Origin of the sequence: Chryseobacterium elymi (genome assembly GCF_003385495.1) — a bacterium.
Classification (GTDB): domain Bacteria; phylum Bacteroidota; class Bacteroidia; order Flavobacteriales; family Weeksellaceae; genus Chryseobacterium; species Chryseobacterium elymi.
This window is the reverse complement of sequence record NZ_QNUH01000003.1, coordinates 173,014-230,373: the sequence shown is the minus strand read 5'-3', so window position 1 is coordinate 230,373 and position 57,360 is coordinate 173,014. Positions and strand designations below refer to the sequence as shown.

60 protein-coding genes, 1 other RNA gene and 1 pseudogene (1 of these 62 only partly in view) are annotated in these 57,360 nt (G+C 36.7%); 40 read left to right on the top strand and 22 right to left on the bottom strand.

Features of this window, described 5'->3' with window-relative positions; all coding sequences use genetic code 11:
* Positions 1-98: 98 nt before the first annotated feature.
* From DRF60_RS21065 to DRF60_RS04960, 3 genes are all read left to right on the top strand, one after another.
* Positions 99-239, top strand: coding sequence for a hypothetical protein (locus DRF60_RS21065; protein WP_157967926.1), 141 nt, complete (start codon positions 99-101; stop codon positions 237-239).
* 53 nt (positions 240-292) lie between these two features.
* On the top strand, positions 293-583 hold the full coding sequence (locus DRF60_RS04965; RefSeq protein WP_116010999.1) for a hypothetical protein: 291 nt from the start codon (positions 293-295) through the stop codon (positions 581-583).
* A 273-nt stretch (positions 584-856) separates the two neighbouring features.
* Entirely contained in the window at positions 857-1,192 is a 336-nt protein-coding gene (locus DRF60_RS04960; protein ID WP_116010998.1) for a helix-turn-helix domain-containing protein, read from the top strand.
* 253 nt (positions 1,193-1,445) lie between these two features.
* Here the strand turns inward: DRF60_RS04960 and DRF60_RS04955 are convergent, their stop codons facing one another.
* Positions 1,446-2,123: an NAD(P)H-dependent oxidoreductase gene (locus DRF60_RS04955; RefSeq protein WP_116010997.1), complete on the bottom strand. Its 678-nt coding sequence runs from the start codon at positions 2,121-2,123 to the stop codon at positions 1,446-1,448.
* Positions 2,124-2,223: 100 nt separating this feature from the next.
* On the opposite strand from DRF60_RS04955, the gene DRF60_RS04950 reads away from it, so the two are divergent.
* The gene (locus DRF60_RS04950; protein ID WP_116010996.1) at positions 2,224-2,613 is read left to right on the top strand and encodes a winged helix-turn-helix transcriptional regulator; all 390 of its coding nucleotides are present in this window, start codon (positions 2,224-2,226) and stop codon (positions 2,611-2,613) included.
* A 51-nt stretch (positions 2,614-2,664) separates the two neighbouring features.
* On the opposite strand, the gene DRF60_RS04945 is transcribed toward DRF60_RS04950, so the two are convergent.
* Positions 2,665-3,489 carry an alpha/beta hydrolase gene (locus DRF60_RS04945; protein ID WP_202974446.1) on the bottom strand — a complete coding sequence of 275 codons (825 nt, stop codon included), beginning with the start codon at positions 3,487-3,489 and terminating at the stop codon, positions 2,665-2,667.
* Positions 3,490-3,572: 83 nt separating this feature from the next.
* Here DRF60_RS04945 and DRF60_RS04940 point away from each other — a divergent pair, with 83 nt between their 5' ends.
* A complete protein-coding gene (locus tag DRF60_RS04940) occupies positions 3,573-4,037 on the top strand; it encodes a winged helix-turn-helix transcriptional regulator (protein ID WP_238640034.1) in 465 nt (154 codons plus the stop codon).
* Positions 4,038-4,040: 3 nt separating this feature from the next.
* On the opposite strand, the gene DRF60_RS04935 is transcribed toward DRF60_RS04940, so the two are convergent.
* From DRF60_RS04935 to DRF60_RS04920, 4 genes are all read right to left on the bottom strand, one after another.
* Positions 4,041-4,325 (bottom strand): hypothetical protein, encoded by a 285-nt coding sequence (locus tag DRF60_RS04935; RefSeq protein WP_238640027.1) that lies wholly within the window; start codon positions 4,323-4,325, stop codon positions 4,041-4,043.
* A gap of 129 nt (positions 4,326-4,454) precedes the next feature.
* Positions 4,455-4,919: a DUF5063 domain-containing protein gene (locus tag DRF60_RS04930; RefSeq protein WP_116010995.1), complete on the bottom strand. Its 465-nt coding sequence runs from the start codon at positions 4,917-4,919 to the stop codon at positions 4,455-4,457.
* Positions 4,920-5,165: 246 nt separating this feature from the next.
* Complete coding sequence (locus DRF60_RS04925; protein ID WP_116010994.1) at positions 5,166-5,897, bottom strand: class I SAM-dependent methyltransferase; 732 nt, start codon at positions 5,895-5,897, stop codon at positions 5,166-5,168.
* A gap of 49 nt (positions 5,898-5,946) precedes the next feature.
* Entirely contained in the window at positions 5,947-7,983 is a 2,037-nt protein-coding gene (locus tag DRF60_RS04920) for a M3 family metallopeptidase (protein ID WP_116010993.1), read from the bottom strand.
* Between the two features lie 248 nt (positions 7,984-8,231).
* On the opposite strand from DRF60_RS04920, the gene DRF60_RS04915 reads away from it, so the two are divergent.
* The 6 genes from DRF60_RS04915 (at position 8,232) to rimM (ending at position 11,940) form a co-directional block, all read left to right on the top strand.
* Positions 8,232-8,762, top strand: a complete 531-nt coding sequence (locus tag DRF60_RS04915; protein WP_116010992.1) for an SRPBCC family protein — start codon at positions 8,232-8,234, stop codon at positions 8,760-8,762.
* Between the two features lie 118 nt (positions 8,763-8,880).
* Positions 8,881-9,330 (top strand): hypothetical protein, encoded by a 450-nt coding sequence (locus tag DRF60_RS04910; RefSeq protein ID WP_116011090.1) that lies wholly within the window; start codon positions 8,881-8,883, stop codon positions 9,328-9,330.
* Positions 9,327-10,127, top strand: coding sequence for a DoxX family protein (locus tag DRF60_RS04905; protein WP_238640025.1), 801 nt, complete (start codon positions 9,327-9,329; stop codon positions 10,125-10,127). The genes DRF60_RS04910 and DRF60_RS04905 overlap by 4 nt, the downstream gene beginning before the upstream one ends.
* A gap of 41 nt (positions 10,128-10,168) precedes the next feature.
* Positions 10,169-10,687, top strand: coding sequence for a nitroreductase family protein (locus tag DRF60_RS04900; protein WP_116010991.1), 519 nt, complete (start codon positions 10,169-10,171; stop codon positions 10,685-10,687).
* Between the two features lie 131 nt (positions 10,688-10,818).
* Entirely contained in the window at positions 10,819-11,385 is a 567-nt protein-coding gene (locus DRF60_RS04895; RefSeq protein ID WP_116010990.1) for a 30S ribosomal protein S16, read from the top strand.
* A 12-nt stretch (positions 11,386-11,397) separates the two neighbouring features.
* Complete coding sequence (gene rimM, locus DRF60_RS04890) at positions 11,398-11,940, top strand: ribosome maturation factor RimM (RefSeq protein ID WP_116010989.1); 543 nt, start codon at positions 11,398-11,400, stop codon at positions 11,938-11,940.
* Between the two features lie 2 nt (positions 11,941-11,942).
* Here rimM and DRF60_RS04885 read toward each other — a convergent pair whose 3' ends face one another.
* The 3 genes from DRF60_RS04885 to DRF60_RS04875 form a co-directional block, all read right to left on the bottom strand.
* A complete protein-coding gene (locus tag DRF60_RS04885) occupies positions 11,943-12,557 on the bottom strand; it encodes a hypothetical protein (RefSeq protein WP_123902633.1) in 615 nt (204 codons plus the stop codon).
* Entirely contained in the window at positions 12,499-12,993 is a 495-nt protein-coding gene (locus DRF60_RS04880) for a hypothetical protein (protein ID WP_123902632.1), read from the bottom strand. The genes DRF60_RS04885 and DRF60_RS04880 overlap by 59 nt, the downstream gene beginning before the upstream one ends.
* A gap of 64 nt (positions 12,994-13,057) precedes the next feature.
* Positions 13,058-13,984: an XRE family transcriptional regulator gene (locus DRF60_RS04875; protein ID WP_116010986.1), complete on the bottom strand. Its 927-nt coding sequence runs from the start codon at positions 13,982-13,984 to the stop codon at positions 13,058-13,060.
* Between the two features lie 105 nt (positions 13,985-14,089).
* Here DRF60_RS04875 and DRF60_RS04870 point away from each other — a divergent pair, with 105 nt between their 5' ends.
* Genes DRF60_RS04870 through DRF60_RS04860 form a run of 3 tightly spaced genes read left to right on the top strand, consistent with a single transcriptional unit; the run spans position 14,090 to position 16,047 of the window.
* Positions 14,090-14,782, top strand: a complete 693-nt coding sequence (locus tag DRF60_RS04870; protein ID WP_116010985.1) for an LA_2272 family surface repeat-containing protein — start codon at positions 14,090-14,092, stop codon at positions 14,780-14,782.
* 3 nt (positions 14,783-14,785) lie between these two features.
* Positions 14,786-15,415, top strand: coding sequence for a hypothetical protein (locus DRF60_RS04865; RefSeq protein ID WP_116010984.1), 630 nt, complete (start codon positions 14,786-14,788; stop codon positions 15,413-15,415).
* A gap of 32 nt (positions 15,416-15,447) precedes the next feature.
* Positions 15,448-16,047 (top strand): CDP-alcohol phosphatidyltransferase family protein, encoded by a 600-nt coding sequence (locus DRF60_RS04860; protein WP_116010983.1) that lies wholly within the window; start codon positions 15,448-15,450, stop codon positions 16,045-16,047.
* A 244-nt stretch (positions 16,048-16,291) separates the two neighbouring features.
* Here DRF60_RS04860 and DRF60_RS04855 read toward each other — a convergent pair whose 3' ends face one another.
* Positions 16,292-16,573 carry a DUF3817 domain-containing protein gene (locus tag DRF60_RS04855; protein ID WP_116010982.1) on the bottom strand — a complete coding sequence of 94 codons (282 nt, stop codon included), beginning with the start codon at positions 16,571-16,573 and terminating at the stop codon, positions 16,292-16,294.
* Between the two features lie 323 nt (positions 16,574-16,896).
* Here DRF60_RS04855 and asnS point away from each other — a divergent pair, with 323 nt between their 5' ends.
* Both asnS and rpoN read left to right on the top strand, forming a co-directional pair.
* Positions 16,897-18,345, top strand: coding sequence for an asparagine--tRNA ligase (asnS, locus tag DRF60_RS04850; RefSeq protein WP_116010981.1), 1,449 nt, complete (start codon positions 16,897-16,899; stop codon positions 18,343-18,345).
* A gap of 157 nt (positions 18,346-18,502) precedes the next feature.
* Positions 18,503-19,966: an RNA polymerase factor sigma-54 gene (gene rpoN, locus DRF60_RS04845; RefSeq protein WP_116010980.1), complete on the top strand. Its 1,464-nt coding sequence runs from the start codon at positions 18,503-18,505 to the stop codon at positions 19,964-19,966.
* Positions 19,967-20,108: 142 nt separating this feature from the next.
* Here the strand turns inward: rpoN and DRF60_RS04840 are convergent, their stop codons facing one another.
* The 3 genes from DRF60_RS04840 to DRF60_RS04830 are packed head-to-tail and all read right to left on the bottom strand — an operon-like array spanning position 20,109 to position 22,954.
* On the bottom strand, positions 20,109-21,737 hold the full coding sequence (locus DRF60_RS04840; protein ID WP_116010979.1) for an AMP-binding protein: 1,629 nt from the start codon (positions 21,735-21,737) through the stop codon (positions 20,109-20,111).
* 58 nt (positions 21,738-21,795) lie between these two features.
* Complete coding sequence (locus tag DRF60_RS04835; RefSeq protein WP_116010978.1) at positions 21,796-22,470, bottom strand: beta-carotene 15,15'-monooxygenase; 675 nt, start codon at positions 22,468-22,470, stop codon at positions 21,796-21,798.
* On the bottom strand, positions 22,463-22,954 hold the full coding sequence (locus tag DRF60_RS04830) for an RNA polymerase sigma factor (protein ID WP_116010977.1): 492 nt from the start codon (positions 22,952-22,954) through the stop codon (positions 22,463-22,465). Before DRF60_RS04830 ends, DRF60_RS04835 begins: the two co-directional genes overlap by 8 nt.
* Positions 22,955-23,272: 318 nt before the next feature.
* On the opposite strand from DRF60_RS04830, the gene rnpB reads away from it, so the two are divergent.
* Positions 23,273-23,596, top strand: an RNA gene (gene rnpB, locus DRF60_RS04825) — RNase P RNA component class A.
* 125 nt (positions 23,597-23,721) lie between these two features.
* On the opposite strand, the gene DRF60_RS04820 is transcribed toward rnpB, so the two are convergent.
* Positions 23,722-24,591 carry a polyphosphate kinase 2 family protein gene (locus DRF60_RS04820; RefSeq protein WP_116010976.1) on the bottom strand — a complete coding sequence of 290 codons (870 nt, stop codon included), beginning with the start codon at positions 24,589-24,591 and terminating at the stop codon, positions 23,722-23,724.
* Between the two features lie 240 nt (positions 24,592-24,831).
* Entirely contained in the window at positions 24,832-25,296 is a 465-nt protein-coding gene (locus DRF60_RS04815) for a DUF1573 domain-containing protein (protein ID WP_116010975.1), read from the bottom strand.
* Between the two features lie 129 nt (positions 25,297-25,425).
* On the opposite strand from DRF60_RS04815, the gene DRF60_RS04810 reads away from it, so the two are divergent.
* From DRF60_RS04810 to DRF60_RS04780, 7 genes are all read left to right on the top strand, one after another.
* A complete protein-coding gene (locus DRF60_RS04810; protein ID WP_116010974.1) occupies positions 25,426-28,041 on the top strand; it encodes a valine--tRNA ligase in 2,616 nt (871 codons plus the stop codon).
* 68 nt (positions 28,042-28,109) lie between these two features.
* Positions 28,110-28,475: a GIY-YIG nuclease family protein gene (locus DRF60_RS04805; protein ID WP_116010973.1), complete on the top strand. Its 366-nt coding sequence runs from the start codon at positions 28,110-28,112 to the stop codon at positions 28,473-28,475.
* A gap of 1 nt (position 28,476) precedes the next feature.
* Complete coding sequence (locus DRF60_RS04800) at positions 28,477-29,112, top strand: DUF4241 domain-containing protein (RefSeq protein ID WP_116010972.1); 636 nt, start codon at positions 28,477-28,479, stop codon at positions 29,110-29,112.
* Between the two features lie 66 nt (positions 29,113-29,178).
* Complete coding sequence (locus DRF60_RS04795) at positions 29,179-30,069, top strand: ribokinase (RefSeq protein ID WP_116010971.1); 891 nt, start codon at positions 29,179-29,181, stop codon at positions 30,067-30,069.
* A gap of 90 nt (positions 30,070-30,159) precedes the next feature.
* On the top strand, positions 30,160-31,005 hold the full coding sequence (locus DRF60_RS04790) for an alpha/beta hydrolase family protein (RefSeq protein WP_116010970.1): 846 nt from the start codon (positions 30,160-30,162) through the stop codon (positions 31,003-31,005).
* Positions 31,002-31,646: an HD domain-containing protein gene (locus DRF60_RS04785; RefSeq protein WP_116010969.1), complete on the top strand. Its 645-nt coding sequence runs from the start codon at positions 31,002-31,004 to the stop codon at positions 31,644-31,646. The genes DRF60_RS04790 and DRF60_RS04785 overlap by 4 nt, the downstream gene beginning before the upstream one ends.
* A 38-nt stretch (positions 31,647-31,684) precedes the next feature.
* A complete protein-coding gene (locus tag DRF60_RS04780; RefSeq protein WP_116010968.1) occupies positions 31,685-32,287 on the top strand; it encodes a hypothetical protein in 603 nt (200 codons plus the stop codon).
* Between the two features lie 48 nt (positions 32,288-32,335).
* Here DRF60_RS04780 and DRF60_RS04775 read toward each other — a convergent pair whose 3' ends face one another.
* From DRF60_RS04775 to DRF60_RS04745, 7 genes are all read right to left on the bottom strand, one after another.
* Positions 32,336-32,635 (bottom strand): hypothetical protein, encoded by a 300-nt coding sequence (locus DRF60_RS04775; protein WP_238640022.1) that lies wholly within the window; start codon positions 32,633-32,635, stop codon positions 32,336-32,338.
* 48 nt (positions 32,636-32,683) lie between these two features.
* Positions 32,684-33,574 (bottom strand): DUF72 domain-containing protein, encoded by an 891-nt coding sequence (locus DRF60_RS04770; protein ID WP_116010967.1) that lies wholly within the window; start codon positions 33,572-33,574, stop codon positions 32,684-32,686.
* A gap of 99 nt (positions 33,575-33,673) precedes the next feature.
* The gene (locus tag DRF60_RS04765; RefSeq protein ID WP_116010966.1) at positions 33,674-35,242 is read right to left on the bottom strand and encodes a hypothetical protein; all 1,569 of its coding nucleotides are present in this window, start codon (positions 35,240-35,242) and stop codon (positions 33,674-33,676) included.
* Between the two features lie 6 nt (positions 35,243-35,248).
* Positions 35,249-35,821, bottom strand: coding sequence for a hypothetical protein (locus tag DRF60_RS04760; protein ID WP_116010965.1), 573 nt, complete (start codon positions 35,819-35,821; stop codon positions 35,249-35,251).
* Between the two features lie 557 nt (positions 35,822-36,378).
* Positions 36,379-38,046 (bottom strand): ribonucleoside-diphosphate reductase subunit alpha, encoded by a 1,668-nt coding sequence (locus tag DRF60_RS04755; RefSeq protein WP_262510864.1) that lies wholly within the window; start codon positions 38,044-38,046, stop codon positions 36,379-36,381.
* A gap of 48 nt (positions 38,047-38,094) precedes the next feature.
* Complete coding sequence (locus tag DRF60_RS04750) at positions 38,095-38,382, bottom strand: hypothetical protein (protein WP_116010963.1); 288 nt, start codon at positions 38,380-38,382, stop codon at positions 38,095-38,097.
* 139 nt (positions 38,383-38,521) lie between these two features.
* A complete protein-coding gene (locus tag DRF60_RS04745) occupies positions 38,522-39,496 on the bottom strand; it encodes a ribonucleotide-diphosphate reductase subunit beta (protein ID WP_116010962.1) in 975 nt (324 codons plus the stop codon).
* 425 nt (positions 39,497-39,921) lie between these two features.
* On the opposite strand from DRF60_RS04745, the gene DRF60_RS04740 reads away from it, so the two are divergent.
* The 16 genes and pseudogenes from DRF60_RS04740 to DRF60_RS04665 all read left to right on the top strand — a co-directional run.
* Positions 39,922-40,611 carry an ABC transporter ATP-binding protein gene (locus DRF60_RS04740; protein ID WP_111956536.1) on the top strand — a complete coding sequence of 230 codons (690 nt, stop codon included), beginning with the start codon at positions 39,922-39,924 and terminating at the stop codon, positions 40,609-40,611.
* A 117-nt stretch (positions 40,612-40,728) separates the two neighbouring features.
* Positions 40,729-41,085 (top strand): four helix bundle protein, encoded by a 357-nt coding sequence (locus DRF60_RS04735; protein ID WP_116010961.1) that lies wholly within the window; start codon positions 40,729-40,731, stop codon positions 41,083-41,085.
* A 120-nt stretch (positions 41,086-41,205) separates the two neighbouring features.
* Positions 41,206-42,435: an ABC transporter permease gene (locus tag DRF60_RS04730; protein ID WP_116010960.1), complete on the top strand. Its 1,230-nt coding sequence runs from the start codon at positions 41,206-41,208 to the stop codon at positions 42,433-42,435.
* A 115-nt stretch (positions 42,436-42,550) separates the two neighbouring features.
* Positions 42,551-43,822 (top strand): ABC transporter permease, encoded by a 1,272-nt coding sequence (locus tag DRF60_RS04725; RefSeq protein ID WP_116010959.1) that lies wholly within the window; start codon positions 42,551-42,553, stop codon positions 43,820-43,822.
* A 118-nt stretch (positions 43,823-43,940) separates the two neighbouring features.
* Positions 43,941-45,134 (top strand): efflux RND transporter periplasmic adaptor subunit, encoded by a 1,194-nt coding sequence (locus DRF60_RS04720; RefSeq protein WP_116010958.1) that lies wholly within the window; start codon positions 43,941-43,943, stop codon positions 45,132-45,134.
* Positions 45,135-45,273: 139 nt separating this feature from the next.
* Positions 45,274-46,791, top strand: coding sequence for a glycosyltransferase family 39 protein (locus DRF60_RS04715; protein WP_116010957.1), 1,518 nt, complete (start codon positions 45,274-45,276; stop codon positions 46,789-46,791).
* 79 nt (positions 46,792-46,870) lie between these two features.
* Complete coding sequence (bla, locus tag DRF60_RS04710; protein WP_116010956.1) at positions 46,871-47,623, top strand: subclass B1 metallo-beta-lactamase; 753 nt, start codon at positions 46,871-46,873, stop codon at positions 47,621-47,623.
* A 204-nt stretch (positions 47,624-47,827) separates the two neighbouring features.
* Positions 47,828-48,727, top strand: a complete 900-nt coding sequence (locus DRF60_RS04705) for an NAD(P)/FAD-dependent oxidoreductase (RefSeq protein WP_116010955.1) — start codon at positions 47,828-47,830, stop codon at positions 48,725-48,727.
* A gap of 151 nt (positions 48,728-48,878) precedes the next feature.
* Positions 48,879-48,986: pseudogene (locus DRF60_RS21860) on the top strand (arsenical-resistance protein); the annotation flags it as partial.
* A gap of 131 nt (positions 48,987-49,117) precedes the next feature.
* Positions 49,118-50,383 carry a serine hydroxymethyltransferase gene (gene glyA / locus DRF60_RS04695; protein ID WP_116010954.1) on the top strand — a complete coding sequence of 422 codons (1,266 nt, stop codon included), beginning with the start codon at positions 49,118-49,120 and terminating at the stop codon, positions 50,381-50,383.
* A gap of 60 nt (positions 50,384-50,443) precedes the next feature.
* Positions 50,444-50,908: a regulatory protein RecX gene (locus DRF60_RS04690; protein ID WP_116010953.1), complete on the top strand. Its 465-nt coding sequence runs from the start codon at positions 50,444-50,446 to the stop codon at positions 50,906-50,908.
* A gap of 44 nt (positions 50,909-50,952) precedes the next feature.
* A complete protein-coding gene (locus DRF60_RS04685) occupies positions 50,953-52,044 on the top strand; it encodes an aminotransferase class I/II-fold pyridoxal phosphate-dependent enzyme (protein WP_116011087.1) in 1,092 nt (363 codons plus the stop codon).
* 116 nt (positions 52,045-52,160) lie between these two features.
* Complete coding sequence (locus tag DRF60_RS04680) at positions 52,161-54,089, top strand: polysaccharide biosynthesis protein (RefSeq protein ID WP_116010952.1); 1,929 nt, start codon at positions 52,161-52,163, stop codon at positions 54,087-54,089.
* 37 nt (positions 54,090-54,126) lie between these two features.
* Entirely contained in the window at positions 54,127-54,945 is an 819-nt protein-coding gene (locus tag DRF60_RS04675) for a polysaccharide biosynthesis/export family protein (RefSeq protein WP_116010951.1), read from the top strand.
* Between the two features lie 69 nt (positions 54,946-55,014).
* Positions 55,015-56,316 (top strand): nucleotide sugar dehydrogenase, encoded by a 1,302-nt coding sequence (locus DRF60_RS04670; protein ID WP_185144570.1) that lies wholly within the window; start codon positions 55,015-55,017, stop codon positions 56,314-56,316.
* A gap of 73 nt (positions 56,317-56,389) precedes the next feature.
* A protein-coding gene (locus DRF60_RS04665; RefSeq protein ID WP_116010950.1) for a GumC family protein crosses the window boundary here: on the top strand, positions 56,390-57,360 show its start. 1,390 nt of this gene lie beyond the right edge of the window; the window shows 971 of its 2,361 coding nt (coding positions 1-971); its start codon is at positions 56,390-56,392; its stop codon lies off the right edge, out of view.

The window sequence follows — 57,360 nt, the reverse complement described above, 5'->3', positions numbered from 1 at the left end:
CAATCCAAGATTATGTCCAATTATGTTGGTAACTGCACAAACCGTAGAAATGACCTTCGTTTTTTACCACAGGTGCTTCAAACACATCTCTTGAGAAAATGAGACTTGATCCGGATGGTAACTTGGGTATCGGTACCGGTTCAAATACAATAACAAACAGGTTACAGGTAGTAGGTGCAGATGCCGCATCAGGGATTGCCGCAGCGAGTTTCAAAAATGGTTCTGTGCCGGTAGTGTAGAAATAGACGCAAGTAGCAACAATGTTTATTTTGATTTTAAAACCGGTAACACTTTGTGGTCAAATGTAGCTTTTGTGGCAGAAGACAATACGTTAGTGATCAACAATAATGACAACGCTGCAGCTGAAGTAGTTGTGAACACTGGCAATCAAAAAGGGTATTCTAGAGTTACAAAAGCCAATCCAAAGGCGTCTTTACATGTTATCAAAGCGAAGGCGGCAGATCTTACTCCTGTTATTATAGAAGGTTTGCCAAGTTTTGGATCAGAAGCACTTGGTCTTAGTTCAACATTGCCAAGCGGTGGTTTGTTTAAAGTGGATAATGCATTGTATGTAAAACCGTAAAAAATATAAAAATCATATCTGAACTTAATTAATCAAGTGGTCACAGAATGCAGGATTAGTCCCGCACTTAATTCATCTTACTTACTAAGCACAAACACCTGTAAGGTTTTCCCGGGCAGGTGTTTTGAAAAATATCCGATATGAATAATTATTTTACAGGTCACTTTGGATGGCTTGCCACAGAGTTTGTTCCCTCGGGTAGAGTGGCCTGTCGGGAAACTTGCCTTAACTGACAATTTATTTAAAAATGCATCTAACAAGTAATATAAAAAAATGAGAATCATTGATACACAAACAAAGCCGGATTATAAACGTATTTATCAGGATATTCTGGACTGTAAATATCCTCATAAAAAAGAAGAATGCCGGACATTGCTGGAAAAAAAAGAACTCTCCTTACTGGATATTATCCAACTAAATGATAAGATTTTTGGAACAAAAAATATGGAGACCGAGGCATTCAATCAACAGCACCGTTCTTATGACCGCAAAACGATTTTTGAAATACTGGATTATCAGAAAAAAAATAAACTGAACAACAGCCAGTTGGCGTGCCATTTCAAACTGAGCAGGAATACGGTCGCAAAATGGAAGAAAATGTTTTTTTGATAGAAAGTGAATGTATTCCCTAAAAAATTAAAAGTTTAAATAAGCTTATCTTGTATTGGAAAAATTCATACTTTCTGATTTTCACACTGGAAACCCCGTAAATTTTTGTTTTTCTCTACCTTTTTTAATAACCTTGTTTCAGGGTTCCACCCGTAAGTGGCACTTGTCCCAAGACTAAACTGAATAGAAGGATAATGAAAAAGATCATGCAGTAGTTTTTGTCATTTTATAACATACAGCAAATACAAATGTACTACTTCAATCCGGTTTGTTCTGTAGTCCTTTGTGAGATTTCCTCCTCAATATTGATTAATCTTTTTGACCAGTTACCTAATACAATTTCTCTTTCCGCTTCGGAAAGCCGTTCGACGGAATAAACTACTTCCGGCTCTACAACTGAAAAGCCAAGAAACTCAAGAATCCCGCGATGTATTGGAAATAGAATAGATTGTATATCGCCGTATTTGGCATCAACATAATTTTTTTCGGGTCCGCCGGTTGTCAGGGAAAGCATTGCTTTTTTCCCAACAGAAAATCCATTACCGAAAATTTTTCCGTTATCATAAAATTTTCCCATTGTAAACACTTTGTCGATCCAGCCTTTTAAGATGGCAGGGACCGAAAACCAATATAAGGGAAACTGCCAGATCATCATGTCACACCATTCAACCTTTTCCTGTTCAGATATAATATCTGGCATAAATGTAGACTGCTGTAAGGCAAATACCTCTTCGTCCTGTTGCTTGAAATAATCTGTATTTTTTAACCGGGTGAAATTTCCTTTTCCACTTACAGGCTGATAATTTTCTTGATATAAGTCGGTTGTTTTGACTTCGTGGCCTTCTTTTTCCAAAATGCTGATCGCAGTGTTGAACATAGCTGCATTGAAACTTTTTTCTTCAGGATGAGCAAGAATAATAAGTATTTTCATTTTTTCTAAATTTGTACTATAATTAATTGAGTTACAAAATTATTTTTAGTACACTGAATATGCAATAACTATCTAAACAGATAGGCTAAATAAAATTAAAATGAAAACAGAATGCATTGGGGATCACGTGAAATTGAAAGGGAAAATATATCCTTGTACAGTAAGCCTTACCATGGATTTGGTAGGTGGAAAGTGGAAAGCAGTTATACTTTACCATTTGAAAGACGAATCTAAAAGATATAGCGAACTTCGTAAAGAGTTGGCAACAGTTACCGAAATGACGTTGAGCTTACAGTTAAAACAATTGGAAAAAGACGGTTTAGTATTAAGGAAAGTTTTTGGTAAAAAACCGCCTATTAAGGTAATGTACAGCTTAACAGATCTTGGGAAAACCTTTATCCCTGTTTTAGAGGCAATTACAGAATGGGGCAACCAGATTGTTATGAAAAATGGTGAATTTATAAACGTCTCGGAGAAAGAACCTGATTAACTTTTACTTTTAATCTGTTGATTTAAGTAGTTTTCAGCCGCTTTTGGTTCTCTATCTTATCAAATGCTGCTGGAAATACACAAAATGATGCTCGATAGACCTTCTCCAGTATTCTGTATTATGATCGCCCGGCTGGCTGATGAAAGTTACCGGAATGTTCAGACTTTGAGTCTGTTGTTTCAGGCTGATGGAATTTGAATATAAAATATCTTCTGTTCCGCAGTCAAAGATAAATGCTTTCTTAAAGCCAGGATGCTGTTTCAAAAGGGTTGATATACTGAACTGATTCCAATTTGTGGTTTTCGGATTGCCCAATTTTGTTATTAGGTCATCCGGCATCCTGTTGTTCTGCCAGAATTGCTGACTTACTTTCTGAAAATTAGGATAATCAATTTCCAGGGCTCCGCTTGTGGAACCTGCTGTATTAAAATAATCAGGATGTGAAATGAAGTACCGCAAAGCTCCATAGCCACCCATGCTCAAACCGCTGATGAAAATATTCTTGCCATCAATATTAAAAGAATGATGCACTTTCGGAACTAATTCTTTGAAGAAAAAATCCTCATACTGCGAACCTTTGTTGATCGGGCTGTTGATGTAATAGGAGGTAAAACCGTCTGGGGTAACAATAATAAAACCATAATGATCAGCCATTTTTTGTAAATCTGTAGTTTGTGACCATTGTTTATAGTTTTCGCTGTAACCGTGTAAAAGATAAACCAAAGGAAGTTTTTCTGTTTTGTGATGTGCTTTTGGCTTAAAAACAAGGACAGTATCAGATTGTGCCAAATGCTCAGATTTTATAATCCATTTTTCCTGAGCTTTTGATGAAATTGCTGTCAATAATCCAACCATCATACTTATTGCTTTATTCATATTTCGTATTTTTATTGCAAAATTCGGCTGGCAATTTATGGTGTGCAATAACGAACAAAATTGTGAGCGTTAAAACGACAGCTATGCGTAAAGAAAATTCTACCAATGCAATCAATGAACAGTTTTTGTTTCAGATTTGTGAATTAAACTCAGCAATTGCAATAATTGGCGGCCGTTGGAAGTCACAAATTGTGTATTCCATTTCACAGGGGAACAACCGGTTCCATTTGCTGAAAAAGGAATTGCCTAATATTTCTGAGCAGGTTTTAGGGCGCCAGCTTAAAGAATTGGAAACGCATGCAGTTATTGTCAAAAAAGAAATCCCTGAGACCATTCCTGTTGGGATTCAATATGTTTTGACCAATAAAGGCTTGGATTTAATTCCTATTTTGGAAAGTCTCTGCGACTGGGGGAAACGTATGCTGAGGGTAAAGAGATCTCGGTTTGCCCGACGGCTTAGTTTATGGACAGTGCTACTGTTGAATTTAATGCAATATCCTGCCAAGCTTGCTTTGCCAATTTCTTTCCCATATATTTCAGCTAGGTAAACCTTATCTCTGATATTGAGGATATAGACAGAAATTACGGTTGTGTTCGCACTGAGACCAAGTTGATAAAATTTCCCTGGTTTTTCCACCGGCATAGTGTATGGTGTGGCGTCCAGACCCAATATTGGGATTGGAAACCGTTTTGCTTTCACTGTTTTTACCATTCAGAAACCCAGATTTACATTCCGGTATTATTTCGAAAATGATGCGATGCAGCTCCTGTATATCGCTGTATTTTGGTTCAGGCTGGCTGGTTATATATTCTGTGATTTGTTCTTGTGTGTTCATATGAAATTCTGGGTTGTCAAAGACTTGAAATGATGGAAAAAGTAGTGGTGGCCTTGTTAATAGCTGTTTTTTCTCTCATTATGTAAACTGGAACGTAAAATATTGTTTCTTACAACGTCTATGATAAGTTCAAATAGTTTTCTTATTTTTTTGTTTCATATAGTTTAAAAGATCAAGGATGTGCTGTTGCGTATGTCCGTGAAAAATAAGTTGGAAATACCAAAGTCCGTCTGCCCAGCTATTGTTTTCAATTCGCCATTTGATTTGTAAAAGGTCTGTGATTATGTCGCTCAAGTCTTCAATTGCATCACCGATTCCGTTGTCCTGTTGATTGTTAATGTCATTGATGTCAAGGATTGTTTTATAAAAACCAAAATCTTTAAAATTAATTGCAACATTTTGCCTAATATCTGGAAGTTGTGATTTGTCAAAGTCTGGATAGCTTGCATCGTCAAATCTGTATTCTATGTCAAAATAAAGCTTGTAAATTTTCACAAGCTGTTGTTCCAGCAATTTTTCTTTGTCATTTACCCTCAAGTTGGGCTGAAGTCCATACTTGATAATTTCGTTTATTGTAGGAATTAGCTCTGTCATTGCGTTGTTTCTAATATTGTGGGATTTGCATCATGGAAATTTATCTAGGTCTGATTAAATGTAGATCTCTTTCTATTCTCGGTCGGTTGTATAGCTTAAAGATGTACTATAACGGGTTAGGGGGCATTATTCGGTAAGATTAAAATAGACAATCCGGCCAATTTACACATTTCCGTAAAAGTAAAAAAGCCACTTTACACTAAATGTAAAGTGGCCTTTTCTTGTTTAGAAATTAAAAAACTGAATTTACTTTTTTACAGAAATCAACAGCATCATAGGACGCCGTAATTCCACTTTCATTTCTGGGAATTCCTTCAGCATTTCTGAAGTAGGCTGCGGCTCAATCACTTCTTTAATCTTGAAACCCTGCTTTAAAAGACTGCTGAGATAGTTTGTTAAAGTTCTGTGGTATTTCACAACATTTTCACCAAGAAACGTTGTATTTCTTTTTCCTTCCAGGAAATAATTGTCTACAGGCCAGTTCTGCTTCTCCCCTTGGGATCCGTAGGCCCAGTCCTGACTGCCTTCTGCTGTAAAAACTGGATGCTCTACAGAGAAAACAAAATGACCTTCAGGCTTAAGCCATTTATATATGCTGGCTGCTATTGTCTCAAATGATTCTATATAATGAAATGTCAAAGAACTTAAGACAAGATCAAACTGTTCAGCAGGGTAATCAACATCTTCAAGTGCCTTTCTTACATATGCAATGCCGTTCAGTTGATTGATTTCTCTGGCTTTTTCAAGCATCTTTTCCGAAAGATCAATTCCAGTAACAGATTTCGCGCCCTGTTCTATTGCATATCGGCAGTGCCAGCCAAAGCCACAACCCAGATCAAGAATATCTTTTGAGGTGAAATCAGGTAACATTTTTTGAAAAGTATGCCATTCTCCTGCGCCTTCCAGTCCTTTCTGAGAGCGGAGCATTTTTTCGTATTCCTCGAAAAAGGAAGGGGTGTCATATTTATTTTCTTTCATTGCAACTTGAAAATTTTATTAAGTACTTGTTGGATGAATTCATTCTGTTTTACCCAAACGCCCTCTTCAGCAAACTCTCCACCTTTGGCTCGCTTCCCCTGAAACTCTTATACAATTCCATCGGATCTTTTGTGCCGCCCGAAGAAAGAAGCACTTTGTATTTGGCAGCTGTTTCGGGATTGAAAATTCCGGTTTCCTTAAAGTACTGAAATGCATCTGCATCCAGAACCTCTGCCCATTTATAAGAATAATAGCCGGCAGAGTATCCGCCCTGGAAGATATGAGAAAAACTAGGACTCATAGCCGTTTCAGGATTGACAGGATAAAGCGAAGTGGCTTTTGTGTATTTATCTTCGAATTCTTTCACACTTACACTTTCCAATTCTTTAATTTTCGTATGGTAATTCATGTCCAGAAGTCCGAAGCCAAGCTGTCTCATAGTTTGGTAACCCTCCATGAAATTTTTAGACTGTTCAATCTTTTCGATCTTTTCATCCGGAAGAACTTCGCCGGTTTTATAATGTTTGGCAAAAGTTTTTAAAAATTCAGGCTCATAGCAGAAATTTTCCAGAAACTGAGATGGAAGCTCTACGAAATCCCATTTCACAGAAGTTCCGGAAAGGCTTGGATATTGTGTATCCGCCATCATCCCGTGAAGCGCATGTCCGAACTCGTGGAATAAAGTCGTCACTTCCTGGAATGTCAGTAAGCTTGGGGTATCTTTCGTAGGCTTGCTGAAATTGCAGACAATAGAAATGTGTGGTCGGGAATTTTCGACGCCTTTTTTATACTGATTCTTATAGCTTGTCATCCATGCTCCGGCTCTTTTGCCTTTTCTTGGAAAATAATCCACATAAAGTAATGCTTTGAAATCTTTTGATGGATTCACATTTCTAATTTCAGAAACTTCATATACTTTCACATCTTCATGGTACTTTGGAATATCATTTCTTTCCTCAAAACTGAGTCCGAAAAGTTTTCCAGCCAGGCCAAAAACAGCTTCCTGTACCTGGTTCAATGGGAAATACGGCTTCAGCTCTTCATCATTAAAATCGTATTTCTGCTTTCGCAGTTTTTCTGCGTAGAAAGTATGATCATATCCCTGTAATTGATCTATTCCGTCAGCTTTGGCCAAAGATTTCAGCTCTTCGATCTCTTTATCTGCATAAGGTTTTGCTTTCGTTAAAAGTTCATTTAAAAAATCAAAAACTTTTGCAGGAGATTTTGCCATTCTTTCCTCGAGAACATAATCTGCATAATTCTTATAGCCTAATAATTCGGCTTTCTGCTGTTTTAGCTGCAGGAGCTCTTTGATGAGCTCCTGGTTGTCGAATTCTCCGCCGTCAAAAGATTTTTTACCGCTGGCCAGAGCAATTTCCTTTCTCAGCTCACGGTTTTCAGCATAGGTCATAAACGGAATATAGCTTGGATACTGTAATGTAACTACCCAGCCTTCCAGCTCTCTTTCTTTCGCTTCCTCAGCATATTGCTCAAGGACAGCTTCCGGAATTCCTGCAAGATCTTCTTTGTTGGTAATATGTTTAAAGTAGGAATTGGTAGATGCTAAGACATTCTGCCCGAACTGAAGTGACTTCAAAGACAGATCCATATTGATCTTCTGCAGCTTTTCTTTATCCTCCTCATTCAGCAGGGCGCCACTTCTTACAAAACCTTTATACGTTTCGTTCAACAGCATTTCCTGTTCCTCATTCAGATTATATTTTTCTTTTTCGTCGTATACTTTTTTGATCTTACTGAAAAGAGCTTCGTTTTGAGAGATTTTTGAAGAATATTCAGTCAGAAGCGGAGAAACTTCCTGAGCGATCTTTTGAATTTCGTCGCTTGTTTCTGCTGAATTTAAATTGAAAAAAATATTCGAGACCACATCCAGTTGCTCACCTGAATAAGCCAATGCTTCAATGACATTTTCAAAAGTTGGTGTCTCAGGATTGCTGACAATAGCATTGATTTCATCTTCGGATTTTTTGATCAGTTCCCTGAAAGCTGGAAGAAAATCTTCATTTTTAAGGCCGTTAAATGGTGCCGCGTCATATGGTGTATTGAATTTTTCTGTTAAAATATTCATTTTTCGATTTTTTATATGAAGGTAAATTTAATGATTTATTGAATCAGAGCTGAAATCCACAAAAATAATGCCCGGATATCAAGATGTGACAAAAAAACTTTATCTTTAATAATCTTGTCATATGAAAAGAGGCGGCGAGGGTGGAATGACTAATTTTGAAAACAGGGAATTATACACTTTAGACACGATTAAATTAAGTCTGCTAAGTGTTTAAAAGTTAAACAAATAAACTCAAAATAATCAAAACTATGAAAACACTCTTAAAAATTCTTGGCGTAATCATTCTTTTGGCCGTAGTGTATGCAGTTATTGCAATACTGGCTTTCGATAAAAATTATCACTTTGAACAATCAGTCGTTATTAATGCGCAGAAAGAAAAAGTCTGGCAGCATGTTGGCTCATTAAAAGAATACAATGTCTGGGATCCTTTTTCCAAAGCGGACAAGGATATTGTGATCACCTATTCCGGAGCCGGAGACAAAGTGGGGGATTCCTACCACTGGAAAGGGAATGATAAAGTAGGAGAGGGCGAGCAGTCCATCACAGAAATTGTACCCAATGAAAAATTAATTACAAAGCTTCATTTTATCAAACCTTTTGAAAGTGACGCTAAAACTGCTTTTGTGTTAACTCCTGAAGGAAACGGAACCAAAGTAACCTGGGCAATTGATTATGAACTGACTACCATGATGAAGATCATGAAACCTATGATGGATATGAATATGAAAAAGATGTTTGACCAAGGGTTGGGAAATCTTAAAAAGATTGCTGAAAAATAAAGATATAAGCCTTGTAGAAATGCAAGGCTTTTTTGCTGCCTTTTTTTGGATTACACATTTTATTATCCGGGCTCAGGTTATTTTAAAAAATTATTATCTTTATGTAAAGATTAGATTCATGGAGAAGATCGTATTTGAGAAAAGTGATATAAGAGATTACGTAAAAACAGTGATTTCTGAAAAAATAGAAAAGCTTAAAAATTTTATCGAGTTTACCCTGGAAGCAAGCCGGGATATTAAAAAGACCCCAAAATATGACAGTATGAGGGAGGAAATGCAGGAAGAAATTTATCAGATGCAGCGTCAGTTAGGTGCTTTGAATGATCTTAAAAGAAATATGTCAAAAGTTCTGAACACTTCTACTGAAAGAATACAGCTGGGTTCTCTGGTGATCACCAACAAAGCCCGTTTCTATATTTCGGTTTCATTGGGAGAATTCTTTTATGAAGGCGACCGTTTTTACGCTATTTCCCCGGAAAGCCCTATGGCTAAAAAAATGATGGGCATGAAATCCGGTGATGCTTTTACATTGAATAATATCCATCAGAAGATTGTAGAGGTGATTTGATTGGGAAATCAGAATCAGGAGCCAAGAATCAAGAGCCTAATGCTGAATTTCAGACATCGGATTTTGCAGTCTTTAACTCAGTTGTTACCAATTATTTCCAGAAATACAAACACGCTCAGAATCTCCAACCCTTCACACACTCTCAAAACTTATATGCCATGACATTTGAAAAACTACGGACAAACGGATTAAATCAGTGGATCATTATTCACTTACGGTATTTGGTGGCATTTGCATTTTTTCCTTCCGGCATTACGAAACTATTGGGAAATAGATTTACCATGCTTTCAACGGATACTCCTATCGGATATTTCTTTGAGGCCATGTACCGGACGGGGTTTTACTGGAATTTTTTAGGGCTTTGCCAGGTTGTGGCCGGAATTTTACTCATGACACAGCGGTACGCAGTCTTAGGAACTCTTATGTTTCTAGCCATATTAAGCAATATCTGGATCATAACCATCAGTCTTTCTTTTACTGGAACCTGGGTGATAACTTCGCTGATGATGGTTGCTGTAATTATACTATTAATCTGGGATCATCATAAGCTCTTGCCTGTTCTTGGGTATAACCGTTCGATGACCGTAAAATTTTATCCGGATCCGGGGCGCATCTGGATCAATGCCGGAATCATTTACACCGTCTGTCTTCTTTATTTATCATTTTCGGGGACTGTTCCGCGGGATCTGGAGCTTTGGATTTCAAGAAGCCTGGTTTTGACAGTTGGCTTCACATTTCTATTCACGAATTACAAAATGTACAGAAAACGAAGTTTACTGTTGAAAAATCAGGAATAAATCAATGTAATGCATTCAATTACATATTGTAAATTTGCCGTATGAATAATGCAGAAATTTTAAAAAACATCATAGAACAAAGGAGAAGTATATTCCCAAAAGATTATTCTGAAAACGAAATATCTCAGGAAATCATAAATGAAATTTTACACTCAGCAACTTTAGCTCCTAATCATAAGCGTACAAAACCGTGGCGTTTTAAGATTTTTAAAGGAGAAGAAAAAGCAAGGTTAGCTTCAGAAATGCAGGCTATTTACAAAGCTACGCAGGCCGAACAGACTTTTCTGGAGAAGAAATACCAGGATATCGGCTTCAAAATTAATAAAGCAGACGCTGTTGTTTCCATTGTGATCAATTTCAGTGGCATGGTTCCGGAATGGGAAGAGATTGCTGCTGTTTCCATGGCAGTTCAAAATATGTACCTTACCTGTACCGCCCATCATGTAGGCTGCTACTGGAGTTCCCCAGCTATTGTAAACCATCTTAAAGAATCTTTAACTATTGAGGAAAATCAGAAATGCCTGGGACTTTTCTACATGGGTAACCTGACAGGAGAATAGATCAATAATTATGATACGAGATAGAAAAATCAACAAATTATCGTATCAACTTATTAACATATCAGAAAAAGTATTATCTTTGCACTCTTAAATATTTAACTGGGACGAGTTCCCATAAAATTCACAACATTATGTCAGTAAAAATCAGATTACAAAGACACGGTAAAAAAGGTAAGCCTTTCTTCCACATCGTGGTTGCAGATTCTAGAGCTAGAAGAGATGGTAGATTCATCGAGAAGCTAGGAACTTACAACCCAATTACTAACCCTGCAACTATCGATTTGAACGTTGATTCTGCTGTAAAGTGGTTAAACAACGGTGCTCAGCCAACTGATACTGCAAGAGCGATCCTTTCTTATAAAGGTGCCCTTTACAAAAAACACTTACAAGGTGGTGTTGCTAAAGGTGCTTTTGACGAAGCTGAAGCTGAAAAAAGATTCAATGCTTGGGTAGAATCTAAAGAACAAAAAGTACAAGGTAAAGTTGAAGGTTTAACTAAAGCTCAGGCTGACGCTAAGAAAGCTGCTTTAGAAGCTGAAGCTAAAGTAAACGAAGCTAGAATCGCTGCTGCTGCACAAGTAGAAGCTGATGCTAAAGCTGCTGAAGAAGCTGCTAATGCACCTGCTGAAGAAGTTGCTGCTGAAGCTACAGAAGGAGAAGCTCCTGCTGCTGAAACTGAAGAAAACACTGAAGCTTAAGAATAACCCTGTATGCGTAAAGAAGATTGCTATTTACTAGGAAAAATCACACGCAGACATGGCCTTGCGGGAAACGTTATCCTTAAACTGGATACCGATCAACCCGAGCTTTACAATAAATTGGAATCAATATTCGTTGAAATCAACGGATTATTGGTTCCTTTTTTTATTGAACGATCAGCATGGAGTAAAAACGATGCGCTGAATCTTGCCTTTAAAAACTCTTCCGAGGCATTGGTAGACCAATCCTTAGGAAAAAATGTCTACTTACCGCTTTCTACACTTCCAAAACTTTCAGGAAAGCAATTTTACTATCATGAAATCATCGGTTTCGATATCCTTGATGAAAATGACAAAGAATGTGGTGTGATAAGATCTGTAAATGATCAGACTGCCCAAAACTATTTCGTAACCAACCTGGATGGAAAAGAAGTGGTAATCCCTATCATCAAAGACTGGATTCTTGAGGTGAACCGGGAAGAAAGGTTTATCAAAATGCAGCTTCCGGAAGGACTTATCGATGTCTTTTTAGTTCCTTCTAAAAAAGACGAATAATATCAGTTTTTCAGATAATAAATCTGAAACTTACCCTCTTTCAAATTACTTACCAGAAAATATTTACCTGCTTGAGTCCGGATAGGATCAGAAGCAACTATTTTTGTGTGGTTTTCCTTCGTGGAAACTGTTTTATTTCCCATTTGTACATCATAATAATACATGTAGACCGGATGATAGCCGAAAGAGGCCACAAAATGATTCCCTGTGCTGAACCATTGGTTTCCCGAAACGATTTTATCCTTGATCTTGAAAGACACGGAGTCTATAAATTCATTATGGATCCTGGTCGAGAAATTAGTTTTCCGGGAAGAGAGCTCTATTTTTGGACGGAGCTTTACATAAAGCGGATCACTGTCTCCGGATGATGTAGCAGAATCTTTTTTCAGCGTTCCCAGAAGGTTTGAAGAAACGAAGAAACTGTTTTTCTGTCCCGGATTGAACAGGTAATTATCACCGTAAGCCGCATAGCCCTGAATTCCGCCATTGGTTTCTCCGGGTATCAGCAGGATTTGATCTGCTTTATTCAGAATGTTTTTTTGGAGAGCAGCCTGCTCATCAGCGATTTTTTTGTGCACTGTCTTTTTCAGATTCTCCCACATGAAAAAGGTGCTCATATTTTTTCGTGACATCATCCAGATTATAAAACGGAAGAATTTTTTTGTAACGGTAATCCGGAGTGATATATTTCCGGTTATTGGCATACAGATTACCGGCAGGATCAAGGAAAGCCAGATTATTGATTGCGGGGATGTTTTTCCATTTCTCAACAATTGCCAGTTTACCTTTATTCATGATAAATAGTCTGTTGGTGTGATTCTTATGGGAATCTGTTCTAGGATAATTGTAGATGAAAAAATAAGTGTCTTTCACCAGATAGGTGCAGTTGTCTTTTTGTGAAAGGGGAAGTTCCATTACTTTTTCCAACCGGATTGCCGGATCTGAAAACAGGGGAAATTCGGGGATTTCAGGATGTTTATCTTCTTCTATGTCCGTTTTGGGACTATAGCAGGATGACAATACACAAAACATCAGTACAAATGGAATCCTCATGGTTTATTTTTATTAAATGTATCTATTTTAATTAAAAGTTTCATCATTATAAAGGTTTTTTATGCTATAGTTTGTGGCTTAAATTTTCAATCTTTTCATACATTTTATTGAAAAATACTTTTCTGTCGCGGTTTCCGGAAGTGTTCAGAGACTTTGAATTTTTGATCTGATGCTCAAAATAATTTATTGCTTCACCGCAGGTCTTTGCATCGTTGATCAGAATATATCCGAACATATTGACAGGTATGGCAAAAAGTGACTGTTTCGGATGATGAAAAAAAATGTCGTTGGAAAGATGCATTAATTCATTTTCATACAGGTGAAACTTCGGATTGTTCTCTGTTTTTCGTTCAATATATTCTATAAGTTCCTTAAGTTCTTTCAGAATAATTTCACCTTCTTTTTTTTGTAAAAGTCCGGTCTCGTAATAAAACAGGATCTGTTGCAAAATACTGGAGATTGTACTGTCATTCCACAATTCAATTATATTTTGTGTTTCATACTTTTTCTTTAGCTCCTGGGTGTTCGATTCAAAATATGGAGGAGAAAACTGCAGAAAAGGAATGAAAACCTGTTTCGCGTTAAGCAAATTCATCCAGACATAAATTTTAAAACGGGAAAGCAGGGTATCTGAAAGGGTATAAAAAAATGGAATATCCTTCGCCGAATAATAAATAGTCATCTCATCAGAAAGCGGAAGATTTTCAAAAATGCTGAGATTATTCTGAAAAAAGGACTGTAAATCGTCTGTTTCGTTCACAACCGAGGTTTTCTGAACCACAAGCTGTTGATCCGAAGTTATAAATTGATTGAGAGAAATCTGATAATATTTGGCCAGTTCCAAAGCTTCTTCAAAACTGAATTTCGCTTTCAGAGAGGTTCTTCTGTGCGATGCATCATAACTTATATTGAGAATATTGGCAATTTCATCATTCAAAGATTTATCACCTATTTTTCTGCGGATTTCCTTAAGTAAAAGTTCCTGATACATGTTTTGTGATTTTCACAAATGTACTTAATTATTTTAATTTTTTTTCGCATTCAGATCTGCGTTTTTCACCGATAATTTTGAAGCATAATTTTAAAACAATCAGTTATGAAAATAAAATTGTTAATGATGATCGGTCTCTTTACGGGAAGTGTCATCAGTGCTCAGGATAGTTTGCAGGTTGAAAGAATAAAATCAAATGTAATTACATTTACTCCGAAAGCTAAAGTGGAAAATACCAATGGGATTAATCTTGGTGTAATGGATGATTATCAATCCCAAACAATCAACGGGTTTAATCTGCAGGGGAATCCATTTTCTTTGATTTATCCTTTGTTGCCTCATGCCATTAAAGTTCCTGCCGATGAGCAGGCAACAGTTTCTATCAACGGCCTTCATATTTCTACAGGAGGAGTTACCAATGCAAAAAAACTGAATGGAATTGGAATCTCAATGTATCATGTTGCACAAACCACCAATGGGTTTACAGTAAACGGATTTAATAATAACTCCGGTAAGCTGAACGGACTGCATATTTCCTTTATCAATAATTCGGCAGGCACCGGGAAAGGACTTTTAATCTCTTTTAGCAATACAGCAGATCAATTCGGAGGGGTTCAATTGGGACTTTATAACCATACAGGAACAATGAAAGGTCTTCAGGCCGGAGCTGTGAATGTGAGTAAAGATCATAAAGGTCTGCAAATAGGTCTGGTAAATAAAACGGATAAGAATAAAGGTCTTCAGATCGGTTTCTGGAATAAGAATGCCAAAAGAACACTGCCACTTATCAACTTTTAAATTATGAAAACGTGTATTTTTTGTTTGGCATGCTGTATAAAGATAACAGCCCAAACTGTAGAAATCAATGATCACCGTAAAAGATCAATGATCGAGGCTGGTAGCTATCTGAATTTCTCTTCTGAAAAGGTAAAGCAAAGTCCTGGATTTTACATTGGATATTGGTACCGCTATCCGGTCGATGAAACGAATACTCACTTGGAAATAGGAGGTAACTTCAATTATAGTAATAGTTTGTATGATTTTGATTATGGTAAAAAGGGACTGTTTTACCGGGTGTGCTCTCCGGAATTTATAGTGAACTTGGGTGCTAGGCTGGTCAAAAATTATCCTCTGAGAAATAATAGAATAGAATGGGTCAGTGAACTCAGTTTTCACAATTTATTCTTTGACGGCAAAGGAATACCATCTGATGAGCCTGAGCAAAACGATAATCAAAATACAATTCATATTGACACCAATCTGGAAAGTGTTGCATCACTAAAAATTGGACAAGGAATAAGATTCTGGAGAAAGAATATAGGATTGGGAATTCAGGCTTCATACATACCCTATCAACTCTGGTACAGAAATACAATTCCGAAAGATTTTAATTCTTTTTCCGTAGAAACAGGAATATACTTTAAGTTTTAGATGAAATAATTGATTAAAGAAAACAAAAAATTATGAAACAATTACCATATCTGCTGATCGCAACCAGATTTATCCTTGCTCCGGTTATTCTGTTATTGGCTTATCTTAAAGGTACAGAATCAAGATTTTTAATTGTAGCATTCATGTATTTCGGTTTACTGACGGATATTTTCGATGGAATTATTGCCAGAAAGGTAGGTGTTTCATCAGAAAAGTTAAGAAGACTGGACAGCCAGGTTGATTTGATTTTCTGGCTTTCATTGGGATTTGCAGCCTATCTTTTGAATCCTGAATTAATTAAAAATGAATGGCATGGAGTGCTTTTAATCTTCATCATGGAGGCACTTTGCTATATTGTCAGTATCTGGAAATTCGGGAAAGAAACCTGTACCCATGCTTTTTTGTCAAAAATGTGGGGTTTGAGCCTGCTGATTACTTTTACTTTTTTAATAGGATTTCAACAAACAGGCTGGGCATTTTATCTTACAGTTGGATTGGGGTTTGTATCTCATATTGATGTTATTCTAATTGTTTTGCTGCTTCCAAAATGGCAATACGACATACCCAGTTCCTATCATGCCTGGAGAATCCGAAACGGAAAAGAGTGGAAGAAAACAGTGTTTTTTAATTAGAGAATATGTGAGAAATGGGAGTTAGAAGAAGGCCGTTTAAAAGCATAAACTGTATCGCGTTTATTAACTTTTGACATCCCGATATAGGGCAGCTTCCCGATACTTTTTAAATTCTAAAATAATAGCCACGAAAAGTATGTGAGCATTCAGTGTCTGAAAACTTTTATTCAATTTGATTATAAATATTTGATTATAAATAATTGTGGCTGATGAAATACAGGAACAGGGAATAGCCATCTCGTTTTTATGAATATTCTTTTTTGAGTCTTTTATCCAGTATAAATGGTACAAACGGAAGTACTGAACCTATTAGATACAATATGACTCTTTTTAAATTCCATCTGTATTTTATTGCGGATAACAGAAGAGCTATCAGAAATACAAGAAACAAAACTCCATGGATCCATCCAAAATATTTCACCCCTTCCGGTATATTAAAAAAGTACTTTAAAGGCATTGCGATGAAGAGCAAAATCAGATATGAAAGCCCTTCGATTAAAGCTGTTTTACGGTATATGATGATCATCTGAATATATTTATTGTCAAAAGATTATTTTTTGATACTAATATACTTTAATCTACCATTTAAAGCTCTAACAAAATCTAAATTAATTATAACAGAACAATAAATATAGCATGTGTAGTTACAAACGTATTGATAGAAGGCTTAATAAAATAGTTATAATTGGTACACTAAACTATATCATCGCCTAGATAATATCAATAGCATAGTTTTAGATTCAATATTTTGATAAATGATTTTTAAAAAGACAGCGTAATCATCAAGTTGCGCTGTTTTTTTGTAACTTTGCAGACGTTAATTTTTATAAGAAAATTTATAATCAACAAATGAAAAAGCAGACGATTAAAGAAATCCTACAGGATTACAAGAAAGTATTACATCATGACATTACGGTTTACGGTTGGGTAAGAACATTCCGCGCCAATCGCTTTATAGCACTAAATGATGGTTCTACGATTAATAATTTGCAGATTGTTGTTGATTTCGAAAATTTCGATGAAGAGGTTATCAATAAAATCAGTACAGCTGCTTCATTAAAGGTAGTAGGTGAGGTTGTAGAAAGTCAGGGAGCCGGACAGAGTGTAGAGATTGTGGCTAAAAAAATTATTATTTTAGGAGATAACTTTACAGAAGACAGAGATAAAACGATTCTTCAGCCTAAAAAACACTCTTTGGAAGTTCTGAGAGATCAGGCCCATTTAAGATTCAGAACGAATTTATTCGGAGCTGTTTTCAGAGTGCGTCATGCGGTTAGCTTTGCAGTGCATTCATTCTTTAACAAAAACCAGTTCTTCTATATCAACACACCGGTAATCACAGGAGCTGATGCAGAAGGAGCTGGAGAAATGTTTGGAGTAACCAACTTTGACCTGAACAATATCCCAAGAACTGAAAACGGTGAAATTGATTTTGCACAGGATTTCTTCGGGAAAAAAACCAACCTGACGGTTTCCGGTCAGCTTGAAGGAGAAACTGCAGCAATGGGATTGGGCAGGATTTATACATTCGGACCTACTTTCCGTGCCGAAAATTCCAATACGACAAGACACCTTGCAGAATTCTGGATGATAGAGCCGGAAGTAGCCTTTAATAACCTTGAAGACAATATCGACCTTGCGGAAGATTTCTTAAAGTATGTGATCCAGTATGTTCTTGATCACTGTAAAGATGATCTTGAATTCCTTGACAAACGTTTTGAGGAAGAGCAGAAAGGAAAACCAGAAAAAGACAGAGCAAAAGAAGGACTTATCGAAAAACTTCAGAATGTTATAACTAAACGTTTCAAACGTGTAAGCTATACGGAAGCAATTGAGATCCTGATGAACTCAAAAGAAAATAAAAAAGGAAAGTTCCAGTATCCGGTTGAAAACTGGGGAACGGACCTTCAGTCTGAGCATGAAAGATACCTTGTTGAAAAACACTTTGAAAGCCCGGTAGTATTGTTCGACTATCCGAAAGAAATCAAAGCTTTCTATATGAAACTGAATGATGACAATAAGACCGTTGCAGCAATGGACGTTCTTTTCCCGGGTATCGGAGAGATCATCGGAGGATCGGAGAGAGAAGCAAGATTGGATGTCCTGAAACAGAAAATGGCAGATATGCATGTAGATGAGCACGAGCTTTGGTGGTACCTGGATACCCGAAAATTCGGTTCTGTACCGCATGCGGGCTTCGGTTTAGGATTAGAGAGGCTGGTTCTTTTCGTAACAGGAATGACCAATATCAGAGATGTGATTCCTTTCCCTAGGACGCCGAAAAGCGCTGAGTTCTAGATCAATAAAAAAGCCTTAATGTAAAAATTAAGGCTTTTTTATTTTCTAATAGTTTATTATATTGATAACTTACTGCAAAAATCATGCTAAATTTGTTTTTTTGTCGAATTAATTTATTAAATTCGTAGATATGTTATGCTAAAACACAAAGACTAATATGCTTAAACAACACTTACAACTCAAATTAGGACAGAAGCTGGCCCCTCAGCAGATTCAGTTGATGAAGCTTATTCAGCTTCATACCCTGGAATTTGAAGAGGAGCTGGAAAGAGAGCTAGAGGAAAATCCTGCTTTGGAAATTGTAAAGGAAGATCCTAAAGAAGATGAATATTCTTCTCTTGAAGATGCTTATCAGGATGAAGGAACAGAAAGTATTCAAACAGATTTTGACGTCAACGAGTATATCTACGACGACGAACCTAGCTATAAAACTGCATCAAGCAATTATTCTGCGGATGATGAAGAATTTGATAATGAAAGCCTTCTTACCGAAGGGCAGTCATTATATGATTATCTGCTGGAACAGATTCATTTGGTGAATATCAGTGACGAAGATGAGAAAATTGCAGAGTATGTGATTGGAAATCTTGATACTGATGGATATTTAAGAAGAGAGATTAAAGCTATTGTAGATGATCTTGCCTTCTCCCAGGGAATCTATACTATTAAGGAAAAAGTTGAAGATATTCTGGAAAATTATATCCAGAAGCTTGATCCGCCAGGGGTGGGAGCAAGAGGCCTTCAGGAATGTCTTCTTCTTCAGATCGAGAAGAAGGTGAGTTCTGATAAAGCGGTTTCTCTAGCTGCGAATATTTTAAGATATCAGTTTGATGCCCTTACCAATAAGCATTACAACAAGATCATTCAGAAATATGATATAGAAGAGGAAGATCTTAAAGACGCTCTGGACGAGATTTCCAAACTTTCACCAAAAGTAGGAGGAAATTTTGATACACAGACGATCACCATCAATCAGGAAATTATCCCGGATTTTGTAATCCAGGTGAAAGACGGAATGGTAATCCCGATGCTTAACAGTAAAAATGCACCGACTCTAAGAGTTTCTGAAGAATATAAGGATATCCTGACCACCTATTCTCACGATAAAAACTCTTCTGAACACAAACAGGCGGCCTTGTTTATCAAGCAGAAATTAGATGCTGCAAAATGGTATATAGATGCGATTAACCAGCGCCAGAACACCTTGTTGCAAACGATTACAGCTATCGTGAAATTTCAGAAGGATTATTTTATCACAGGTGACGAAAAATCCCTGAAACCCATGATCCTGAAAGATATTGCTGATATTACCGGATTTGATATTTCTACCATTTCAAGGGTAGTAAAAAGTAAATATGCTGACACTTCAAACGGAATCGTCTATCTGAAAGACCTTTTCTCTGACAGCTTGACCAATGATGATGGTGAAGAAGTCTCTACTAAAGAGATCAAGACTCATCTTCAGGAAGTTATCGGGAAAGAAAACAAGAGAAAACCCCTTACAGATGATGCTCTTGTAGTAATGCTGAAAGAGCAGGGCTATAATATTGCCCGAAGAACGATCGCAAAGTATCGTGAACAGCTCAATATTCCGGTAGCAAGATTAAGAAAAGAACTTTAATAAGTGATCTATACAAAGTAAAAGCCCGATATTTTCGGGCTTTTTATTTTAAAATGAAAATCTGCCTGATCTGCTCAATCTGCGAGATGTTTTTAATATAGAACGTCAAAAAATATATTATTTGATTTCAAAAGTAGTTTTTCTAAGTGCGTTGTTTCTGTATATTCAGTTCCAGCTCTTTTATGGAAATCTCACGCATCTCTACTTTTCTTATTTTTCCGGATATCGTCATCGGGAATTCATCCACAAATTTCCAGTATTTTGGAACTTTATAATGAGCAATTCTTCCTTGGCAGTATTCTAAAAGTTCGGTTTCCGAAACTTCAAATCCTTTTCTCACTTTTACCCAGGCCATTACTTCCTCTCCGAATTTCTCACTCGGAACCCCGATGATCTGTACATCCAGTATGTTTGGATAAGTGTATAGGAAATCTTCAACCTCTTTAGGCGAAATGTTTTCGCCACCGCGAATGATAAGGTCTTTTATTCTTCCGGAGATCGTAATATAACCGTCATTGTCCATGACAGCCATATCGCCTGTATGCATCCATCGGGCATCATCCAATACCTTTTTGGTGTTTTCCGGGTCATTCCAGTACTTCAACATTACAGAATAACCTCTGGTGCATAATTCACCATGTTCACCACGCTCTACGGTCTTTCCGTTTTCATCAATAATTTTTATTTCAAGATGGTCCTGCACAGTTCCTACGGTACTGACCTGCTTTTCCAATGGCGTTCCTATTAGCGTTTGTGTAGAAACAGGAGAAGTTTCCGTCATTCCGTAACAGATACTCATTTCTTTAATATTCATTAGGCTTTCTACCTTTTTCATAATTTCAGGGGGGCAAACAGATCCTGCCATGACACCGGTTCTTAAGCTTGAAAAATCATAGGATTTAAAATCTTTAACGGCCAGTTCTGCAATAAACATCGTTGGAACTCCGTATAAAGACGTACATTTTTCTTCAGAAACCGTTTTTAAAGTAATCTCAGGATCAAAGCTGTCATTAGGGATCACCATACACGCACCGTGAGCTGTACAGCATATATTTCCAATCACCATTCCAAAACAATGATAGAAAGGAACAGGAATACAGACACGGTCTTTTTCTGAGTATTTTAAGCGTATGCCAATAAAATATCCGTTATTTAAAATATTGTGATGAGAGAGGGTAACGCCTTTTGGGAAGCCTGTTGTTCCGGATGTATACTGAATATTTACAGGATCATCAAACTGTACATGTTCTTCAAAGCTGTGAAGCGTATCATCCGAAATATTCTGTCCATTGTTTAAAAAGTCTTCCCAGCTATCATCAAAGAAAATCTCATGTTCCAGAGTGGGACAGACTTCCTTTGCATATTCTACCATTTCCCTGTAATTACTCGTTTTAAAGCTTAAAGAAGAAAACATAAACCGGATTCCGGATTGATTAATCACATAAGTAAGCTCGTGTGTTCTGTAGGCAGGATTAATATTAACCAGTATGGCTCCTATCCGGGCCGTAGCATATTGTAGCAAAACCCATTCATAACGGTTCGAAGACCAGATCCCGATCCGGTCTCCTGCTTTGGCTCCTAAGAAAATTAAAGCTTTTGCAACAGCAGTGGTCTGATTATAAAATTCCTGATAGGTTGCTCTGTAATTCTGGTGAACACAGACTAAGGCTTCCTGGTTTGAGTACTTTTCAACAGTCTTTTTTAGGTTTCCTCCGATAGTCTGTCCCAGTAAGGGAACGGCAGAGGCTCCATAGACGTAAGATAATGGCATAGTTTAAGATTTGGTGGAATAAAATTAATGAAAAATCTTGAACTAATGCCTTTCTATACTAATTTTCCTGAGATTCTATGTTTTTAAGCTGTTTTAGATTTCTGTCCAGCTTTCTGATGATAATTCCGTACACAAGTCTGTAATAAAGCCAGATTAGCAGGACACACAATACCGTACTTACAATGATTCCGATAATAACAATAATCAGGTTAGAATTGTCCGGCCGAACATTCTGGGAATTCAATACGTAGAAAATAAAGGCTGTAAATACAAATGTAAAAGCTACCAGCAGAGCAATGCTGATAAGGATAAAAGCATTCACTGTTTTCTTAAACTTAATGATCCGTATAATAAGGTCTTTGAGATTTTCTTCGATCTTTATTTTGCGGTAATTCTGATAGAATTTTAGGACAAAATAAGCTGTAATTAAAAGACTTAAAATTTTTATGGCTAAATAAGCATGGTCAAAATTAGTTTCTATTTCAGGAGACTTCTGAGCTCCCAGTTTTTCTAATATTTTACGGAAACTATCCGACTCCTCGTCCTGAAAGAAATAAAATAATCCCAGAACGGAAAAAAATAAGAATTCTGTCACGCTGATCCAGAAAATATACTTCACGTAATTGCGTGACTTTTTGTTCAGCATCTGAAGGATCTCATTGCTGTCGTATTTTGGCTGAACAGGCTGCTCTTGCCATGTTTTCTTAAAACTGTCTAAATCAAAATCAGGCATATTTTTGCATCTGTTCTTTAAGGGTTTTCTTTAATCTGTTCATTTTCACACGCGCATTAACTTCGGTAATCCCTAGGTTTTCTGCAATATCCTTATAAGGCAGGTCGTCAAGATACATCATTACAATTGCTCTTTCTACATTGGGAAGTGTTTTAATTACGGTATACAGAAGCGATATCTGCTGCTGCTTATCGTCGTCGTCCTCTACAAAATCCCTGTGATTGATATCCAGCTCGTTCGTAAGAAGGCTTTTGCTTTTTTTTCTGAAAAGAGTAATGGCTGTATTAAGTGCTACGCGGTACATCCACGTAGAAATTTTTGAGTTTCCTTTAAAAGAATCGTAGCTTCTCCAAAGCTGGAGGACGATCTCCTGAAACAGATCTTCTTCATCTTCAAGAGAATTAGTGTACAAACGCGAAACTTTGATAATCAGGCCTTGATTATCCTTAATAAGCTGCGCAAATTCTTTTTCTCTGGAAGTCATAGATATATAATGGCACGAAGATAATAATAATGCGGTAATTTGTTGATATGTGATGGTATAATTTGTTAAAGTGATAATTTGGCAGTGTGAAGATTTGATGATGATTAAAAATATTTGAATATACTGGTCAATGTAATATTCAATATCAATAGGAATGGTCTTTAACCCATCTAACAAAATAAGAAAAACACTTTGATTCAGCCAAACATAAAAGCAATCGCCTCCTCAGCAACTCCCTACGTCGATTCCTGACATATCCATCACATCGTCACATCATCGCATCACCATATCACCAAATAATCCGTATCTTTGCAACCGCGAGAAAATCGGCTTGTTGATTCCTGTTTCGGCAGGGGTAGGAAAGTCCGGACACCATAGAGCAGCAAAGCGGATAACATCCGTCACCCGTGAGGGTAGGACAAGTGCAACAGAAAGCAGGTACAGTTCGGCTGTAGTGAAACCAGGTAAACTCTTTGTGGTGCAATGATAAGTATATCGGTTCTTTTCAGTAATGGAAATAGGGGCGGCTCGTCCTGAAAGCCGAGGGGTAATCAGCTCAAGTTTTGCAGCAATGTAAGACGTAGATAAATAACAGGCGCTTCTTCGGAAGAACAAAATCCGGCTTACAGATTTTCTCGTGATTTTTTAGAAAGTTATATTCAGGGATAAATAAAAGCGGAGACTGTACTCCGCTTTTGTTATTAAAGACATATCAAATTTTCTTTTGACGATTATTTATTACTATGTAGCTATTATGGTAACCTTGATTATTCATTTTCCAGTGTTTTTTTTGCCTCACTAAGTTCCGATCTTTCCTTATCCCCAAGTTGTGGATACTTCAGATCCATCTTTTCCAAGGTATCAATAATAATCTGTATAGCGGCTACTCTTGCAAACCATTTATTGTCTGCAGGAAGCACATACCATGGGGCATGGTCTTTTGAAGTTTCGTTAATAGCCGTTTCATAAGCCTCCATATATTGTGGGAAAAGAGCTCTCTCCGGAAGATCACCGGCTGAAAATTTCCAGTTCTTCTCCTGTTCATTGATTCTGTCCAGTAATCTTTTCTTCTGCTCGTCTTTGGAAACATTCAGAAATATTTTTACAATGGTGGTTCCGTTGTGGGCAAGATGCTGTTCGAAATTTCGGATACTTTCATACCTGTTTTCCCAGAATTTAGTATCAAAATCCTTTACAGAAGACCAGGTTTTCTCGCTGAGGTTATACTCAGGATGAATCTTGCATACCAGAACACTCTCATAATGTGATCTGTTAAAAATACCAATCATTCCTTTTTGTGGAAGAGCCAGATAATGCCTCCACAGAAAATCGTGGGAATATTCTTTTGAGCTTGGTGTTTTAAAGCTGGTGACATTACAGCCCTGAGGATTGACTCCCCCGAAAACATGCTCTATCAGACTGTCTTTTCCCGCAGCGTCCATAGCCTGAAGGATTACAAGCAGAGATTTACTTCCGTCTGCATATAGCTTCTCCTGCAGTTCACGGAGTTTTTCTTTTTCCTGTATTAAAAGCTGTCCGCCTTCTTCTTTGGTCAACTTTCCTGTATATTCTGTTGAGCTTTTTTTTATTGAAAATTTTCCTTTTACCAGGAAATCATCTGAGAAATTGGTGTCCATATTTTTAATATTTAATGATTGAAAAATTTAAAAATTTAAAAATTGAGAGATTCTGAAATTAAGAAATTAAAGGAAAGTCTCTAACTAACTTCTAAATCTGATGTCTGAAATCTGGCATCTAAAATCTAACTTCTAAAATCTAACTTCTAACCTCTAATTTCTAATTTCTAATATCTTACTTAAATGTAATAAAAAAACCGTCTTCCAATGAAGACGGTTCCTTTATTTTTTAAGTAGAGATTACTTCGCTGCTGCTTTTTTAGCAAGTTTAGCTGCTTTCTTTTCAGCTTTTGCTGCTGCTTTCTGCTCTTCAGCTGTTAAAGGCTTTGGTTCAGGAGCATTGGCGTCTACATTACCTTTGATGTAGATTACGCTTCTGCTGTTAGCAGGGTCATTAGAGAAAACTTCGATCATCTTATTGAAAGGTCCGTTAAGAGTAGTGTTATATCCTACTTTAATCTTAGCAGATTTTCCTGGCATGATAGGATCCTGGCTGAACTCAGGTGTAGTACATCCACAAGAAGGTTTTACATTAGAAACGATCAAAGGCTTGTCACCAGTGTTTGTTACTGTAAAGAATCTTGTACCGTCAGCACTTGGCTTGATAGTACCATAGTCAAAAGTAGTTTTGTCAAACGTAATCGTTTGTGCAGATGCTAATGCAAACGTTCCAAATAATGCAATTCCTGCAATTAATTTTTTCATATTCTTGAATGTTAATATGTTTGTTAGATAAATTTCAAGAAACAAAGTTAAAAATTATTTTAATTCATACTTAAAATTTTTTTTCTTTAGACTATTTTTGCAAATTGTAAGCAAAAGAAATAGAATTTTATGCAGATTTCAGAAAAGTACAATCCACAGGAAACTGAACAGAAATGGTACAACTTCTGGATGGAAAACAAATTTTTCCATTCGGAACCTAATGAGAAACCACCATATACTGTGGTAATTCCTCCGCCAAACGTAACGGGGATATTACACATGGGACATATGCTGAACAATACCATTCAAGATGTTCTCGTCCGCCGTGCAAGAATGCAGGGCTTTAATGCCTGCTGGATTCCGGGCACAGATCACGCTTCAATTGCCACTGAAGCCAAAGTGGTTGCCAAACTGAAGTCTGAAGGAATCAGTAAATCTGATATTACCCGTGAAGAATTCTTAAAACATGCCTGGGAATGGACCGACAAATATGGCGGAACCATTCTTGAACAGCTGAAAAAGCTGGGATGTTCATGCGACTGGGATAGAACCCGTTTCACGATGGAAGAAAAACTTTCTCAGCAGGTGATCAAAAGCTTTGTAGATCTATACAATAAAGGATTAATCTACAGAGGTTACAGAATGGTTAACTGGGATCCGGAAGCCAAAACCAATATTTCTGATGAAGAAGTAATATTTAAAGAACAGAACGGGAAATTATATTTCCTTAAATATAAAATTGAAGGTTCGGAAGAGTTTCTTTCCGTAGCAACAACACGTCCCGAGACTATTTTCGGGGATACTGCGGTATGCATCAACCCTAATGATGAAAGATATGCTCATCTGAAAGGTAAAAATGTAATTGTACCGATCGTTAACAGGGTAATTCCTATTATAGAAGATGAATATGTAGACATTGAATTCGGAACCGGAGCGTTGAAAATTACGCCTGCCCATGATACCAATGACTATGAAATCGGGCAGAAGCATCAGCTGAAAATGATCGATGCTTTGGATGATGACGGAAATCTTAATGAGCACGGTCTGCATTATGCAGGTCAGAACAGGTTTGATGTAAGAAAGCAAATCGCAAAAGAATTACAGGAAAAAGATCTTTTACTGAAAGCAGAAGATTATGTAAATAAAGTAGGAACTTCAGAAAGAACAGGCGCAGTTATTGAACCTAAGGTTTCAGTTCAGTGGTTCCTGAAAATGTCTGAAATGGCACCTCAGGCTTTGGAGGTGGTGATGAATGATGAGGTTAAATTTTATCCTGAAAAATTCAAAAATACCTATAAGCATTGGATGGAAAACATCCGTGACTGGAATATCTCCCGCCAGCTTTGGTGGGGACAGCAGATTCCGGCATTCTACTATGGAGATGGAGAAAATGATTTTGTAGTTGCAGAAAATATCGAAAATGCTTTAATTTTAGCTAAAGAAAAAACTGGAAATCCGAATCTCGAAACATCAAATCTGAAACAGGACGAAGATGCTCTCGACACCTGGTTCTCATCATGGTTATGGCCTATGTCTGTATTCGATGGTCTTTTGGATCCTGAAAATAAAGAGATCAACTATTATTATCCAACGTCTGACCTGGTTACAGGACCGGATATTATTTTCTTCTGGGTAGCCAGAATGATCATGGCCGGACTGGAATACAGAAAAGAAGTTCCGTTCAAAAATGTATATTTCACGGGTATTGTAAGAGACAGCCAGAGAAGAAAGATGTCAAAATCTTTAGGAAACTCTCCGGATCCGCTGGAATTAATTTCTGAGTTTGGTGCAGATGGAGTTCGTGTTGGGATTTTATTGAGTTCTGCAGCAGGAAACGATTTGCTTTTTGATAAAGATCTGATGTTGCAGGGAAGAAATTTCGCGACAAAAATCTGGAATGCTTTCCGATTGATTAATATGTGGAATCATGAAGACAAACCAGCCAATACTGCAGACAACCAAACTATTGAGTGGTTTGAAAATAAGCTCAATAAAACAATTGCTGAAATTAATGATCAGTTTGAAAAGTTCAGGATTTCCGATGCACTTCATTTAATTTATAAATTAATTTGGGATGATTTCTGCGGTTGGTATCTTGAAGCAATCAAGCCGAATTATGGAGAAGGAATTTCTAAAGAAGTCTATCATAAGACAATATATTTCTTTGAAGAATTAATGAAGCTGCTTCATCCGTTTATGCCTTTCTTAACGGAGGAATTGTGGCAGACTATTTCTGAAAGAAGTATTGAAGACGCACTAATTCTTGCTCAACAGAAAAAAGCGGGAGCATTTAATGAAGGAATCATTAAAAACTTTGAAACAGCTGAAGAGATTATTTCCGGAATAAGAAACTACCGCCAGACCAAAGGGATTTCTCCTAGAGAAGCCGTTGAGGTTTACACGAATGCTGCTGGTTTTGAGAATGAAGCCGTGATCAGAAAATTAGCCAATGTTGCTGAAATTCATTTCGGAGAAAAAACAGATAAGCCTAGCTTTACATTCCTTGTTAGTGCAACAGAAGTTTCTATCCCTCTGAGCGAAAATTTAGATTTAGGGGAAGAGAAAAAGAAAACAGAAGAAGAATTGGCTTATTTGAAAGGATTTCTAATCTCTGTAGACAAGAAGCTTTCCAATGAAAAGTTTGTAGCTAACGCTAAACCTGAAGTTGTAGAAGTAGAGCGTCAGAAGCAGAAAGATGCTCAGGATAAAATTGCTATTTTAGAAGAGAAGCTGAAAAGTTTGTAAATTTAAAAGATAGACAGTAAGTTTGTCGGAATGTCAGGCTGAGCGGAGTCGAAGCCTGATATCTTAAAATGAAACAATATTTTGTATATATTTTAAAATGTTCCGACGGCTCTTATTATACAGGAGTTACCAATGATATTGAGGCCAGATTGGCTCAGCATCAGTCTGGAAAATTTCCTGAAAGCTATACACACAAAAGAAGACCCGTAGAATTGGTCTTCTTTTGTGAATTTAATGACATTATGCAGGCTATTTTATTTGAAAAACAAGTGAAAGGATGGAGCCGAAAGAAAAAAGAAGCGATTATAAATGATAACTGGGAACAGTTAAAAGAATTATCTGTTTGTAAAAACAAAAGTCATTCGGATAATTTGGAGCAAGATCAAAAAGGCTTCGACTCCGCTCAGCCTGACAGTGTAAACAACAAAAATTAAAATGACACACATAGAAAACATAAAAAAACTATTCTCAAGAAACTTCGTAGAAAGTCCTTTGCTGGAAAGCTTTGAAGTGGGGAAACTCTATCTTTCCAGTGGGAAGCTCGTTGCCTGTGATCCTCTGATCACTAATGACATGCTGCCTTTCACGACAGAATTTCCAAAAGGGAATTTCTCTGTTTTACTACATAAAGAAAGAGAAAGCAACTGTGTCGCATATGCGGAAGTTATTTTCAGCAATACAGAAATTACAGACTGGAAAATGGCTGTCACCGAAGGCCAGGATATCAAAGATCTTGCTGAAGAGGAAATTTTCGGATATCCTGTAGAAAGTGGAATGGGATGCCTGATGGATGTAGATACCCAGCACAGCCTTAACGAGCTTGAAAAAAAATTGTATCACAGCAAAGGGGCCGATTTCATGGGAATCTATGAAGAATTTTTTCATGAGTATTTCTTTGATGAGAAAGGAGCTATAGATCAATATGCATTTCTGAAGCCGGCTGATGAACACCCTGGAACAATTTTTGCCTTTGAAACAGGATATGGTGAAGGGTTTTATGCCAGTTATATTGCATACGACCAAGATCACAAACCTGTGAAGATAATTACAGAATTTATTGAGATAAGTTAATTAAATTAGTTATTTTTGAAGCCTAGTTTTCTGGATAGATTATATTAAACTAACATAAAAACACCAATGAAATTCTCATCAGAACAACCCAAAATTATTGTAGTAGGCAGCTCATCCATTGATCTTGTTTTAGAAACTGAAAAAATTCCTCAATCCAATGAAACTGTTTTGGCCGTCAATTCAGACAGTTATTTTGGCGGAAAAGGGGCCAATCAGGCGGTAGGAACCGCAAGGCTGGGAGCCAGTGTCTATTTTATAGGATGTGTGGGGATGGATCCTCTTGGTCAGCAGATCATGAGAAATCTCGTAGGTGAAGGTGTAAATGTAGGCTTTGTCCACGAAACCGATATGGAAACTACAGGCACTGCATATGTAACCACCAGCCATGGAAATGCAGCTATTGTAGTAGTTCCTGCAGCTAATAAACGTCTCAGCATTCAGCATGTGGAAGATGCGGATCGCTATTTTAACAGTGTAGATCTTGTGCTTGTTCAGCTTGAAGTGGCTATGGAGGTAGTAGAATATGCGATCAGAAAAGCTAAAAAATATGGAAAAAAAGTTGGCCTTTACGCTTCGCCGGCAATGAGAATCAATGAAGGCATTATAAAGAATGTAGATTTTATTGTGACAAAAAGCAGCGAACTGCATACTGTTTTTGGTGAAGATAAGAGAGAAGAGATTCTTAAAAAATATTTCAATAAGGTTTTCGTAAGGGATGATACTAATTCCACGGTTTATTTTGACGGAACGGAAATGAAGTATTATAGAAACGATAAAGATGAGACTGTTTACAAAATGGGAATGGGAGATGCCTTCACTTCAGGGTTCGCTGTAGCACTCTGTCATGGAAATTCTATAGAAGACTGTGTGAAATTCGGTAATGAAGTTTCCTCAAGGGTTTCAGGAGGAAAAGGTTCACAGACAGGACTTCCCAGAATGTCAGATTTTCTTTCCTAAAGCTATTTGCCACATATCGAAAGTTGTAAACTTAACATAAAAATATAAGTAAAATCTCCACTTTTATAGTGGATTTTTTCTTTTTATAATATGGAAAAACTTGAGCTCATTACAAAAGACCATATACCGCTGGCAGTTCATCTTTTCAGACCTGATAAAAGCAATGGAAAACTGCTTCTGATTAATTCTGCAACAGGCGTGAAGCAGCAGGTGTACTTCTCATTTGCCCATTTCTTCTCAGAACATGGATTCACGGTCATTGTTTATGATTACAGAGGGATAGGACTGTCAAAACCGGAAAATATGAAAGGTTTTAAAGCCTCCATGAGAATCTGGGGTTCTGAAGATTATAAAACACTGACCCAATATATTAAAACAGAATTTCCGGAATATAAAAGATACTGTCTGGGACATTCGGTAGGAGCATTAATTCTCGGTATGAACGAAGATTCCATGATGTTTGATAAATTTATTTTTGTGGGAACCCAGAATGCATTCGTAGGAAATCTGAAGCTCAGGACAAAAATAGAAGCTTACCTCGGGTTTGGAATTGTTCAGCCACTAACGACAGGATTATTAGGTTATTTCCCGGCAAACTGGTTCGGGCTTGGAGAAAGTCTTCCAAAAAATTGCGCATATGACTGGAGAACCTTAATTTTAAACAGGAAATCAACTAACAGGCTGTTGGAAAAAATTGATGACTATTCTAAAAATTTGACACAAAAAGTGTTTGTGATCCGCGCAGAAGACGATGTGTGGCTGACTGAAAAGGGGGTTTTGAGTCTTTTAAATAATACATATCCGAACCTAAAACCTTCTTACAGGCTGGTTAAAGCCTCTGAATCTGACAAAAATGAGATTGGACACGTCAATTTTTTTAGAAGTTATAACAAAAAACTCTGGAATATTATTTTAAACGAATTGGCAGATAAATGAAAAGTACGATCGAAAACACCGTAGAATTTGTAAAAGAAAAATTAAAAGGGGCCGAAGCGGGGCACGACTGGTATCACATTGAAAGAGTATGGAAGCTGTCGAGAAAAATAGCAGCAGAAGAGGACTGTAATCAGGAAGTTGTAGAACTTTCCGCATTGCTGCATGATATTGCAGATCCAAAGTTTCATAACGGAGACGAAACTATTGCTCCAAAAATAGCAAGGAAATTTCTGGAAGGCCAGCAGGTTTCTGAAGAGGTGATAGAAAAAGTTTTATTTATCATTAAAAATATCTCGTTTAAAAACAGAAGCGAAGTTCCGGCTGAACTGCCTATCGAGCTTAAGATAGTACAGGATGCAGACCGTATAGATGCGGTCGGCGCTATTGGCATCGGAAGGACGTTCAATTTCGGAGGTTTTAAAAATAATCCGATGTATGATCCGGAAGTTCAGCCAAGCCTGAATATGTCTAAGGAAGAATATAAAAAATCCAACGGTACCACGATCAATCATTTCTACGAAAAGCTTCTGCTTTTAAAAGATCTGATGAATACTAAGAAAGGAAAGGAAATCGCTCAGCAGCGACATGATTATATGCTGGGATTTCTGGATCAGTTCTACAAAGAATGGAATGTAGATTAATATTCCTCTGAAAAATCTTAAATCAGTATCTTTGCAATATGGTATTTATCATTTTTGTTATCTTCTGGGCATGTGTCCTTTCCTTGGTTTTGTATAAAGTGAAATCAGGAAGGGTGGCAAAATGGGCAAAGCTGTTCCGTATCCTTACACTGGTTTTTTCAATTTCAACGTTTACGTACTGGTTTATTAAAAAGAGTGCGGTAGGCTTTGTAGATAATTCCGTAGGGCTACAGGTGATCAATAAACTTCCACAGACTCTGGATTTTTATCTGATCAAAGTGGATACTGCTAAAAGCCAAAATCTGGAACCTAAACATATCGGGAAAATACATCCGGAATATTACAGGATAGAATATCTTAAAATGGACCAATCCGACGAATATTGGATCATAGGATACCTCGGTAAAAAGAATATGGTCTATTTCTCCCAGCATGCAGTTCCGAACAAAAATATCGACCAGATTGTGGAGGTTCAGAATTATATCAATCAGAGTGTAAAACTTTCGGAAACTGCAAAAAAACAGCTGGAAACCTATAATTATGAGAATGCAAAACTGGGAATATGGGTTTCTTTAGACTTTCTGCTGCTGTTCCTGAACCTTGTACTTTTGTTAAGAAAAAATAAAATAAGCAATGAGTAATTTTTTAAACCCACAGTTTAATATTACTCATTACTTACTATTTATATATTATGGATAATCCAGGATCTGCATGACCTGTTCCTTAAATTGTTCAGGACAGTTTTTGACCAGCTTATCTTTATTCTGCTTACTGATCTGATGAGGTTCCAGCCATTCAGTCCGGTTGGAACTGAGGCTATGATTATCATAAACCCTTTTTATTTTATGATCTTCGTAAAACGTATATTCATCACCGAGCCACGTACTGGCAATACTGATTGTGCAAATTTCTTTTTCCATGACATTTGTTTTAGGATACTGTGCTTTATGATGAACATCAGTATATCCTAATTTACTGTTTTTTTTCAACAAAAACAGCTTTTTTGTAAAATTACCGGAAAATGAATGTATTTTTAGTTAAAACAATGTTCCGTTATTATCGGTAGCCATTTGCGGAATATGAAGATCGGTTTTCCATTCCTTGTTCATTTTTTTAATAAAGTAGGCAGAAAGCAGAGGGGAAGCTTTTTCAATATTCTGATGAACAAAGAAGTATACATTCTGCAGACCCTCTTTCTTCCATTTTGTAAGATGTTTCATCCAGTCATCCAGCCTTTCATAGTCGCTTTCGGCGTTGGCTCCTACATATCGGATAAAAGCATTGGGAGTAGTGAGGCGCATATGAAGCATATCTCTTCTTCCTGCAGTGTCCACAATGATATTGGTAATGTTGTTAGCTTCAAAAAGCTCACAGGTTGTGTTGAAAATCTCTTCATCGGTGAACCATTCCGTATTGCGGAGCTCAATAGCAAGAGGAACTTCCTGAGGCCAGTCTTTTACAAACTTCTCCAGCCTGTCATAATCTTTAGGTTTAAAATTATCATGGAGCTGTAAAAAAGCCATGCCCAGTTTCTGATCAAAATTCATGATGGCCGATGCAAAATTGGTTACCGGTTCCGTAACGTCAATCAGCCTTCTGAAATGCGAAACAGTGTTGGTGATCTTTGGGAAAAATTTAAAATTTTCAGGGGTCTTTTCTTTCCAGACTGCTACCTGTTCAGGGGTGGGCATTCCGTAAAAAGTAGCGTTTAGTTCAATAGAATTAAACTGCTTAGCGTAATAAGTCAATTCGTCTTTGGTTCCTTTAGGATAAAATCCCTTGAGATCGGTTTTGTTCCATTTTGCACATCCTATGGAAATATTTTCCAGCCCTTTTTTATTCTGACCTAAAATTTCCTTAGTCCTGGGATGATCTTTAGGAAGTGTAAAATCTATTTTTGAAGGGTCTTCTACCTGGCCGAATTTCATATCTATATTTTTAGGATTAAACTAGTATGACAAATATAAAACAAAAACCATAGAATTTCTATGGTTTTGTAATGCCTTTTATAATTGAATATTATTGTTTTATTTTACTTCTTGTGTTACCATTATGTTCGAAATAACAGAATACATACAGCCTGTAGTTTTTAAATTGACAGTGATAGTAGCCGGAGTGGACCGGTATGCAGTATCACCATAAGGTTCAATGATCTTGCCGTTTGAATCCTTTACAGTTCTTCCTTTTACCGTATAGGTCATCGTTGCTGTTCCTGTAAATCCGCTTGAAGGATTAAAGGTAACAATACCTGTCGTTTTATTATAAGTCCATGTTCCCTGTGGGGTCACTTTTTTACGGTACAGCGTAAGATCTGTATCATTGTTTTTTGTAAAACTGAATGTCGAATAGTCAATATTAGAACTGCTTCCGGTTGGTGGATTTGTAATACTGATAGGGCCTTTGTAGGCTATGTCATTCGTGAAGACCGGAATGTTAACCGGTTGTGACTTACACGTGGAAGCTACATCATCATTTGTGACAGCGGCATAGGGAAGAGTAAGTCTCACATTCCGGATAATATGTTGCTGAAAAGCTCCCCCTGTAGCTGCTGCAAAGCCCAGTTTCAAAACAGCCGGAACTGTTGCATTCAGGGTTTGTGGAGTAGCGGGTCCTTCAACATCCGAAGTATTAAAATCGGTTATCTGAGGATTGGCATTCTCGGTATAAGGTACTGAAGTTTTGTAGTGGTAATAATTGATGACATTCACAGGAGTTCCATTTTGTGTAGTCTGAATATCCACTTTTATATCAAATCCGTCCGTTGTGGTCGGAGTTGTGAAATGAGGAATTAGATCCAGGTATACTTTCCTGAATTCTCCGGCGTTGTTTCTGAGGTCAAATAAAGAAGGAAGTGAATTGGAAGTTGGAAGATAGCTTCTGTCAGTTTGCAGGATTCTTCCTACCGCACCTGAGTTGCTTAAGGTAGAACGGGTAACCAATACGGGATATCCGGTATATCCTAATCCTAAACCATTAGTATTGATGGCGGCTCCCCTTGCTCCTCTTAAAGTGACATGGCTTGTTGTCTGGCTCCATGTTACCCCTGCAATACCATTTACTCTGGATTCACCCTGAAAACGCTTCGATTTAAAATTCCCGAACTCATCCAGGGCAATGCCCAGATAAGCCCCGGATAAACCTGCTCTCCTTTGACTTGCATAGGTGTTTTGTGCTCTGTTATAGGAGTATCCGATACCGGCACCAGGTGCTCCAATAGTAGGGTTTGTTACTGCCCCGTCATAAAGGAAAAAAGATAATCCATCTCCATAGGCACCACCTAGAGGTGTCCCATTTTTCATGTCATATTCAAATTCAACATGAAGCCCGTTTACCGAAGTAAAAGTCCTTCCGTTGATAAACAATCCTCCAAACTGGCCTGAGCTGGCAGGAGTAAGCTGTATTCCTGTAGAAGTATGGGAAGCGCTTCCCTGTATCGAAAGTTCTGGTGCCGCAGAAGCATTCATTAATGAACTTGAATAGGAATAAAACCCGTAAATACTTGCTACCTCAGTACTATCTGTCTGTGCATACGCGAAGTTGGTAAACAAAACGAAAATCAGGCTCATCCAAGACAGCCCTTTCAAATTCTTTTTCATAGCTGTTTATTTTACAACAAATACGATGTTGATGAAAGATGCTGAGGTAGCATTTGATAAAACATCATAATTTAATACGCCTGTATTGCTGATGCTGTTTATTTTGAAAACAGAAGTATCATAGCCCGTTACATAATAGTGTAAATCTGTTGCGTTTGGAAAAAACGGAATCGCAGCCGGAGCTGATGTGCTTCTTGCATTTGCCGGGATATTGGAAAACTGGTTTTTATACAGAGTATACAGATCTTTTGTCTGTCCTGTTGCAGGAGTCGTCGTGTCAAAAACTACGCTCGGCATGTAAAAGAACTTAGCAACATACGGAGAAAGACATACCCAGTCCGGAGCGGCAGGCGTTCCTACATTTTGACTGATACATTTTTTGTTGGTATCAAAAATAACGAGTCCTGTTGCTGGATTGGTAACTGTTGCTAGATTGCTGATTCTTGGTAAAAGAAGTCCTTTAGAAGTACTTGTAATATCTAAAACTGAGCTTGGATCAGGTGTAGAAGTATTAATACCCACCTGAGCAGTAATGGTACAAAAAGCCATTACCAAAATTAAAGTAATAATCTTGTGCATTTCGAAATAATTTTTTTGTGTTGTTTTTTTGTACTATTAGCAAACTTCTTGCCAATAGTAATTGTTTAATTAAATATTTGTTATTTTATATTATAGATAAAATTTGTTCATATTCATCATTTAGCATTTGTGCAGGGCTATTGTATGTTTTACTCTGTTTATACATTTTAGTATTCATATATTTTTATTTGTGTTTCTTATGAATACCTTATTTCTTTGTGTGATCTGAAAATGAATTATTATATGTTTTAATAAAACTCAAATAATTATTTTTCTTGCTGATTTATTATTAAGTGCTTTAATTTGAAATCTGTATTTTTTTAGTGAATTTTTAACAAATGTAATATAAAATTATTAAAAATAATAATTGAGAATTGACCCGGTAAGCACTTGATTCACTATTTGGTGAACGTTAAGTGGATATTTTCAGGATTAATGAAGGATTAATGAGAAGTTTTGTTTTTTTAATCGAGTGTTAAAATTCGTTAAAATTTTGATATAAATAAAAAGCACACTTTTAGTGTGCTTTAATATTTGGTAAATGTTATTACAAATTGCTATGCCTCACAAGCTGAACACGTCACAAAATTGACCATCATTTCTTTAGAGACAGAAGAGCTTCTTTGGTAATAAAGAGTTTTTACTCCTTTTTTCCAAGCCTCGATATAAAGGTAATTGACATCTTTTACAGGCATTGTAGATGGGATCTGTAAGTTCAGAGACTGAGCCTGATCAATATATTGCTGTCTTTGAGCCGCCTGGGAGATAATTTCCATAGGAGAAATCTCTTTGAACGTTTTGAATACAGCTTTCTCTTCGTCTGTCAGCTCTTTAAGATGCTGTACAGAACCATGGTTCAGCATGATCGTTCTCCAGGTTTCTTCATTATCAAGACCTTTTTCTTCCAGTAGTTTTGCTAAATATTTGTTCTTACGCATAAAGTTTCCTTTGGCAAGGCCGGCTTTATAATAGTTGGATGCAAACGGCTCAATTCCAGGAGAAGTCTGTCCTAAAATTGCAGAACTTGAAGTAGTAGGAGCAATAGCCATTGTAGTGGTGTTTCTCAACCCATACCCTTTTAACAGTTCTGGTTCACCGTAGATGTTGGCTAATTCTCTTGAAGCAGTTTCTGCCTGTTCTTTGATGTGTTTGAAAGCCCTCGCGTTGAATTGAGTTGCCTCAAAGCTTTCAAACGGGATCATATTTTTCTGTAAATAAGAATGGTATCCTAAAACGCCCAATCCAAGTGCTCTGTGACGCATTGCGAAGTTTCTGGCTCCCTGCAGGTAATAGTTTCCTTCTGTTTTTTCAATGAATTCGGTTAAAACAGCATCCAGGAAATAAACAGCTAATTTTACAGCATCAGTATCTTTCCATTCGTCATACAATTCCAGATTCATGGAAGATAAACAGCAGATGAAAGATTCTTCTCTGGTAGAAGGAAGCATGATCTCAGAGCAAAGGTTACTTGCATTGACAGGCATTCCCAGATCCTTATAAACCTGAGGTTTGTTTCTGTTCACATTATCGGTGAAGAAAATATACGGAAGACCTTTCTGCTGGCGGCTTTCAAGAACTCTTGCCCAGATTTTACGCTTATCCATATCCCCATCGATCATATCCTGCATCCAGTAATCTGGAACGCAGATCCCTGTAAACAGGTTCTGAATAGGGCTCCCGATATCTTTGATTGATAAGAACTCTTCAATATCGCCGTGGTCAATATCCAGATAAGCAGCAAAAGCACCCCTTCTTACCCCTCCCTGAGAAACTACATCCATCGCTGTATCGAATAACTTCATGAACGAAACTGCTCCTGAAGATTTTCCGTTATCAGTTACAGCAGTTCCTCTGTTTCTAAGCTCTCCGAAGTAGCCGGAAGTTCCGCCTCCGATTTTCGTCTGCATAATAACTTCACCCATTTTATGGGTAATTCCTTCAATACTGTCCGGAATGTGAACATTGAAACAAGAAATAGGAAGACCTCTCTGTGTTCCCATATTCGCCCAGACAGGCGATGAGAAACTGATCCATCCTTTGGTGATCATTTCTTTGAAAGCAGGCTGTAGTTCCGGCTTGTATAATTTTTTTGCGGCTGCAGTAGTAATCCTGTCGATGGCTCCGTCCACAGTTTCCCCTTTTAACAGATATCCTCTGTTCAGCATCTGCTCAGACTCCTCGTTGAGCCACCATATATTTGAATTTTGTTCTTCCATAGATGTTATATTTTCGAATTCCGGAGCAGTGTTTGTGCTCCGGAATTTTGTTGCTTTTTATATTGATTGTAATATGTCCACTTTGTGCGTACCGTTCAGTCCGCTTTCATCTCTTAATCTTTGAAACTCCTTAAAAGAAGGTATATTCAAAACCTCATGCTGAACTTCTTCATTGATGTAGTTTGAATAATGTAAAAAAGTAACGCCGTCTTCTTTTACATACACCTTATATTCAAATGTCTCCTGATCCAGATTTTTAAAATCATCCAGAAACTTTTGAATATGGGTTTTGTTTTCTGAAACGTATTCAGGCTTTACGGTGTAGGTTACGATTACATTGATCATTTTGTACTTTGAATTATTTTGTCATTCCGGGGAATGAAGAAACTTTATTTGAATAAATACTTCGATAGACTCAGTTTGATACTGCTAATACTAGCTGCTGTGATGTTTGTTTCGCTCACGCTACATTTATTTACTTAGATTAAAACAAATCGTTCGCCGTAATACTCTTATCATGTTTTGTATAATCTACCGGTCTTTTGGCAAAGAAGTCATCCATAGAATTCGCAAAAACTTCCTCTTCAAACCATTTCATTGGACGGTATTGCTCAGGAGAAACGTTGTAACGGGTTTCCATATCGATTTTCTTTAAACTGTCATCTACGCGGTACTTCATGAAGTTTAAAAGATCTTCTTTTGAGAAAACGCTTAATTCTCCCAGTTCGAAGATCCAGTCAAGGATTTCACTTTCCAGCTCAATGGACTGATCTACCAGGGTGTAGATGTCTTCAATATCTGAATCTGTCAACAGATCAGGCTGTTCTTCACGGATTTTATTGATCAGATAGATTCCTGCATTGGCGTGAATCTGCTCGTCAACGGATGTCCAGGCGATGATATTGGAAACATTCTTCATATACCCTTTGAATCTTGTAAAAGAAAGGATGATCGCAAATTGTGAGAAGAGCGATACGTTTTCGATCAGGATGCTGAATAATAAAAGAGAAGATACATATTCTTTAGGTGTTGTAGAATTGGCGTGCTTCAGAACGTTGGACAGGAAGTCGATTCTCTTTTTCACGGCAGGAATTTCTATAACATTCGTAAATTCTTCATTATAGCCTAACACCTCTACCAATCGGGAATAGGCTTCAGAATGGCGGAATTCGCATTCTGCAAAAGTAGCTCCAAGGCCGTTGAATTCAGGTTTTGGCAAGTGATTGTATAGGTTTCCCCAGAATGTCTTTACAGACACCTCGATCTGTGCAATGGCTAAAAGTGCATTTTTCACAGCGTGTTTTTCGTGCGGCTCTAACTGCGAATGAAAATCCTGAACATCTGCAGTAAAATCCACTTCCGAATGCACCCAGAACGATTTGTTGATCGCCTCTACAAACTGAAGAACCTCAGGGTATTCAAATGGCTTGTAACTTACTCTTTTATCGAAAATTCCCATATTAAAATAGCTTTAAAATTAAATAATCTGCATCACTGTGGATAACGTTGAAGTAATGCTTAACTTCTTGTATGTTTGGTATTTACATAAGAAACATATTCACATTCATAAGTGTCGGTTTCTTGTAAAGAACTAATGACAAAGTTCGAAAAAAAGAACTGATTTTGAAAGGGGTAAATACTAATTGGCTGAGTTTTAACTGTAAAAGTTTTCCACATTTACATGAAACCAGCACGGATAATGGCTTAGACGGGGGTATGAGTAAAAAATAAATGAAAAATTAAAGTTACAGTTAAACACTTTTTCTTAATATACTATAAATAAAGGTTTAATCAGTTAAACAATAAAATATTCGAATAAATTATTGTTCTTGTAACAAATTGAAAATAACATCTACTTATTGGGTATAAAACAAGCATCACTTCATGTTAGTAATTCAGGATTTACATAAGTCATACGATACGGGGAAAAGCAAGCTGCACGTTCTTAAGGGGATTAATCTTAATATTTCCGAGGGCGAGTTTGTTTCTATTATGGGAAGTTCCGGTTCCGGGAAATCTACGCTTCTTAATATCATCGGCATTCTGGATGAAAAAGATTCGGGAACTTATGAGCTGGATAATGTTCCGATTGAGCATCTGTCTGAAGTGAAAGCTGCAGAGTACAGGAGCAAATTTCTGGGCTTTATTTTTCAGTCTTTTAACCTGATCAGCTATAAAACAGCCTTGGAAAATGTAGCGCTTCCTTTATATTATCAGAATGTTCCAAGAAAAGAGCGTAACCAGAAAGCATTGGAATATCTGGAAAAAGTAGGTCTCGGACAATGGGCAGGCCACCTTCCCAACGAGCTTTCAGGAGGACAGAAGCAGAGGGTTGCGATTGCAAGAGCCCTGATCACAGATCCTAAAGTAGTTCTGGCCGATGAGCCAACCGGAGCGCTGGATTCAAAAACAACGCACGATATTATGAAGCTTCTTCAGGATATCAATAATGAAGGAAGAACCATCATCGTTGTCACCCACGAACCGGACGTAGCTGCACAAACGAAAAGAAACGTAATACTGAAGGATGGCATCATAGAAAGTGATGAGTTTATCAAGCAGATTGTTTTGTAAGTGAATGTGAATGGTGAATTTTGCTTCGCAAATCAATTGTGAATGTTGGGGTTATTAGTTTTAATAGAAATTAAGTAATAATAAGGAACACACAAATACAAATGAATAAAAATAATTATGTTTTTAAATCTGAACCATTATAAACTTGATGTTTATCAATCGGCCAGACAGTTAAGAATCGAATGTTATAAAGTATTATCTGAGATTCCGGATAGTGAGCGTTTTAATCTTACAGACCAGATACGCAGAGCTTCAACTTCGGTAGTTTTAAATATTACGGAAGGATGTTCCAGAAGATCGGAAACTGAAAGGAAAAGATATTTTGAAATAGCCAGAGGCTCCGTGATAGAATTGGATTCCTGTTTTGATTTAGTTATAGACTGTAATTATATCAAAAAAGAAGAATTAGTAAAAATTGAAAATTTAATAAAAACAACATTTATCTTACTAAGCGGAATGTTGAAAAAGAAATAGAGAAAGTGAATTGTCAATTAGAATAATTTATTTAAAAACAATTGACAACAGGGTTAATTGACTTCGGAGAAAATTCACAACGCAGTTAATTGACTTTTTACAAAGTAAAAAATAAAAACTATGTTTGACCTAGATCGTTGGCAGGAAATATTCAGTTCTATTCGCAGTAATGTATTGCGGACGGTGCTTTCGGGGTTTACAGTGGCTTTGGGGCTTTTTATTTTTGTTGTTCTTTTCGGAATAGGAAAAGGGCTTCAGAATGCCTTTACCGAAGGTTTTGCAAGAGATGCACAGAATCTTATCACGATCTATACCGGTAAAACCACGCTGGCCTATAAAGGACTTCAGTCTGACAGAACGGTCACGATGGATAATGAAGATTATGATTTCCTGATCAATACAGATAAAGAAAAAGTAGGTGATGCCAGCCCAAGATATACCACAAGTTTAATGGTAAAATACGGAAAGGAAAGCGGTACCTACCAGATCAACGGGGCGGAACCGGGAGAAAAGGTTATTGAGAACAGGAAGATGCTGGAAGGGCGCTATCTTTCGCCTATGGACCTTGCAAGAAAACAGAATGTAGCGGTGATCGGAAGGATGGTTCAGCGTGACCTCATCAAGAACGGAAGTCCGGTGGGAAAAGACCTGAATATCAACGGAACCATATTCAAAGTAGTAGGAGTATTTTCCGATGACGGAGGAGACTGGGACGAAAGACATATTACCGTTCCTATTACAACCCTTCAACAGATGAAAAAAGGTTCGGATACCGTATCTACCGCATATATTGCCTATAATGAGAAATTAACGCCCCAGGAAGCTATAAAATATGGTGACGAACTTAAAGACCGTTTAAAAGCCAGAAAGAATGTTGCTCCTGACGATGAAAACGGAGTCCGTGTGTGGAATAATGCCCAGAATATGAATGAAACCTTCCAGTTTATGGCCGTGCTTACCCTTATTGTAGGCTTTATCGGACTGGGAACCCTGCTGGCAGGAATTATCGGGATCAGTAATATCATGGTGTATATTGTAAAAGAAAGGACCAAGGAGATCGGTGTACGTAAGGCTATTGGAGCCAAACCGAGAAGTATAGTAGCTCTTATTGTACAGGAAAGTGTTGTGATAACGGTAGTTTCAGGAATTGTTGGAGTAGCAGTAGGCGTATTGGCGCTTAGTTTAATAGGGGACAGCCTTGAAGAATATTTCATCAAAAGTCCGAGTGTAGGGTGGGGAACCATTTTTATGGCATTTATAGCTTTGGTGTGTTCAGGGCTTATTGCAGGGTTCGTTCCGGCATATAGAGCTTCCAGAATCAAACCGATAGAAGCACTTAGAACCGAATAATGATATACTTATGATAATTAGAAAGAGATGATAAAATAAGCTTATCAGTTTTAACATTCATCATTCATCAATTATCATCTATCAATTATATAGTATAAACTTATAACTCAAAGAAGTGAACATTTTATTTAAAAAAGATACTTGGCAGGAAATTTATTATTCATTGAGGAATAATAAGCTCCGCACGTTCCTTACCATGATTGGTGTAGGCTGGGGAATGTTTTTGTATGTAAGTCTTCTTGGGGCGGCAAAAGGAATGGAAAATGGTTTCGATAAGCTGTTCTCCGGATTTGCGACCAACTCTATTTTTCTTTGGGCTCAGAAAACCTCTATTCCATATGATGGATTCCCGAAAGGAAGAGAAGTTCACCTCCAGTTATCAGATATGGATATGCTGAAAAGAAAAGTGACTGCTATAGATTATATTTCCCCGCAGAATGCCAGAGGAAGCTTTACCGGAACACCCGGTGAGTCCATGTCGAGAAACGGTAAAAGCGGTACCTATTCTCTTACGGGGGATTATGCGGTAGGAAATAAAATTTCTGAGAAAAAACTTATTTTCGGACGCTATCTTAACGATGCTGACATTATGGGAAATAAGAACGTAGTGGTGATTGGAGAAGAGATCTACAAGAACTTCTTTGATGCCAAGAAAAAAGAAAACCCAATTGGAAAACAGGTGAATATAAAAGGCATATTCTTTAATGTAATTGGTGTTTTCAGAGTAAAAAAAGGAGGCGGTTTTGAAAATGACCGTACTGCATTTATCCCTCTTTCAACCTATACAAAAATGTATAATGCAGGAGAACAGATTGATATGTTTGCTATCGTAAGCAAGCCCAATGCCAACGTTAATGGAGTGGAAGAAAATGTAAAACAGGTGCTGAAGACTAAAAATAAAGTATCTCCCGAAGATACCAATGCATTCGGAAGCTTCAACTTAGGAAAAGAATTTAAAAAGCTGACAGGTTTCCTTACAGGGATGCAGCTTTTAACGATCATTGTAGGAACGCTAACTATTCTTGCCGGTGTAATCGCTATCTCGAATATCCTGCTGATCACTGTAAAAGAAAGAACCAAAGAAATCGGGATACGGAGAGCTTTAGGAGCAAAACCGGCTGAGGTAAGAAACCAGATCCTTCTCGAAAGTGTTGTCATTACGCTCTCTTCCGGAATTCTCGGATTCATGTTTGGGATATTTGTCCTGATCATTTTAAATGCAGCCACCCAGAACCAGGATGAATTTCCGTTCTACAACCCGACTGTAAATTATGGGAACGTATTTGGAGCCATGGCAGTAATGGTAATTCTTGGTCTGATTATCGGGATGATCCCCGCACAGCGTGCAGTAAAGATCCGGCCAATTGAAGCCCTGAGATCAGAATAGTAATATGTTAATTTGAAAATAAAATAATTTGAAAAAATAATGATTGGCTTTAATGTTTAAATATTTAAATCCTTTCAATTAATTTTCTCCTTTTAATCGTAAAAAATAAACTAGATATATGAAAAAGAAATTCACTTGGAAAAAAGCCATTTATATTGTACTCGGGCTTTTATTTGCAGTGGCATTGTTCTCCGGGATCGGGTATCTCGTGAAATCAAATTCTAAAGAAAGTGAAGCTTTCCTGACCAGAAAACCAAAGTACCAGGACATGGAAGATAAGGTGATGGCGACAGGGAAAATCATTCCGAAAGAAGAGATCGAGATCAAGCCGAATATTGCAGGAATCATTGATAAAATTCTGGTAGATGAAGGAGATAAGGTAACAGCAGGACAGCTGATTGCTACAGTGAGAATTATTCCTAATATTGCTGATGTAAACAATGCTCAGCAGGAAGTGTTGAACTCTCAGCTGCAGATCAGCAATGCGAAAATGAATGTAGATAATATGCAGAAGCAATATTCCATGCAGGAGAAACTGTATAAGCAGGGCGTTATTTCCAAGCAGGAGTACTTGAACTCTCAGCAGCAATTGTTTTCCCAGCAGCAGACCCTTAGAAATGCCAATCAGCAGCTGGCTACAGCTCAAAAAAGATTACAAATCGTAAAAACGGGAGCTACTCCGGAACTGCAGGGTCTGGCAACCACACAGATCCGTTCCAAAGCAGCGGGGACTGTTCTTGAGGTTCCTGTAAAAGTAGGAAGTCAGGTAATCGAGGCCAACTCATTTAATGCAGGAACAACGATATGCTCTATTGCAGACCTTAATTCTTTGATCTTCCAGGGAGAGATCGATGAAGCTCAGGCAGGAAAGCTGAAGCAGGGGATGGATATGAAAATCGTGATTGGTGCTCTTCAGAATAAAACATTCCCCGGAAAACTGACTATGATTGCTCCTAAAGGAAAAGATAATTTGGGAACCATAAAATTCCCGGTAGAAGGTGATGTGAACAATCCTAACAACGAATACATCAGAGCGGGATTTTCTGCCAACGGAGAAATTGTCCTGAAATCTGAAAAAAATGCATTGCTGTTGGATGAATCACTTATCCAGTACGAAAAGAAAAACGGGAAAGATACTCCTTTTGTAGAAGTGAAACAGCCGGATGGTAAATTCAAAAAAGTATATGTAAAATTAGGAGCCAGCGACGGGATCAATGTACAAATCCTTTCAGGCCTTACCAAAGACTCTGAAGTGAAAGTATGGAACCCTTCCGATAAAGACAAAGAAGAGCTGAAAGAAAAGAAAAAATAGTAAACGATCACTATATATTTAAACTGTAAGATCCTGGGAATTTATTCTCAGGATTTTTATTTTAATTGTTCAAATTGATGTAATGGATATTTTTAATAAATTGTCTTACAGGAAACAGTAACCACATAATCTCATAACCATGAAGAAAAGCTATCTGATTCTCTTTTTCTTTGTTATTATAAAGTTCATTCTACAGTATTCTCTGATCAGCTCCGAATATGAGTTACATAGAGATGAATATCTCCATCTGGATCAGGGTAACCACCTTGCCTGGGGATATCTTTCTGTACCTCCTGTGAATTCATGGCTGGCCTGGCTGATAAAAATAATCGGAGGTTCCGTATTTTGGGTAAAATTTTTCCCCGCGCTCTTCGGAGCATTAACTATTGTGGTTGTCTGGAAGATTATTGAAGAACTTCAGGGAAATTTATATGCTAAAATTCTGGCTTCAGCGGGGATTCTGCTTTCGGTGCTTCTCCGTCTCAATATGCTTTTTCAGCCGACTTCTCTGGAAGTATTGCTATGGACACTTATCTATTATGTCCTGATCCTGTATTTTAATTCCGAAAAAGTAAAATGGCTCTACCTTGCTGCAGTAATCTTTGGGATAGGCTTTTTGAATAAATATAATATTGTTTTTTCCGTATTGGGAATTATTCCCGCTATTTTATTGACCAAGCAAAGAAAGGTCTTTGCTCAGCCACATCTTTACGGTGCGGGATTATTAGCCGTATTGATTATGCTGCCCAACTTACTGTGGCAATATAATAACCATTTTCCTGTTATCCACCATATGAAAGAACTTGCAGAACGTCAGCTTGTTCATGTTGATCGGTTTGATTTCTTTAAATCCCAGATTCTTTTCTTTATAGGTTCAGTTTTTATGATCATAGCGGGATTTTATGCCCTGCTGTTTTATAAACCGTTTGAGAAATTCAGGTTTTTCTTTTGGGTGTATGTAGTGACAATAGCTCTGTTTGTATTTTTCAGGGCTAAAGATTACTACACCATCGGTCTCTATCCCGTTTTTATAGCATTTGGGTCTGTTTTTCTTGATCATATTTTTGAGAATGGCTGGAAAAGGTTTCTCAAACCAGTCTGCATTCTGGTACCTGTTCTTTTGTTTCTGCCTTTGTATCAGGTCGCTTTTCCCAATAAAAGTCCTGAGTATATCGTCAGCCATCCTGAGAAGTATAAAAAAATGGGACTGTTGCGTTGGGAAGATGGTAAAGATCATGCATTGCCCCAAGACTTTGCCGATATGCAGGGATGGAAAGAGCTTGCTCTGAAAGTAGATCAGGAATATTCCAGATTATCCAAATCCGGTCATACTTTGGTGCTCTGCGATAATTATGGACAGGCAGGTGCTGTTAATTATTATTCAAAGAAAGGAGTACAGGCAGTTTCCTTTAATGCAGATTATATCAATTGGTTCGACCTGAATAAAAAGTATAATAACCTCATTCGCGTCAAAGAATTTTCTAAAGATGAAGATGAGCTGAAAGAAACAGGCCCTTATTTTAAAAGTTCCAAAGCGGCTGATTCCATTGTGAACAAATTTGCCAGGGAAAAAGGAACTGTCATCTTTAGTTTTGAAGGAGCTAAAATTGATATCAACAAGAAAATTCAAAATGAAATTGATGAAATGAAATGGTAATATTAACACTTAATTAACTAGAGCATATCACTTCAGATCGTGAAATATTTTCTAATTTCGCTGTAATTGCGATGAACCTATGAAATCACTGTCTAAAATTCTATTGTTATCCTCTGCGCTGTTATTTTTTAGTTGTACCCCTCAGAAAAAACCGGAGAAAGCTAAAGTGGTGTACAAAACAGATAATCTGTCCATTATTCAACTGTCAGATGGTATCTATCAGCATGTATCCTATTTAAATACAGACTCCTTTGGAAAAGTAGAATGTAACGGAATGATTGTGAAAAATGGAAATGAAACCGTAATCCTGGATAGTCCTACCAATGATAAAAGTACAGAGGAATTGATTTCATGGATCAAAAACAGCCTTCATTCAAAAGTGAATGCAGTTGTCGCAACACATTTTCATGACGACTGTGTAGGCGGTCTGAAAGAATTTAATAAAAACAATATTCCGTCTTATGCTAACAATAAAACCATTGAACTGGCAAAACAAAATGGAGCAAATGTTCCCGGCCATGGATTTAATGATACCATCACTCTGAACGCCGGAAAATATAAAGTTTTGGTGAAATACTTTGGAGAAGGCCATACAAAAGACAATGTAATTGCCTATATTCCGGGTGAAAAAGCAATGTTCGGAGGCTGTCTGATCAAAGAAATGGATGCTACAAAAGGATATCTTGGAGATGCCAACGTTCAGGCCTGGTCCCAAACCGTTGAAAAAATAAAAGCCCAATACCCGGATGTCAAACTTATAATTCCGGGACACGGGGAAACAGGTGGAATAGAGCTCTTGGACTACACCATAAAATTGTTTGAAAATAATTGATTCGCAGATCTTATTCGCAATAAATATATGGGCTTACAGCTGATTTTAAATTTTATTAAGTTTAAAATCAGCTGTTTTCTTTTTTTTAAATCTTCATTAGTATGATAAAATAATAATGCAACATTATTGCACTAATGGAATTTTATTTTAACTTTGTAATACAAAAGTGATAGAAGAACAAACTAACAGCCCATATTTAATAAAATGAAAAATTTCGAGGTTATTATCATAGGAGGAAGTTATGCCGGATTATCAGCAGGAATGTCTTTAGGAAGATCATTAAGAAATGCTCTGATCATCGACAGTGGGAAACCATGCAACAGACAGACGCCCCACTCGCATAACTTTATTACGCATGACGGACAAGCACCAAAGGAAATTGCTGATATTGCCAGGAAACAGGTTGAAGCATATGAGACGGTGAAATTTCATGAAGGGTCCGTTATAAAATTGAGGAAAACAGATGAAGGATTTGAAACAGAAACCTCTGCCGGCGAAAAGTTTTACGCTAAAAAGCTGGTCCTAGCATCAGGAGTGAAAGACATCATGCTGGGTATTTCCGGATTTGCAGAATGCTGGGGTATTTCAGTCCTGCATTGTCCTTACTGTCACGGCTATGAAGTGAGAAATGAGGTGACAGGAATCCTTTCAGATGGAGATATGGCTTATGACTTTTCAAAATTGGTTTATAACCTGACAAAAAATCTTTTTATATTCAGTAATGGTGAATCGGTTCTCTCCAAAGATCAGAAAAACAAACTGGGTCAGAATAATATCAGCCTGGTTGAAGATGAAATTGAAAAAATAGAACACGAAAGCGGAGACATCCGGAAAATCATCTTTAAAAGCGGAAAAGAAATCTCTTTGAAAGCACTGTATGCTAAAATACCTTTTCAGCAAAACATCAATGCCTCCGGAGATCTCGGCTGTGAGCTTACCGAATATGGTTTTATCAAAACTGATTCTATGCAGAAAACCAATATTCCCGGTGTTTTTGCTTGCGGTGATAATGTTACCATGATGAGGTCTGTAGCCAATGCTGTAGCCCAGGGAAATCTTACGGGTGCTGTTGTCAATAAAGAGCTTGCAGAAGAAAGTTTTTAATTATATATTATAAATTGGTGCCGTCCCTGCAGAAATTTCTGTAGGGATTTTTTAATCAAAGTTTTGAGGCTAAAATGTATTATCGTAATATCACGTTTTCTGATATGGCTGTTTATTAATATTCTTCCTCAAAAAATGATGATTGGTAATTTCATCGCAGGCTTTTGTAGATGTTATCGGCCCTTTGGTAGAAGCTCCTGTATTGATCTTATTACTGAAAGCAAGTTTATATTTAAAAAGAAGCTATAGACTGAAGTGAAAAAGTCACAATTGATGGTAAATTGCTGCATAATACCTGAAATTTTATTCCCAAATCAGACTTTAGGATAAAGAAATCTTACAGGAAATTCCGTACATTTGGGGTGAAAAATTTCAAAAACTAAAAGTAAAATGGACATTATTTTCGACCTGATTGAAAAAGAGAGACAAAGACAATCCCATGGATTAGAGCTTATTGCATCAGAAAACTTTGTTTCTGAGAATGTAATGAAAGCAATGGGAAGTGTACTGACCAACAAATATGCTGAAGGATATCCCGGAAAAAGATATTACGGAGGCTGTGAAGTAGTAGATGAGGTTGAAACATTAGCCATCAACAGAGCAAAAGAACTTTTCGGTGTTGACTATGTTAACGTACAGCCGCATTCTGGGTCTCAGGCTAATGCTGCCGTTTATCTTGCAGTTTTGAAAGCAGGAGACAAAATTATGGGAATGGATCTTTCAATGGGAGGGCACCTTACTCATGGTTCAGGAGTTAATTTCTCAGGAATTCAGTATCAGGTGGTTTCTTACGGTGTTCAGAAAGAAACAGGACTTATTGATTATGATCAGATGAGAGAGGTTGCTTTGAGAGAAAGACCTAAAATGCTTATCGCAGGTTTTTCAGCCTATTCAAGAGATCTTGATTATGCTAAATTCAGAGAGGTTGCAGATGAAATCGGGGCTACACTTTGGGCAGATATCGCTCACCCGGCTGGTTTGGTGGCAAAAGGACTATTAAATTCTCCATTCGAACATTGTCATGTTGTGACGACTACTACCCACAAGACTTTAAGAGGTCCAAGAGGAGGGATGATCATGATGGGTAAAGATTTCGAAAATACATATGGCCACAAAACACCGAAAGGAGAAACAAAAATGATGAGCCAGGTATTGGACGGAGCTGTTTTTCCTGGAATTCAGGGTGGACCGCTGGAACATGTTATTGCAGGTAAAGCAGTTGCTTTCGGTGAGGCATTGGATGGGCAGTTCGAGATTTATGCCAAGCAGGTTAAAGCCAATGCACAGGCATTGTCAAAAGCAATGACAGACAGAGGCTTCGATATTGTAAGCGGTGGCACAGATAACCACTTAATGCTGGTGGACCTTAGAAATAAGAATGTAAACGGAAAAGAAACAGAAAAGGCATTGGTGCTTGCAGATATTACTTGTAACAAAAACATGGTTCCTTTTGATGACAAATCGCCGTTCACAACTTCCGGCATCAGACTGGGAACAGCAGCGATCACGACAAGAGGTCTTAAAGAAAATGATATGGATACTATTGCAGGACTAATTTCTGAAGTGGTTGACAATATCAAAAATGAAGAAGTTATCACTTCAGTCAGAAAGAAAGTAAATGAACTGATGGAAGGCAGAGCTCTGTTTAACTATTAATTTGATTTAAAACAGTATAATAAAGAATGGGCACTCTGTCCATTCTTTTTCATATCTATTATGGAGAAGAAATCTTTCACCTTTGATGAAATAAAGCTGAAACTGGTAAACTACTGTGTTTATCAGGACCGTTGTCACGCGGAGGTTGAGCAAAAAATGAAAGAGTTTTTGCTGATTGATGAAGCAAAAGATGAAATTATCCTGTACCTTCTGAAAGAGAACTATCTCAATGAAGAAAGATTTACACGCAGCTACATCAGGGGAAAGTTTTATATCAAGCACTGGGGTAGGAATAAGATCAGAATGCATCTTAAACAGAAGCAGATCTCAGAAAAGCTTATCAACAGCTGTTTTGATGAAATAGATGAAGATGATTATGAAAAAATGATCAGAAAAATATTCGAAGACTATTATTCCAGACAAAAAGGAATGCAGGAATATCAGAAAAAATCTAAAACAATAAAATATTTAATGAGCAGAGGCTTTGAATATGAAAAAATAAATGATACTTTTGACGAAACATGAATAGATAATTGAAAAAAGAAAAAATTTGGCTCTCACCTCCTCATATGGGAGGAAATGAGCTTGAATATATACACAACGCATTTGATAGCAACTGGATTTCACAGTATGGCTCTAACATAGATGAATTTGAAAAGAACCTGGAAAATTACTTAGGCAACAATTCATTTGTCACGGCTTTGTCTTCCGGTACTGCAGCTATTCATTTAGCATTAAGATTGTTAAATGTAGAAGAATGTGATTTTGTAATCTGCCAGTCTTTTACCTTTGTAGCCTCTGCCAATCCCATTCTTTACCTTAAAGCCGTTCCTGTATTCGTAGATAGCGAAAGCCAAACCTGGAATTTGTGTCCCAATGCTCTGGAAGATGCTATAAAATATTGTATTCAGCAGGGAAAAAAGCCTAAAGCTATTATTGCAGTATCCTTATATGGAATGCCCTTTATGGCGGAAGAAATACTCCAGATCTCAAAAAAATATGAAATTCCTATTGTTGAAGACAGTGCAGAAGCACTGGGTAGTCAATATAAAGGGCAGCCCTGCGGAACTTTCGGAGACCTTTCTGTTATAAGTTTTAATGGTAACAAAATTATTACCACTGGCGGTGGCGGAATTTTGATCTCAAGAAATCCACATTTCAAAAGCAGAGCATTTATCCTTGCAACACAAGCCAAAGATAAAGCAGAATTTTACAGTCATTCTGAATTAGGATATAATTACAGGATGGATAATATTGCAGCAGGGATAGGAAGAGGACAGATGGAGACACTAGACGAAAAAATCAAACAAAAGAGAAAAAATCATGATTTTTATCAAGAACTGGTGAAAAATAGTGAAAATATTGAACTGTTTTCTGCCCCAAACAATGACTTTTTCTCAAACTATTGGCTTAATACTGTAATTTTAAAAAATGAACTTTCGAAAGAAAAGCTTAGAGAGATATTTACCCAGAATGATATAGAAACCAGATATCTATGGAAACCAATGCATCTTCAGCCCCTATATAAAAAGTGTAAGTTTTTTGGAAATAACTTATCTGGTACACTTTTTGACACAGGACTTTGCCTCCCGTCAGGGACCAATTTAACAAATGATTACATATCTAGAATTTCTGAAGTTTTAGAAAATGAAATTCACTAAATTTGTTTAAAATTTAAGGATAGATAGGATTTTATTTTATTTTTGTATCCATTCTTAAGAATTAATATTAATGAAAGCAGGGGTTAACTTATTAAACATGAACACAATTACAGACAATGTACAACTCTCTTAGAAAAAAAATATTCGGAGGTGATAATGTTGTCAATCTCTCAGACGTAAGATATCTTCCCAGATGGATAATACTTGTAATAGATATTATTATTCTGGTGATGTCTTTATTTCTTTCTACTTATACTATTGAAAAAATTACCCAGAAAGAGTTTATTTATCATGAAGATAAAAGCATTGTTTTTGCCTTTATTATTTTGATAAATACAATTTTCATGTATTTTTTCAAAACCTATGCAGGAATTATAAGGCACTCTACGTTTATTGATCTTTTCAAACTGCTGATTTCCTGCTTCTGTACTATGACAGTAGTAGGATTGGTCAATCTTATCTATTTTTGGTTTACAGGTGGGAAGTTTATACTGACACCATTCCTTATACTGTATTTTATTATTTCTTTTATGGGACTGTTCCTTTTCAGACTGTATGTGAAAGAGTTTTTCCATATTGTAAGAGAGTATAGAAGGAGCACTCTTAAGAAAAGAATTTTGGTACTTGGTATTGATGAACAATCTATTGCTATAGCCCGCGCTATTCTGGATAACCCGAGTTTACCTTATCAGGTGGTAGGCTTTCTTACGCAGAGAACAGACTCCAAAAGAGCTTCTTTATTAGGGAAACCTATTTATGAGAAAAAAAGAATAGAGGAAGCTACAAAAGAGGATCTCATTATCGACGGAGTCATTATTGTAAAAGAAATGATGTCTAAAGATGAAATGAACTCATGGGTTAATTTATTTTTAGAAAAAGACTTAAACATATTCAAAGCGCCATCTGTACAAAAATTAAGAGACAGTGATTTGGGAGGAGCAATCCGAAATCTTCAGATTGAAGATTTACTTAACAGGAAACCAATAAAAATAGAAAGTGAAGAAGTCAAAAGCAGGCACTTTAATAAAAATATACTGGTAACAGGTGGTGCAGGATCTATCGGAAGCGAAATCGTAAGACAGGTAGCACAGTTCAACCCTTCATTGATTGTTGTTCTGGATCAGGCTGAAACACCACTATATGATGTAGAACTTGAAATGAAGGAAAAATTTCCTCATATCAGATTTAAATTTGTTTTGGCCGACGTTTCTATTATACATAGAGTTGAACCTATATTCCAAACCTACAATTTTTCAATGGTGTACCATGCGGCTGCCTATAAGCATGTTCCGTTGGTCGAGGAAAATCCTAATGAAGCTATCCGTGTCAACGTTTTAGGATCAAAAAATATTGCTGTTTTATCAAGCCGTTATAAAGTCAACAGATTTGTAATGATTTCTACAGATAAAGCTGTAAATCCTACCAATGTAATGGGTGCTTCCAAAAGGGCAGCTGAGTTATTCGTTCAGTCATTACAGCATGTTGAAGGAAATACAACAAAATTTATTACTACCCGATTTGGAAACGTATTAGGATCAAACGGTTCAGTTATTCCACATTTTAAAAGGCAGATTGAAGCCGGAGGTCCGGTAACTATTACTCATCCGGATATTGTAAGATACTTTATGACCATTCCGGAAGCCTGTGAGTTGGTTCTTCATGCGGGAACAATGGGGCAGGGAGGAGAAATATTTGTCTTCGATATGGGAGAGCCGGTAAAAATACTTGACCTTGCTAGAAGGATGATTAAATTATCCGGATTTGAACCCAATATTGATATAAAGATAATATATACAGGTCTTAGGCCAGGTGAAAAACTGTATGAAGAGCTTTTAAGCGATAATGCCAAAACACTTCCTACCCATAATGAAAAAATCATGATTTCTAAGGACCCGACTATGGAATTTCTGGAAATAGAAAACCTTATCAACTTGATTACGGATGCTTCTGTAATGGAAGATAAAGTAAATGTAGTCAAGCTTTTAAAAACAATTGTTCCGGAGTTTAAGAGCAATAATTCTGTGTATGAACAATTAGATAAATAAGTAAATTATAAATGTATATTTGTACAATTTAAGGAATATGAAAAGTAAAATATTGGTTGTATTAATGGCATTTTGGTTGGTCTCGTGTAAAACAAACCCTAATGCAAAAAATGATCTGAATTATATGCAGAACATAGAGAAGGTAGCTGTTGAGTCTTCTTCCAGAAATTCTAATAATACGATACAAAGTGGTGATCAGTTGGTGATATTGGTGACAGCTAAAGATATGGATGTTGTAAGGCCGTTTAATCAAAACTATTCTTCATCAGAACTTGTTCAGACGAATGCTCTCGCAGGAGGTAATACACCTAACCAAGGTGCAAATACTATAGTAGGGCCTACTTATATTGTAGACACGGAGGGTAATATAGATTTTCCAATACTGGGTAAACTTAATACATCAAATAAAACACTAGTCGATTTCAAAGAGGAGTTAAGAAATAAAATGACACAGTATGTAATTAATCCTACTGTGAATGTAAGATTTACCAATTTTAAAGTTACAGTTCTTGGAGAAGTAAATAGACAAGGGGACTATACTATTTCAAATGGACAGGCTACTATTTTAAATGCATTAGGGTTAGCCGGGGATTTGACGGTGTATGGAAAAAGAGATGATGTTTTAGTTATTAGAACAGAAAACGGTAATGTTACACATGGAAAAGTAAATTTATTGGATGCAAATTTGATTAATTCACCATACTACAATCTAAAACAAGGAGATGCAATTATAGTTCCTGCTAATAATACTAAAGATATAATATCCAAACAAAATCCAAACACAGGAATATACCTAACAGCTGCTTCAATTGCAATAACTGCGATTGCAGTTGTTGTAAGTTTAATAAAAAAATAGAAGTGAAACTTAATAATCTAAAGTAAATATGCTTTATTTTTTAAGATATCTTAGCAATTAGAACACAAAATGAATGAGATTAGATCATATAAAATAGCAATTATTGGACAGGGATATGTTGGTTTGCCTTTATCCTTAGAATTTTCAATTTATTTTCCGGTTTTAGGATTTGATATTAATACCGAAAGAATTGATCAACTTAATAATGGCGTTGATGTAACCCTTGAAGCAGATATAAAAAAACTTAATGAGAGTTTAAAAAAATATGAAGATTCAAATGGCGAGATAGGTTATAAAGGGACCAGTGAATTGAATGATATTTCTGATTGCAATATTTTTATAGTAACTGTGCCAACACCAATTGATAAGTATAAAACTCCTGATTTAAGCTCGTTAATTTCAGCTTCAAAAATGCTTGGAGAAATTATAAAGAAAGGTGATATAGTAATATTTGAATCCACTGTTTTTCCTGGTTGTACAGAAGAGGAATGTGTTCCTGTGCTGGAAAAATATTCTGAGTTAAAGTTCAATGAAGATTTTTTTGTGGGATATTCTCCTGAAAGAATTAATCCAGGTGATAAAGTAAATACTTTAACAAATGTAAAAAAGGTTACTTCTGGGTCCACAAAGGAAATAGCTGATGAGATAGATAATTTATATAAAAAAATTATTATAGCAGGAACTCATCAAGCATCAAGCATCAAGGTAGCTGAAGCATCTAAAGCAATTGAAAATGCTCAAAGAGATGTAAATATTTCTTTTGTTAATGAGTTAGCATTAATATTTGATAGAATGGGAATTGATACTAATGATGTTCTCGAAGCTGCAGGTACAAAATATAATTTTCTTAAATACAAACCCGGATTGGTAGGCGGACATTGTATTTCTGTAGATCCATATTATTTAGCTCATAAGGCAGAGCAGTTAGGATATTATCCAGAGGTTATTTTATCTGGACGCAGAGTAAATGACTCGATTACAAAGTTTATAGCTTCGAAAGTGGTTAAATTATTAATATCAAAGAGTAAAGTTATTAAGAATTCACAGACTTTAATTTTAGGGATAACATTTAAGGAAAATTGTCCTGATATCAGAAATACAAAAGTAATTGATATCTATAACGAATTGGAAGAATATGGAATAGAAGTAGATATTTTTGATCCATGGGCTAATAAGCTGGAAGTTAAACACGAATATGGTGTGGATATTTTAGATCGGATTCCGGATGATAAAAAATATGATTCTATTATCATTGCAGTATCCCATAAGGAATTCCTTACATTGGACTATAAGAAAATGAAAAAAGAGAATAGTGTTATTTTTGATACTAAAGCTTGTATTGATAGAAGTTTGGTAGATGCAAGACTATAATCTAGAATAATAAACTAATCAATATCTGTTGCTAATATATAACAGAATAACTTGTAAAATTTAAAACTAAATAATGGATAATCCAGTTATTGAGGAATCAGAAAAAATTAATATTGAGGAAATAATTAAACCTTATTTAAAAAATTGGTTATGGTTTATTATTGTTCCTATAATTTCTTTAATTGTAGCGTATTTTTATTTAAGGTTTGCTATACCTATATACAGTATTCAATCATCGGTACTTATTAAAGATGCCAAAAAAGCAACTTCTGCAGCTGGAGATTTTGGTGTATTATCAGATCTGTCAACATTGGGAGGAATGGGAACAAATAGTATTGATAATGAAATACAAATTTTTAAATCTAAAAAACTAATGCAAGAGGTTGTAAAACAGCTAAGGTTGCAAACATCTATCTATACAAAATATGGTTTAAAAGAAAAAGAGCTTTATAAAAATACCTCTCCCATAGCTATTGAAGTAGTTAATGAAAAGCCTTTTACTAAAGTGCCTACAAAGCCAATTTCAATTGAAATTTCGGGAGAAAATATAACATTAACAAGTGATGAGCTGCCTGAGATTAAAGCCCGTTTTAATAAAGTCATAAGTCTTCCTTATGCCAATATTATAATTTTGAAAAATGCAAAGTTCAATAAATTAGAAGCAGGAGAAGTAGGAGATTTATATATGACCTATTCAACTATTGACGATGCCGTAAATAGTATACAGGGAATGCTGAATGTGGCGTTGCGAAATAAAGATGCAACAGTAATAGGACTATCTTTGAATTATGCAAATATTTCTAAAGCTAAAGATATTATAAATAAATTAGTAGAAGCCTATAATAATGATGCTATCTCAGATAAAAATTCTGAATCTAAAAAAACAAAAGATTTTATAGATGACAGGATCAATATTATATCAAATGAATTGGGTCAGGTAGAAAATGAAAAAGAAAAGTTCAAATCTAATAATCAGATTACAGATTTAGGAACAGAGGCAAAAATTAATCTTGAAGCTTCGGCAGAAGCTCGGGCAAAGCAAAT

Excerpts from the sequence above, each read along its gene's own strand:
- DRF60_RS21065 (WP_157967926.1), top strand. The coding sequence starts at position 99 with ATGAGACTTGATCCGGATGGTAACTTGGGTATCGGTACCGGTTCAAAT.
- DRF60_RS04960 (WP_116010998.1), top strand. The coding sequence starts at position 857 with ATGAGAATCATTGATACACAAACAAAGCCGGATTATAAACGTATTTAT.
- DRF60_RS04955 (WP_116010997.1), bottom strand. The coding sequence starts at position 2,123 with ATGAAAATACTTATTATTCTTGCTCATCCTGAAGAAAAAAGTTTCAAT.
- DRF60_RS04950 (WP_116010996.1), top strand. The coding sequence starts at position 2,224 with ATGAAAACAGAATGCATTGGGGATCACGTGAAATTGAAAGGGAAAATA.
- DRF60_RS04945 (WP_202974446.1), bottom strand. The coding sequence starts at position 3,489 with ATGAATAAAGCAATAAGTATGATGGTTGGATTATTGACAGCAATTTCA.
- DRF60_RS04940 (WP_238640034.1), top strand. The coding sequence starts at position 3,573 with ATGCGTAAAGAAAATTCTACCAATGCAATCAATGAACAGTTTTTGTTT.
- DRF60_RS04935 (WP_238640027.1), bottom strand. The coding sequence starts at position 4,325 with ATGAACACACAAGAACAAATCACAGAATATATAACCAGCCAGCCTGAA.
- DRF60_RS04930 (WP_116010995.1), bottom strand. The coding sequence starts at position 4,919 with ATGACAGAGCTAATTCCTACAATAAACGAAATTATCAAGTATGGACTT.
- DRF60_RS04925 (WP_116010994.1), bottom strand. The coding sequence starts at position 5,897 with ATGAAAGAAAATAAATATGACACCCCTTCCTTTTTCGAGGAATACGAA.
- DRF60_RS04920 (WP_116010993.1), bottom strand. The coding sequence starts at position 7,983 with ATGAATATTTTAACAGAAAAATTCAATACACCATATGACGCGGCACCA.
- DRF60_RS04915 (WP_116010992.1), top strand. The coding sequence starts at position 8,232 with ATGAAAACACTCTTAAAAATTCTTGGCGTAATCATTCTTTTGGCCGTA.
- DRF60_RS04910 (WP_116011090.1), top strand. The coding sequence starts at position 8,881 with ATGGAGAAGATCGTATTTGAGAAAAGTGATATAAGAGATTACGTAAAA.
- DRF60_RS04900 (WP_116010991.1), top strand. The coding sequence starts at position 10,169 with ATGAATAATGCAGAAATTTTAAAAAACATCATAGAACAAAGGAGAAGT.
- DRF60_RS04895 (WP_116010990.1), top strand. The coding sequence starts at position 10,819 with ATGTCAGTAAAAATCAGATTACAAAGACACGGTAAAAAAGGTAAGCCT.
- rimM (WP_116010989.1), top strand. The coding sequence starts at position 11,398 with ATGCGTAAAGAAGATTGCTATTTACTAGGAAAAATCACACGCAGACAT.
- DRF60_RS04885 (WP_123902633.1), bottom strand. The coding sequence starts at position 12,557 with ATGAGCACCTTTTTCATGTGGGAGAATCTGAAAAAGACAGTGCACAAA.
- DRF60_RS04880 (WP_123902632.1), bottom strand. The coding sequence starts at position 12,993 with ATGAGGATTCCATTTGTACTGATGTTTTGTGTATTGTCATCCTGCTAT.
- DRF60_RS04875 (WP_116010986.1), bottom strand. The coding sequence starts at position 13,984 with ATGTATCAGGAACTTTTACTTAAGGAAATCCGCAGAAAAATAGGTGAT.
- DRF60_RS04870 (WP_116010985.1), top strand. The coding sequence starts at position 14,090 with ATGAAAATAAAATTGTTAATGATGATCGGTCTCTTTACGGGAAGTGTC.
- DRF60_RS04865 (WP_116010984.1), top strand. The coding sequence starts at position 14,786 with ATGAAAACGTGTATTTTTTGTTTGGCATGCTGTATAAAGATAACAGCC.
- DRF60_RS04860 (WP_116010983.1), top strand. The coding sequence starts at position 15,448 with ATGAAACAATTACCATATCTGCTGATCGCAACCAGATTTATCCTTGCT.
- DRF60_RS04855 (WP_116010982.1), bottom strand. The coding sequence starts at position 16,573 with ATGATCATCATATACCGTAAAACAGCTTTAATCGAAGGGCTTTCATAT.
- asnS (WP_116010981.1), top strand. The coding sequence starts at position 16,897 with ATGAAAAAGCAGACGATTAAAGAAATCCTACAGGATTACAAGAAAGTA.
- rpoN (WP_116010980.1), top strand. The coding sequence starts at position 18,503 with ATGCTTAAACAACACTTACAACTCAAATTAGGACAGAAGCTGGCCCCT.
- DRF60_RS04840 (WP_116010979.1), bottom strand. The coding sequence starts at position 21,737 with ATGCCATTATCTTACGTCTATGGAGCCTCTGCCGTTCCCTTACTGGGA.
- DRF60_RS04835 (WP_116010978.1), bottom strand. The coding sequence starts at position 22,470 with ATGCCTGATTTTGATTTAGACAGTTTTAAGAAAACATGGCAAGAGCAG.
- DRF60_RS04830 (WP_116010977.1), bottom strand. The coding sequence starts at position 22,954 with ATGACTTCCAGAGAAAAAGAATTTGCGCAGCTTATTAAGGATAATCAA.
- DRF60_RS04820 (WP_116010976.1), bottom strand. The coding sequence starts at position 24,591 with ATGGACACCAATTTCTCAGATGATTTCCTGGTAAAAGGAAAATTTTCA.
- DRF60_RS04815 (WP_116010975.1), bottom strand. The coding sequence starts at position 25,296 with ATGAAAAAATTAATTGCAGGAATTGCATTATTTGGAACGTTTGCATTA.
- DRF60_RS04810 (WP_116010974.1), top strand. The coding sequence starts at position 25,426 with ATGCAGATTTCAGAAAAGTACAATCCACAGGAAACTGAACAGAAATGG.
- DRF60_RS04805 (WP_116010973.1), top strand. The coding sequence starts at position 28,110 with ATGAAACAATATTTTGTATATATTTTAAAATGTTCCGACGGCTCTTAT.
- DRF60_RS04800 (WP_116010972.1), top strand. The coding sequence starts at position 28,477 with ATGACACACATAGAAAACATAAAAAAACTATTCTCAAGAAACTTCGTA.
- DRF60_RS04795 (WP_116010971.1), top strand. The coding sequence starts at position 29,179 with ATGAAATTCTCATCAGAACAACCCAAAATTATTGTAGTAGGCAGCTCA.
- DRF60_RS04790 (WP_116010970.1), top strand. The coding sequence starts at position 30,160 with ATGGAAAAACTTGAGCTCATTACAAAAGACCATATACCGCTGGCAGTT.
- DRF60_RS04785 (WP_116010969.1), top strand. The coding sequence starts at position 31,002 with ATGAAAAGTACGATCGAAAACACCGTAGAATTTGTAAAAGAAAAATTA.
- DRF60_RS04780 (WP_116010968.1), top strand. The coding sequence starts at position 31,685 with ATGGTATTTATCATTTTTGTTATCTTCTGGGCATGTGTCCTTTCCTTG.
- DRF60_RS04770 (WP_116010967.1), bottom strand. The coding sequence starts at position 33,574 with ATGAAATTCGGCCAGGTAGAAGACCCTTCAAAAATAGATTTTACACTT.
- DRF60_RS04765 (WP_116010966.1), bottom strand. The coding sequence starts at position 35,242 with ATGAAAAAGAATTTGAAAGGGCTGTCTTGGATGAGCCTGATTTTCGTT.
- DRF60_RS04760 (WP_116010965.1), bottom strand. The coding sequence starts at position 35,821 with ATGCACAAGATTATTACTTTAATTTTGGTAATGGCTTTTTGTACCATT.
- DRF60_RS04750 (WP_116010963.1), bottom strand. The coding sequence starts at position 38,382 with ATGATCAATGTAATCGTAACCTACACCGTAAAGCCTGAATACGTTTCA.
- DRF60_RS04745 (WP_116010962.1), bottom strand. The coding sequence starts at position 39,496 with ATGGGAATTTTCGATAAAAGAGTAAGTTACAAGCCATTTGAATACCCT.
- DRF60_RS04740 (WP_111956536.1), top strand. The coding sequence starts at position 39,922 with ATGTTAGTAATTCAGGATTTACATAAGTCATACGATACGGGGAAAAGC.
- DRF60_RS04735 (WP_116010961.1), top strand. The coding sequence starts at position 40,729 with ATGTTTTTAAATCTGAACCATTATAAACTTGATGTTTATCAATCGGCC.
- DRF60_RS04730 (WP_116010960.1), top strand. The coding sequence starts at position 41,206 with ATGTTTGACCTAGATCGTTGGCAGGAAATATTCAGTTCTATTCGCAGT.
- DRF60_RS04720 (WP_116010958.1), top strand. The coding sequence starts at position 43,941 with ATGAAAAAGAAATTCACTTGGAAAAAAGCCATTTATATTGTACTCGGG.
- DRF60_RS04715 (WP_116010957.1), top strand. The coding sequence starts at position 45,274 with ATGAAGAAAAGCTATCTGATTCTCTTTTTCTTTGTTATTATAAAGTTC.
- bla (WP_116010956.1), top strand. The coding sequence starts at position 46,871 with ATGAAATCACTGTCTAAAATTCTATTGTTATCCTCTGCGCTGTTATTT.
- DRF60_RS04705 (WP_116010955.1), top strand. The coding sequence starts at position 47,828 with ATGAAAAATTTCGAGGTTATTATCATAGGAGGAAGTTATGCCGGATTA.
- glyA (WP_116010954.1), top strand. The coding sequence starts at position 49,118 with ATGGACATTATTTTCGACCTGATTGAAAAAGAGAGACAAAGACAATCC.
- DRF60_RS04690 (WP_116010953.1), top strand. The coding sequence starts at position 50,444 with ATGGAGAAGAAATCTTTCACCTTTGATGAAATAAAGCTGAAACTGGTA.
- DRF60_RS04685 (WP_116011087.1), top strand. The coding sequence starts at position 50,953 with ATGGGAGGAAATGAGCTTGAATATATACACAACGCATTTGATAGCAAC.
- DRF60_RS04680 (WP_116010952.1), top strand. The coding sequence starts at position 52,161 with ATGTACAACTCTCTTAGAAAAAAAATATTCGGAGGTGATAATGTTGTC.
- DRF60_RS04675 (WP_116010951.1), top strand. The coding sequence starts at position 54,127 with ATGAAAAGTAAAATATTGGTTGTATTAATGGCATTTTGGTTGGTCTCG.
- DRF60_RS04670 (WP_185144570.1), top strand. The coding sequence starts at position 55,015 with ATGAATGAGATTAGATCATATAAAATAGCAATTATTGGACAGGGATAT.